Consider the following 57,671-nt stretch of genomic DNA (forward strand, 5'->3'; position numbering starts at 1 on the left):
ACAACCTCGTTGCTGTCGTTGACAAAGTTGAAGGGAGGATAGGCACCGCTCATGGCGATGCGGATAACGCCGTTTTCCTTGATGGTACCCAGCTCTTCTGCTGCAGCAAAGCTGGCTGTGGTCAGGCTGGCAGTCAAAGCAAAGCCGGCGGCCATTGCAGTTTTGATAAAAGTTCTACGTTGTGTCATGGGTCTCTCCAGTGTCGGTACTATATCTGCTCTTTCAGGGCCTGTCTGGCAGGTGCCTCGGGCCCTCGGCGTTTATGAGGAGAGGCTTGCACAGGCCGCCTCCATTGGACAAACAGATAATGAGAATGATTATTATTGATCTGACCTATGATCGAACTGTGCTGGGGCTGAGTCTCCTTTGCTTCCGCGTGCGACAATCCGCTTGAGCCTGCCAGCCTGCTTCTGCTACCCGGCACAGAGCAAGGCGAAGGAAGGCGGATCCCATGCAAAACACCCCCATTCAGGTGGTCGACCGAGACAGCGGCACCGTGTTTGACGAGGTCATACTTGGCGAAAAGTGGATCCGCTGGGCCTATCAGGACAGCAGCTCCAACCTGATGGAACGCCTATTGTTCCGTTCCAGCCTGATCAGCCGTCTGTTTGGGCTGTGGTACGACAGCCCGCTGTCACGCGGCAAGATCAGATCGGTGATTAATGAGCTGTCCATTGACATGGCAGAAGCCGTCAGACCAGCAGAAGATTACAAGTCTTTCAACGACTTCTTCGCCCGCCATCTAAAACCCGAGGCCCGCCCCTTTGACCCGGACCCCACCCAGATTGTCTCCCCGGCGGATGGTCGGGTGCTGGTCTTCCCCGAACTGGACAAGGATGTCTTTGTTCCGGTCAAGGGCCATCCGATGTCGATAAATGCCATGGTGCCCGGCCTCTCACATCAGTTTCTTGGCGGTGCCTTGGCCATCGTGCGGCTCTGCCCGGCGGATTATCACCGCTACCATTTTCCAGCCTCTGGCCAGATTGAAACCAGCGAAGACATCGCCGGGGCACTGCATTCGGTAAACCCAATCGCATTGGGGGCCGGTCCGGATGTTTTTGGTGAAAACAAGCGCTGTAACACCCTTATTAAAACAAACAACATCGGCAGCTACTGTTTCAGCGAAGTCGGAGCTTTTGGGGTCGGTGCCATCATCAACACCAAGACAGCAGGCACCGTTAGCAAGATGGACGAAAAGGGTTATTTCAAATTTGGCGGCTCCACCGTGGTGGTGGTGTTTGAACCGGGCAAAGTTGCCTTTAGCCCGGATCTGGTCGCCAATAGCGCGCGGGGCCGCGAGACCTTGGTCAAAGTGGGCCAGCCCCTAGCCTCAGCGGTGATTTGACGCAGCGCGTCGTCGCTACCGCTCTGGCGGAATGGAATAGGTCATGGTGGAACGCGCCACCAGTTTATCCGACCCTTCGGAAAACATATGAACATCCCCTACCGCCAGGCTGCGCCCCAGCTTCAGCAACTGTCCACGCGCAATGATATCGCGGCCGGATTCCGGTTTGCGCATAAAATCCAGCGAGCAATTTGTGGTTACTGCCAAGGCTTTGGCCCCCAGGCGTGACAAAACAAGCGCATAGACGGTGACATCCGCCAGGGCAAACATTGATGGCCCAGAGACCGTGCCACCAGGGCGCAGATGGCGCTCTGCCACTTTCAGCCGCATGGTGATGCCGTCCAGCGACAGCGCATCAATGGCAAAGTCATTTGCAACCTGCGGAAAAATCGCCGCCATATAGGTTTCCAGCTCGCCCGCTTCATATGCCAATCCCATGCTTTTCCTCTCCTTCTTTGCGTCCTAGTGTTCACCCAGAACCCAAGAGGAGAGCAAGATGGCAATTCTGGAACGTGACGACAAAGAGGCCGTAGCCCACCTGCGGATGAATGCGCCGGAACGGTTAAACGCCCTCTCCGACGAGATGCTGGCCGCGCTGCAGGCCCAGATTGACAGCCTGATGGACGACCAGAGCATCAAGGCGGTGATCCTCTCTGGAAATGGCAAAGCCTTTTGCGCCGGTCACGACATTCGTCAGATGACCGCCGGACGCGCCGCCGAAGATGGCGGGAAATCCTATTTCGAAGGGCTATTTTCACGCTGCACTTCGGTGATGCTGGGCCTGCAACACCTGCCCCAGCCAGTGATCGCCCAGACCCATGGAATCGCCACCGCCGCCGGCTGCCAGCTGGTGGCCTCCTGTGATCTTGCGATATCCAGCGAGGACTGTCGTTTTGGCGTCAATGGCGTCAATATCGGCCTTTTCTGCTCTACTCCGATGGTGGCCCTGTCACGCACTATCCCGCGCAAACACGCCTTTGAACTGCTCACCACCGGTGACTTTATGTCAGCGCCACGTGCGGCAGAACTTGGCCTGATCAACCGCGCGGTGCCCGCCGACCGGTTGCAGACGGAAACCCGTGCCTTGGCGGAAAAAATCGCCGCTAAGCTCGGCGCTGCCGTCAAAGTGGGCAAAGAGGCCTATTACCAGCAGCTTCAAATGCCCATTGAGGAGGCCTATGCCTATACCAGCGAGGTCATCGTAGAGAACCTTTTGCAGCGAGACACGGTCGAGGGCATGCAGGCCTTTATCGAAAAAAGAAGCCCCGATTGGGAAAAATCCTGAATTTTGTGAAAATTTTAGTCTTTGTTTACCATTCGGGATTTATTGTTTCTATATCGGGCCTTTTAATCGGGGCAAGATAATGGCAAAGATTGGGCACGGGTTACGAACCAGCTTCTAACCCCGACACAATTTGGGCCGCTGCAGCGGAAGGTCCCTCCAACCGGGAATCTCTCTCCCCGGGTGACATTCCCGCGCAGCGGCCCCAAATGCCCCCTCCTCCCCATCAATTTGCCAGAGGCGCCGTTGATTTTGGGAGTTTTCTGCGATCTGGTCGCAGATTTGGAAACATTCCTTTTGCCTCCGGCTCATTGTTTCGCGCCATCCTAGACCAGGGCAAAAACGTCAGCGCGCCAGGTTTCAGAAACGTAGACCTGAACCTGCTGCCTTCTTTGTCCTCATTTGCCCCTTTCCCGCCACATTTGCCGCGCTGCATTGTTGCGTAAACCGCGCCCCTGCCCTATTTGCCCCCCATGACACAAACATTGCATATCGTGGGCGGCGGCATGGCCGGGTCCGAGGCAGCCTGGCAGGCTGCGAATATGGGCGTAAAAGTGGTGATCCACGAGATGCGACCCAAAGTGGAAACCTTTGCCCATCAGACCGGCAATTTGGGCGAGATGGTCTGCTCCAACTCCTTCCGCTCTGACGATGACGAGCAAAACGCCGTTGGCCTCTTGCATTGGGAAATGCGCGCTGCCAATGGCGTCATCATGGCCACGGCCGAGGAACACCGTCTGCCCGCTGGCGGTGCCCTCGCCGTAGACCGCGAGCCCTTTGCCGAGACGGTCACGGCCAAGCTCAAGGCGCATCCAAATATCTCTGTTTCATACGAGGAGATCACCAGTCTGCCTGAGGATGGCCACTGGATCTTTGCCACTGGTCCATTGACGTCCAGTGCTCTGGGCCAGGCCATTCAGCTTGAGACCGGCGCCGAGGCGCTGGCCTTCTTTGATGCCATTGCGCCGATCATCTATGCCGAAAGCATCGATATGTCGAAGGCCTGGATGCAGTCGCGCTATGACAAGGGTGACACCGAGGAAGAGCGCACCGCCTACCTCAACTGCCCCATGACAGAAGCCCAATACGAGGGTTTCATCGACGCGCTATTGGCGGCAGACAAGACAGAATTCCACGAAGGCGAGACCGCCGGCTATTTTGACGGCTGCCTGCCGATCGAGGTTATGGCGGAACGTGGTCGCGAAACGCTGCGCTTTGGCCCGATGAAGCCCGTGGGCCTTACCAATCCGCATCAACCAGATGTCAAAGCCCATGCCGTGGTGCAGCTGCGCCGCGACAATGCACTTGGAACCCTGTTCAACATCGTCGGCTTCCAGACCAAGATGAAATACGGCGCCCAGACCGAGGTCCTGCGGATGATCCCAGGGTTGGAGGAGGCCAGCTTTGCCCGGCTTGGTGGTATTCACCGTAACACTTTCCTCAACTCCCCCACCCTGTTGGACGCTCAGATGCGGTTGAAATCCAAGCCGCATTTGCGTTTTGCAGGCCAGATCACCGGGGTGGAAGGCTATGTGGAAAGCGCCGCCATGGGGCTGCTTGCCGGTCGCATGGCCGCCGCCGAGATCCTCGGGCTGGAGCTGCCGACCGTACCACAGGATAGCGCCATGGGCGCCTTGATCCACCACATCACCGGCGGTGCCGAGGCCAAGACCTTTCAGCCGATGAACGTGAACTTTGGCCTATTCCAACCGGTCGAAGGCCTCAAAGGTGGCCGTCGCGGCCGCAAAGATCGCTACAAGGCCTATACCGATCGCGCCAAGGCAGCCTGGACCAAGTGGCTGGAAACCTTCGCCTGAACCGCTAAAGAGAGGGCAGATCCTGTGACTTTCATTACCCGTTTCGCCCCCTCGCCCACCGGCCCTTTGCACCTGGGCCACGCCTATTCCGCCCTGTTGGCCCATGATATGGCAATGGAGCAGGGAGGCACATTCTTGCTCCGTATTGATGATCTGGATCAGTCCAGGTCGCGCTGTTCCTGGGAAACCCAGATCTATGAGGATCTGCACTGGCTCGGACTCTCCTGGCCAACGCCAGTGCGCAAACAATCCGCCTGTCAGGCAGATTATGATGAAGCCCTGGACGTGCTCTGGCGCAAAGGCTTGCTTTATCAATGCTCTTGCTCGCGCCGTGACATCAAAGAGGCTCAATCCGCGCCACAGGAGGGTGGGCTACAATTTGGGCCGGACGGGTTGATCTACCCGGGCACCTGCCGCCCGCAGACTCGCCCCTCCGGACAACGCCCTAAAAACGTCACGCTCCGCTTGGATGTCGCCAAAGCACTTGCAGGCCACGACCTGCGCCCTCATTTCATCCAGCGCGCCGGAGAACGCCTAGACTTCTCATCCTTCATGGAAACCGGGCCGCACGCGAACACAGCGATAGAACAATATGAATTCACCTCAGAGTTCATTCTCAACCAAATCGGAGATTTTGTGGTCGCGCGCCAGAATATGGGCGCATCCTATCATTTGGCTGTGGTGGTCGACGATCAGGAACAGGGGGTGACACATGTCATCCGCGGCGCGGATCTTTTGGAAGCAACCATCATCCAGCTTCTCATTGGCTGGCTCCTTGACGATGAACTCTACCAATACTGGTCCCAGCCAGTCTACCACCACCACCGCCTGATCCGCGACGATCAGGGCAAACGCCTGGCCAAACGCGATGATGCCCGTGCCATTGCCAAATACCGTACCGAGGGCGCCAGCCCGGCAGACATTCGCCAGCTTGTCGGCCTGGGCTAAGTTCCAGCTCCCATCATCATCTTTCTAAAAATATTCCCGCCGGCGGCAGCGGCGCCCCGGGCGCCGCCCCCTTTTCTGAAAGCCGAAACTCACGCCATCGGCGCCATTAGTTCCTGCTCTTCCCCATCCCGAACAGCCGTGTAAAAACATGTGCGGCGGTTGGTGTGACAGGCGGCTCCAACCTGATGTACCAGCGCCAGGAGGCAATCGCGGTCACAGTCCAGGCGCAGATCAACAAGCGTCTGCACATGGCCCGAGGTCTCTCCCTTGATCCAGAAGGACTGGCGAGAGCGGGACCAATAGGTCACCTTACCTGTCTCCAGCGTCTTGGCAACACTTTCAGCATTCATCCAGGCCATCATCAGCACTTCACCGCTGGCTTCGTCCTGGGCGATACAGGGGATTAATCCGGCGGCATCATACTTCAGGCTATGGGGATCAAAGGACATGGTAAAAACCTTTTGCATCTTGAATTTGCCTGCCTATGTATAGGGGAGAAACCCCAAGGGAAAGCCCGAGACAGCCCATGTCCAGCGAAACTGACCTGATCAAACTCTACTCTGCCCGCATTCTGGCGCTGGCCGCAGATATCCCCCATCTCGACAGGCTGGACAGCCCGGATGCCACCGCCAAAAAACGCGCGCCGCTCTGCGGCTCCACGGTGACCGTTGACCTCACACTTGAGAATGGCCGGATCACCGGCTTTGGCCAGGACGTCAAGGCCTGCGCTCTGGGGCAGGCCTCTGCTTCGGTGGTGGGGCAAAACATCATTGGACGCAACCTAAAGGAAGTTGAGACTGCACGCGATCAACTCAAGGACATGCTGATTTCAGACCAACCCGCCCCAAAGGCACCCTTTTCCGGGCTGGAAGTGCTTATTCCGGCACGAGAATTCAAAAACCGCCACGCTTCGATCCTACTGTGTCTCGAAGCCTGCCTGGAAGCCTTCAAGGCGGCCTCGCAGAAGAACTGCGCTTAACCTCACCTTTATTTTAATCAAATATGCTGCCTCCCGTAAGTGTTATACGGGTTCAAAAGATGCAGCTAAATTCATCCCAATTGGAGCCGTCTCAGGACGGTGAGACGCCGCAGGACGACAATGACGCCATGGCTCAGGCGGTGAACCCGCAATTGAACCAGTTGACCCAGGTCTCCTCCAAGCTCGGCTACGAGATTGTCGACATCGCCGGCTTTCTGGATCTGATGGACCAAAAATCCCAGGGACAGCTCTCGTCTCTGCAGGACCTCACCCGCGAAGCGGAACGAGTCATCTCCTCCAATGATCAGGTGCTCGACACGATTCAAACGGTTTCGGTCACCACCGAAGAAACCCTCCAATCTGTTCAAACTTCCGTGAAATTTGTCCGCGACAATAGTGGGCGCAGTAAGGAGGTTGCCGAATGGGTCAACGATCTGGAAGAGCGCACCGACCAGATTGGTGAGACCGTAGACGCGGTCCGCAAGAACAACGAGATGATCACCAGCATTGCAGCCCAGGTGAACATCCTGGCGATCAATGCCAAGATCGAAGCCAGCCGTGCAGGCGATGCAGGCCGGGGCTTTGCCGTGGTGGCCGAGGCGATTAATGACCTGTCCAAACGCACCCAGACTGCGGCCAAGGAGATTGGCGACAACATCGAGAACCTCTCCAATTGGGTCACGCTGCTGCATGACGAAACCGTTGATGTGTCCCGGTCAGCGGAGAAAATCCTCGGCCAGGCCCGTGATACCGATACCTCGCTGCTCAGCATCGAAGAGAAGGCGACGGATGTGAACACTCAGACCTCGCGCATTCTGAAAGAAGCCGCGCAGGTGAAGGAAGCGGTCAGCAGTTTTGCCCCCAACATCAATCGCATCAGCAAATCCGTGCAAGAGACCACCACCGGCATTCACGACACCCACACCCGGGTTGAAAACCTCATTGTCTCTTCCGAACAGCTGGTTCAGGGCACCGTTGCCTTGGGCGGGCAATCCGATGACAAACGCTTCATCTCTTATGCCAAGCAGGTCAGCAAACAGGTCAGCGCAATTTTCGAAGAGGCTTTGCGCACTGGAAAAATTGCCTCCAGCGCCCTGTTTGACAAAACCTACCGGCCCATTCCCGGCACCAACCCGGAACAGTTCACCACTGGCTTTTTGCCATTGACCGACACCATGCTGCCGCCCATCCTGGAAGCGGCTTTGGAATTTGATCCGCGCGTGGCCTTTTGTGCTGCGGTTGATACCAATGGGTACCTGCCAACCCACAACAAGATGTTCTCGCATCCGCAGAGCTCTGATCCGGATTGGAACATGGGAAATTGCCGCAACAGGCGGATTTTTAACGACCGGGTTGGCCTTAAGGCTGGGCGCAACTCCGAAGCCTTCCTGATGCAGGTCTATCGTCGCGACATGGGCGGTGGCAATTTTGTCATGATGAAAGATCTCTCGGTGCCAATCTTTGTCGAGTCCCGCCATTGGGGCGGCATCCGCATGGGGCTTAAAACGACCGGTTCCTAATCCCCCTCCCCCCATGCCCTGCGGCCTGAAAAAAAAGCCGCCACACATCCGGGCAGATGGTGGCGGCAGGAAATGCGTCTTCATGCGGGGATCAGATGCGGCTTCCGGTTGATAGGCGCAACCGGCAGGATTTGGTACAGGCGGGACTCCTGTTCACATCAAGGATGTGGGCGCATCTGTCATAAAGACAGCAGGCAGTAATTCAGCAGTGTTTCAGGTCCTTACATGGGGATGGGCAGGTTGAGTTTCAAGAAACCCGGAATACAGGAAGCCAGGGTCACAAGAAGCCAGGCAGATGCAGCGCAACAACCAGCATGACAATCAGCGCTGCAGCGCCCAGGGCATCCTGCAGCAGGGTGGATTGAGTATTGCTCAGCGTCGTCTTCAATTGCGTCATCATTGTCTTGCTCTCCGCTACTCTCTGTCAGGGTTCAGGCTTTCGCCGCGCCGCTCTTTGTCGGCCTTGTTGCTTATTTGTTCTCACTTTACGTCAGCTCTGTAAAGAACTTTTTGAGAACATTTGCGAACTTTATTGGAACCTGAACGAGGGTACGCGGAGAAGAACAGGCTAACCGACTGAAATCAAACGAATAGCCTGATCCTGTTTCATTAGCCACAAAAGAACACGCGCGGCACGTCCCCGATCAGAGGCAAGGCCAGGGTCAGTTGTCAGCAGGGCGCGGGCATCGCTTTGCGCGATTGCCATCAGGGGCGCCTGCCGCTCCAGATCTGCAATATGGAATCGCGGCAGGCCTGATTGCGCCGTGCCAATCACATCTCCGGCACCGCGCATCTGCAGATCCGTTTCTGAGATCTTGAAACCATCTTCGCTCTCACGCAGCACCTCAAGACGCCGTCGCCCGCCCTCGGAAAGTGGCGGTTGATACATCAACAGACAAGTAGATTCAGCGCTGCCTCGCCCCACCCGCCCCCGCAGCTGGTGCAATTGCGCCAGTCCAAAGATCTCGGCGCGTTCAATCACCATGATCGTGGCATTGGGAACATTGACCCCCACTTCGATCACCGTCGTCGCCACCAAAACCTTGGTCTCTCCGCTTTGAAAGGCGGCCATGGCTGCATCTTTTTCTGCCGGGGGCATCTGGCCATGCACCAGCCCAACCACGCCTTCGCCCAGGGTAGCGCGCAGATGTTTGAAGCGTTCTTCTGCAGCGATCAGATCCATCACCTCGGATTCGCCCACCAGCGGGCAAACCCAATAGCATTGGCGCCCCTCGTCGATGGCACTACGAAGATGGTTGACCACCTCTTCCATGCGTTCGGTGCTTAGAACGGCGGTTTTTACCGGTTTGCGGCCAGGAGGCTTTTCGTCCAGCACCGAAACATCCATATCGCCGTATTGTGCCAGGGCCAGCGAGCGCGGGATCGGCGTGGCGGTCATCACCAGCACATCGGCCCCCTTGCCCTTTTCGGCCAGCTCCATGCGTTGGCGCACCCCAAACCGGTGTTGTTCATCAACGATGGCCAGATGCAGTTTGTGAAAGGCTACGTCCTGCTGAAACACCGCATGGGTACCAACAAGAATCTGAATATCGTCGGCCGCCAGCGCTGCCAGTTTGGCGCGTCTGTCAGCGCCTTTGTCGCGCCCGGTCAGCAGTTCCAGCACCACGCCTGCCTCTTCGGCCAGGGGGCGCAGACCTTCAAAATGCTGCTGCGCCAAAATGCCAGTTGGCGCCATCATCACGCCCTGGCCCCCGGCCTCAACCGCGACCAGCAAGGCCATAAAGGCAACCAGAGTTTTCCCCGACCCTACATCACCTTGCAGCAATCTGTTCATGCGCCGATCCGAGGCCATATCGGTGGAAATTTCCTCGATCGCGCGAGCCTGGGCATTGGTGGGGCGATAGGGCAAGGCCTTGAGCACCCGCGATTGCAACCGCCCTGTGGCAGTGCTGACAATCCCACGTGTTTTCCGCTCTGCCTGTCGCGCCAGGGCCAGGGTCAGCTGATGGGCAAACAGCTCGTCATAGGCCAGACGGCTGCGCACGGGCGCCTCTGATGACAGCTCTTCCAGCCCTTGCGGATGATGCGCAGCACTCAGCGCCTCTTTCCACGCAGGCCAGCCTTCGCGGCGGGCCTGTTCCGGGTCGATCCATTCTGCCAGATCTGGCAGGCGATCCAGGGCGCTTTGCACCGCTTTGGTCATCGCCTTCTGAGTGACGCCCTGAGTCAGCGGATAGACCGGCTCATACTCTGGGATCTCCTTTGCCTCAGCCAGCGGAAGCATGTGATCGGGGTGGACCATCTGGGCCATGCCATCAAACAGCTCCACCTTGCCAGAGACCAGACGCCGGGACCCTTCGGGGCACTGCGCCTCTAGATACCGGCTACGTCCATGAAAGAATACCAGTTGAAACTCAACCTCTTGATCGGCGACATTGATCCGGTAAGCGCCACCGCGATTACGGGCGGGAACATGGCTGCCCACCTCCACCTCCACGGTGGCAATGGCGGGCAGATCCAAGCCTTGGATACTGTCGCGACGGCGACGGTCCAGGATGGAATGCGGCAGCGAGAACACCAAATCACGTGGGGTTTCCAAGCCGATCTGCGCCATATTTTGAGCAGTCTTTGGCCCCACGCCTTTGAGCGTCTCCGCATCGGCAAACAGCGGGAACAGAATTTCCGGCCGCCCGGTCATGAGGTGGAAATCTCGGCCAGCCAGCCGTCTTCATCGAGGATGCGAATACCCAGATCCTGCGCCTTTTTCTCTTTTGAACCTGCCCCCGGCCCGGCCACCAGAATATCCGTCTTTTTGGACACCGAACCCGAAACCTTAGCGCCCAGCGATTCCGCCCGGGCTTTGGCCTCGTCACGGGTCATCTTCTCCAGCTTACCGGTGAAAACCACTGTCAGCCCCGCAACCGGGCTTGCCTGCGAAGGGGCAGCTGGGGCGGCAATGGTCAAGTGAAACACCAGATCGTCAATAACTGCGCGCTCCTGCGCATTGGCCAGCGCATCCGACAGCGACAGCCCCACAGTGGCGCCAATCCCATCGATGCCAATCAGGTCTTCCCAAGCGTCACGCGCCTCTGGAGGCAATTCAAAAAGCGCAAGCCGCGCCGCGCGTGATTCCTTGATTTTGGCGCGGCGTCCCTCGCTCAGGGCCTGCGCCCGTTCCTCATCCTCTGCCAGATCCGCAGCGCGATGCGCCAGGGCCACTGGCCGCGCCAAATCCAGCGCCTTGGCCAAGGCTTCCCAGGAGCCAAAGTGCAGTGCAAGATCCTTAGCCGCGACCTCGCCCACGTGGCGAATGCCAAGGGCAAAGATCATCCGTCCCAGGGGAATATTGCGCTTTTCCTCAATCGCGGCAAAGAGATTGGCCGCACTCTGATCACCCCAGCCATGGCGGTTCTTCAGCTTGCCAAAATTGCCCCTATCCCGTTCGGCCAAGCGGTAAATGTCCACCGGGGTGCGAATGGGCAGATCCTGATCCTCGTAGAAGGCCTCAATCTGCTTGGCGCCGAGACCCTCAATGTCAAAGGCCTTGCGGGAGACAAAATGTTTCAGTTTTTCAATGGCCTGCGCCGGGCAGATAATGCCGCCGGTACAGCGGCGCACCGCGTCTCCTTCCTCGCGCACGGCCTCAGACCCGCATTCCGGGCAAAGTACCGGGAAGGCAAAGGGCACAGCCTCTTCAGGGCGTTTTGACAGATCCACATCGGCGACCTTTGGGATTACGTCGCCTGCACGGTAGACCTGCACCCAATCGCCAATGCGGATATCCTTACCGCCACGGATCACCTCGCCTTTGGAATCCCGTCCTTTGATGTAGTCCTCATTGTGCAGGGTGGCGTTGGAGACCACAACGCCACCCACAGTGACCGGCGTCAGCCGTGCCACCGGGCTCAGCGCGCCGGTGCGCCCCACCTGAATGTCGATAGCTTCCAGCCGGGTCCAGGCCAGCTCAGCCGGGAATTTGTGGGCAATGGCCCAACGTGGTGTGGTTGAGCGGAAACCAAGCCGCTCCTGCAGGGTCAAATCATCCACCTTGTAGACGACACCGTCGATGTCATAGCCCAGCGTGGCGCGCTGTTCTTCGATCAAACGGTACTGTGCAATCATCTCTGTAACCGAGGCGCAGGTCTTGGTCAGCGGGTTTGTCTGAAATCCCAGCGCGTGCAGGCGCTCGATCGCTTCGGCTTGCGTTTTCCCCAAGGGTGCAGAAAGATCCCCCCAGCTATAAGCAAAGAAACGCAAAGGCCGGGCGCGGGTGATTTCGGCATCCAACTGCCTGAGCGAGCCGGCAGCCGCATTGCGCGGATTGGCAAAGATCTTGCCCCCGCGTTCAGCGTGACGGGCATTTAAGGCGGCAAAATCTGCGTGGCTCATATAGACTTCGCCCCGCACCTCTAGCACTTCGGGCGCACTGCTGAGGTGTTGCGGAATATCGGCGATGGTGCGGGCATTGGCCGTAACATTCTCGCCGGTCTCGCCATCCCCACGGGTGGCGGCCTGCACCAGGGCGCCATTCTCATAGCGCAGCGACAGCGACAGCCCGTCGATCTTTGGCTCCGCCGTAAAGGCGATCACCTGCGTCTTGTCCTGCCCCAGATATGTGGCAATGCTGCGGGTGAAATCGGTAACATCCGAATTCTCAAAAGCATTCCCAAGGGAGAGCATCCGCACCACGTGCTGGATCTTGCCAAAACCGGAACTGACCGGCGCGCCGACCCTCTCCAGCTGCGTCGCGGCGTCTTGCAGCTCGGGGAAGGCCTCTGCCAACTGACGATAGCGTCGCCGAGCCAAATCGTAGTCCGCATCGCTCAGAATCGGCGCGTCATCCTGATGGTAAGCCAGATCAGCTGCCGAAATCTGCTCTTGCAACTGTAAAAACGCCGCTCGCGCCTGCTCTGGCGTCAGCTTCGCCGGGTCAGATGTATCAATTTGGTCCACGCGCGGCCCCCCAGGTTATTCTCACTCTTGGTGATAAGATGCCACCGGCTTCAGGTCCAGAGAGGCAGAGGGAAGAAAACGCCGTTAACGGGCTCCAGGTTCAAAACAGCAAAAAACCCGCCGAAGCGGGTTCTTGTGAGCAGGTTCAAAACCGCCTGCATTAACCTTGATTTCACTATCCAAACATTCACCGAGAAGCAGCAAACCCAATCAGGGGTTGCCCAGGTTCTCTCCGGGCTGGGAGTGTCGTGATCAGACTCTGTCGTTTCAGGCGCCTACGGCCATCCGCTGACCGCCGGCCATCTGATCATCCTGCGGGTCCCGCAAAACATAGCCCCGGCCCCAGACTGTTTCGATGTAATTGTCGCCACCAGTTGCTGTGCTCAGCTTTTTGCGCAGCTTACAGATGAATACGTCAATGATCTTCAGTTCGGGCTCATCCATGCCGCCATAGAGGTGGTTCAGGAACATTTCTTTGGTCAGGGTCGTGCCCTTACGCAGGCTTAGCAGCTCCAGCATCTGGTATTCTTTGCCAGTGAGATGCACAGTCTTGCTGTCCACTTCCACGGTTTTGGCATCCAGATTAACCGCGATCTTGCCGGTCTTGATGATCGACTGCGAGTGACCTTTGGAGCGACGAATAATCGCGTGGATCCGTGCGACCAGCTCTTCACGGTGGAAAGGTTTGGTCAGGTAGTCATCGGCACCAAAGCCAAAGCCCTTGATTTTATTGTCGGTATCATCAGCGCCCGACAGGATCAGGATGGGCGTTTCGATACGTGCCATGCGCAGCTGACGCAGAACTTCGTGACCGTTCATATCCGGCAGGCCCAGATCAAGAAGGATCAGATCGTAGTCATAGAGCTTTGCAAGATCGATCCCTTCCTCACCAAGATCCGTCGAATAGACGTTCAGGTTTGCATGGGTTAGCATCAGCTCGATGCTTTTTGCTGTTGTTGGATCATCCTCGACCAGAAGAATGCGCATGTTGTAAGTCTCCGCCTGTAACTGTTTCCCTTAGGTTGCGTTAACCCTGATGGAAAAAGGTTAATGGCCCGTTACCATAATCGTTAAATATCAACTTTGACTCAAGTGTTCACTGAAAAAGAGCCTCAGAGTTTACGGTATTCTTTTAGTCGAGTGGTCTTCAAAGCCTCTTCTCCGTGGTCTGCCACGGCTGCAATCCAGCTGCGAAATTCCTCTTCGCTCAGGCCGTACCGTCGCAGGGCTTCGGTCTGTGGGAGCAGCCCATACAGCACGCCGCGCACCACCGCAGCCTTGCGCGACGCAACCCAGCGGCGGGTTGTTTCCGGCGGCAGGTCCGCGCGCGTCATCGTCGAGCCATCTGGCAATGTCACGGCACGAGGCCCCTCAACTTTCTTCAGGAACATGCTCTACCCTTGTTCGCTTTGGTGATTTTCATCGGTCAACAACAGCATTTGTCCAGTCTAATTAAAGAGCGATGAACCTGCCCCCTTGAGAGTCTGTAGGATTTTCATATATTCTGCGACGCTTGCCCCCTTGATCTAAGGATTTGCCTTATGGCGTTGGATATCGACACCCCGCTGAATTCTCTTGGCTTTGCCAAACCGCCCTCTGAAACCCGCGTGGTGGTGGCCATGTCCGGAGGCGTCGACAGTTCTGTTGTTGCCGCTTACTTGGCGGATCAAGGCTATGACGTGATCGGCGTGACCCTGCAGCTCTATGACCATGGGGCAGCCCTTGCCAAAAAAGGCGCCTGCTGTGCCGGCATCGATATCCATGATGCCCGCCGGGTTGCCGAAGAGCGTGGCTTCCCGCATTATGTGCTTGATTATGAGAACATCTTTAAGGATGCGGTGATTGATGAATTTGCCGACAGCTATCTGGCCGGCGCCACACCGGTGCCCTGTATACGCTGCAATGAGCGGGTGAAGTTCAAGGATCTGCTGGAAACCGCCCGCGAGCTGGAGGCCGATTGCATGGCAACCGGTCACTACATCCAGCGTAAAATGGGTGACATGGGGGCCGAATTGCACAGCGCCGAGGATGCGAATCGCGACCAAAGCTACTTTTTGTTCTCCACCACCCCGGAACAGTTGGACTATCTGCGATTCCCTCTGGGCCATCTGCCCTCCAAGGATGCCACCCGCGAGATGGCGGCCCAATACGGTCTGGCCGTGGCTGACAAACCCGACAGTCAGGACATTTGTTTTGTCCCGGATGGAAACTATACCTCGGTAATCGAGAAATTGCGTCCAGGTGCGGCAGAGCCGGGAGAGATCGTCCATGCCGACGGGCGAGTGCTTGGCAACCACACTGGGGTGATTCACTATACCATCGGCCAGCGTCGTGGCCTTGGCATTGGCGGGCTGACAGAGCCGCTTTATGTGGTGCGGCTGGATGTGGACAAAAAACAGGTGATTGTCGGTCCCAAAGAGCTGCTGGCCACCCGCACCATTCCCGTGCGTGAAATCAACTGGCTGGGGGATGAACCTTTTGAGAGTCGCAAGGAATGGAATGTTCTGGTCAAGGTGCGCTCGACCCGGCCACCGCGCGAAGCCATCATTCGCCCGCTCAGCGCGACCACTGCCGAGGTTGAACTGCTGACGCCCGAAGAAGGCGTGTCGCCAGGTCAGGCCTGTGTATTCTATGAGGCAGACAGCAGCCGGATCTTTGGCGGCGGCTGGATCTGGCGTGGCTACTAGGCGAGGGCCTAGATGAGAAAAAAGGCTAGAGGCGGTTCAACACCGCCCGGGCCGCCCTGAGTCCCGGCGCCTCGCCGCCCAGCCCCAGACGCTGCATGGTCACCGCCATCGCAGCTTTTTGCAGCTCCGGAGCCTTGGCCAGCGCGTCCAGCTCATGGGCAATCATCTCAGCTTCGCAATCCGGGCCAAGACATTCCGGCACCACACGGGTCTCGCTCACCAGATTGACCAATGTCACCGTGTCGATCAGTGCCATGCGTTTCATGATCTGCCAGGTCAGCCATTGGAACCGATAGGCTATCACCATTGGGGTGGCTGCAGCCGCCAGTTCCAGTGACACAGTGCCAGAGGCCGCCAGGGCCAGATCAGAAGCCGCAAAGGCCGCGCGTTTGATCGCGGCAAAATCCTCTGCCTCATATGCCTTGGGGTCCAAAAACAGGGTATCTTCTGGCCATTCTTCCGCCTGAGCCCGCACAAGATCGGTCACCGGGGCGGCACAGGGTACCACGACGCGATGCTCCGGGTGAAAATGCTGGAAAGCCTGTAGTGCCTCACCAAAGATCGGGCCCAGCCGGGTCACTTCAGAGCGGCGCGAGCCGGGAAGCGCCAGGAGCAAAGGCGCCTGCCCGAGGTCAAACTGCGCGCGAAAACTGTCAATCTCTGCCGCAGTGGCCAAGGGTTCTGACACCACGGGATGGCCGACAAAGTCACAGTCCATCCCAGCTGCTTCCATCAAAGGCGGTTCAAATGGCAAGAGCGCCAGCACTTGATCAATGCTTTTGGCCATCTTGACCGCCCGTTTTGGGCGCCAGGCCCAGACCGAAGGCGCCACATAGTGCACGGTGCGAATATTGCTGCCAGCTTTGACCATGCTGGCCACCCGCAACGAGAAATCCGGGCTGTCGATGGTGATCAGCACATCCGGCTGCTGCGCAATGACTGCCTCTGCGGTCTCGCGAATGCGTCGTTTCAGATGGCGATACTTTGGCAGCACCTCGGCCAGCCCCATGACCGACAATTCCTGCATTGGAAAGCGAGAGGCCAGCCCCTGCGCTTCCATCAGATCACCACCAATACCGTCAAAGGCCACATCCCGGCGCAGCTCCTTCAGTCCAGCCATCAAGGCGCCGCCCAGCCTGTCGCCAGAGGGCTCCCCTGCCAGGATAAAGACCTTCAGGCTCACGAGCCGCGCAGCCAGAGAAACAACCCGAGGCGATCACAGGCAGCAATCACCTTGTCCTGTTCCAGGACAATCACGCCACCAGCTTCAAGAACGATACCAGAGAGGCCTGCTGCCGCCGCCAACTCAACCGTCTGCGGGCCAATGGTCGGCAGGTCGGCCCGGCGGTCCTGCCCCGGTTTAGGAGCCTTGAAGAGGATACCACCCTGACCGTCCGGACGATTGGCCAGGCTTTGCAGCATCCAATTGGTACCAAAGATGTTTTCAACGGCAATGGCTTGCCGGGCACGAATGGCGCAGCACTGGCCAATATCGGCAGCACTCATCGCCGCTACAACTTCGACACCGCGCGTCGCGTCTGCCTTGTCCAGCGCGCCGGGCTGCACCTGGGTCACAACGCCTTCTTCCATCAGAAGATCTGGCGCAACCTCATGGGCCGCGCGCAGAGAAAACCCGGCTTGTTCGATCACCCCCATGACGGCCCGCAGGGCGCCATCGTCGCCAGAGCCAAGGGCGGCCTGAATAACCGGAACCAAAGGCAGGGTCGCCGCATCAATTTGCGAGGGATCAACGGCAGGGCGGCGCACTGCGCCCGCCAGACAGACTTCGGTGACGCCGGCCGATTTAAGCCGCGCCAGAAAACTGCCAAGATGTTCGATCCGAAAGGAAATCTCTGCATCTACGCAGTCAGGTTCGGCCCCCTCCATGGCGCAGATCAGCGGTCGCTTGACCTGACGTTCAGACACTTCTTTGGGCAAGAGCCCGGTTCCTGCAATCACTGCAAGCATGGGATCAGCCTCCGGGTGTCAGGAAGGAACGGTCGGTTTCGCCGGTGATAAAGGCAACGATTTCCTCGACATAAGCGCTCTCGGTCTCTTCGCCCAAACGCCGGGCCCGTTCCTGAAACGTGCCTTCGCCCTGGGCCAGCATCTGAAAGGCCGCCCGCAGGGCGGTAATGTCAGAGCGGGTCACCCCGCGCCGTTTCAGCCCCACAAGGTTGAGCCCGTCCAAGCCCCCCCTTGGGGCCTGCACCAGACCGTAAGGGATGACGTCATTGGTCACCATGGTCACCGCGCCAATGATGGCCCCACGACCAATGCGCACCCATTGATGCACCCCGGACAGCCCGCCAATGATCACGTCATCTTCGAGCACGCAGTGGCCGGCGATGGCCGCAGAATTCACCACAATGACCCGATCGCCCACAATGGCATCATGGGCCACATGGCAGCCCGCCATGAACAGCCCATCGTCGCCAATGCGGGTGACGCCGCCACCACCCTCGGTACCGGCATTAACCGTGACATGTTCCCGAATGCGGTTGCGCTGGCCAATAACTGTCCGGCTTTTTTCGCCCTGGAATTTGAGATCCTGTGGAATCTCACCAATCACCGCAAAAGAAAACACCACGGTTTCATCGCCAATCTCGCAGTCACCTGTGACAACCACGTGAGACTTCAGCTCTACCCGGTCGCCCAGCACCACATCGGGGCCAATATGGCAGAAAGGACCAATCTTGCAGCCCTCGCCTAGGCTAGCCCCCTCTTCGATCACCGCACTGGGATGGATCTGGCTCATCTCACTCAATCCTTTTGGACATCAACCATGGCGGTGAATTCGGCCTCAGCGGCGGTTTCACCTTCAACTGTGGCGATGCCTTTGAACTTGAAGATCTTACCACCGGGTTTGCCGCGCAGGATTTCCACTTTCATCTCCAGCACATCGCCCGGAATGACTTTGCGGCGGAATTTGCATTTGTCGATGTTCATGAAATAGATCAGCAGGTCGCGGTCGATCATATCCAAGGCTACGCCCAGCATGACCCCTGCAGTCTGCGCCATGGCTTCGACAATAGTCACCCCCGGCATGATCGGCGTGCCAGGGAAATGCCCCTGAAAATGCGGCTCGTTCATGGTGACATTTTTGATGCCCCGGGCAGACTGGATGCCGTCGATATCGACCACTTTGTCAACCAAAAGAAACGGGTAGCGATGTGGCAGGATGCGCTGGATCAGATGGATGTCGGCGCTTTGCAGATCAGCGGTCATGGCGGGTATCCTGTCATTGAAAGATTTAAGCTAGCCCTATCAACTGGGCTTCGCTGGGGCAAGCATTGGCGCGGCGATTACTCGTCCGGGCTCTCTGCCTGGGAAAGACCATCGCCAAGCACAGCGTCGATCCGGGCAATGGCCAGATCGGTGATATCCACCGCATCGGCGCTCAGAAACACAGTCGAATGATCCAGAATGGCGCCGGTGCCGGTTTCGCGCATGATCCGTTCCAGAACCGGCAGCGAGGCAACAAAGAATTCACGCCTGGCTTGTTCTCCCAACTGGCTGATGTCGCGGAGTTTGGCATCCTGGGTAGCGCGTGTTTGCTGAACCTTACGATCAAAGGCATCTGCAAGGGTGCGAAAGGCGGCGGCTTCCATCGTGCTGCGCCGTTCGGTCAGCTCTTGTTCCTCGGCCCGCAGATCGGCCTCGATATTGCGGTTTTCAGCAGTAAGAACGGCACCTTCCGCCTCGATCTCCTGCGCGATTCTTTGGCCAAAAAGGCTTTCGGAAAACAAGCGGTCCGGCTGAATAGTCAATAAGCCACTTTGCGGGGGGGCAGATTGCACCTCTTCACCTAACTCAAATCCACCCGCGACCGGATTTTGCTGCGCCTGAACACTCGGAACAGGTGAGGTGATAGCAATAAGCGCCAGCCCGAAGGCCAGCGCTTGCTGCATTTTTGGAGGCAAAAATTTCGCCAGAAAGCTGTCCACCTGATCAGAACCGCGCCTGCAGGGTCAAATCAAAGCTCTGTTCCTGGTCGAAATCCTCTTTTTTGAGGGCTTTGGTGAAGTTGAACCGCAAAGGTCCGAGACCGGTAGTCCACAGCAAAGAAAATCCAATCACATGACGGAAGGACCCATTCGCGCCAACGATGCTAGTGCTGCCTGCCGTGTTGACATCGTTCAACCCCCAAAGGTTGCCAACGTCATAGAATACGCCGCCGCGCAAGCCCAGTTCTTCTGGCAGACCAAGTGGGAACTCTGCATCAAACCTAGCCACAGCAAAAACATTGCCGCCAAGGAAATCATCATAATTGCCACCATCAGCACGGGCAGAACGGTCCCGCGGGCCAATACCACCGGGCTCGAAGCCGCGCATAATGGATGGCGACAGAACAAAGCGATCAATCGATCGGCTGCTGCCATCGCCCATCCAGTTGAAAGTCCCGGCTTCAAAAGTGGCCCGCAGTGTCACTTCTTCATTAAGTATCATCTTTTGGGCGACAAACTTGGTGGTCGCCTTCAGATACTCATTGTCGCCGCCGATACCGGCATAGTCAGCCCCAACTTCAAACAGAAATCCCGCATTGGGGTTCAGGCCCGTGAGACGACTGTCATAGGCATAGGTTAGTCCCAGAATACTGCTGCTGCGCTTGCCAAGAGCAATCTCGTTTTGCACAGTCGGCGCTGCTGCCGGATAGGTACCCCCAGTGTAACTCACATCACTGCGCTGGATCATTTCCGACTGTTCCCAGGAATACCGCAACTGCAGGGAGGAATTCTCGTCAGTTTTAAAGGTCAGTGTTGGAGTCAGGAAGGCCCGCTTGGTGTCGTATTCAGAAAAACTCGAATCCGATTCTGACAGCCCCAAATCAAGGCTGAATCGCAAATCCCGTCCCAACAGATGTGGCTCAACGAACCCAAGGATATACTCGTCAGCCTCGGTTGCGGTTGCGATAGCGAAGGACAAACGCTGACCGCGGCCCAAGAAGTTGTTTTCCGTCAAGCCGATGGAAATACCAAAACCATCATTGACAGAGTAAGACCCACCTAGGCTCAACGACCCTGTTGGTTGTTCTTCGACATCGACATCGACAACAACCAAGCTCGGCGAGCTGCCTTCCCGCACATCCACATCCGAGTTAGAGAAGAATCCAAGAGCGCGAATACGCTCGGCTGTGCTGCGAATTTCCCGGGGATTGAAAGGATCGCCCTCAACCGTGCGGAATTTTTGGCGAATGACCCTATCCAGGGTCGTAGTGTTACCTTCGATATCAATACGCTCAACAAAGACTCGCGGTCCACGTGTCAGCATGAATTCGATATCAAGCGTCAGGTCGCGATCATTGCGCGTGACCCGAGGTTCAACGCGCAAAAAGTCGATACCCTGGCGCAGGGCCAAGGTTTCCAGCCGTTCGATCTCTGCCTCAACTAGCGTTGGGGAATAGATCACCCCAGGCTTCACCTTCATGGCCGCGCGGAACACATCCGCATCTGCCTCAGAAACTTCGCTGGTGACCGAAATCTCGCCAAAGGAGAATTGCTGACCTTCAGAGACATCTACCACCAGGAAAACCGCATCCCGCTCACGCGTGACTTCGGCATTGGCGCTATTGACCTGGAAATCGACATAGCCGCGCGACAGGTAGAAATCGCGCAGGACCTGTTTGTCGAATTCGATACGCTCTTCGATCAGCGTGTCCTTGTTAATGAAAGCGCGTAACAAACCGGCCTGTTTGGTTTCCAGAACACGGCGCAGCCTGCGATCCGAATAAACTTGGTTGCCAATAAAGGAAACACGCTCAACTTCGGTGGTATCGCCTTCGGAGATTTCAAAAACCAGATCTACCCGGTTATCACTGCGGCGAATAATCCGTGGGGTCACCCGCGAGGCCAGCCGCCCTTGGGCACCATAGGCCGCGGCGATGTTCGCTGCATCCTGTTCAGCCTGCGCAGGATTGAATACTCGGCGCGGCGACGATTCGATGATCTCCGACAGATTCTCATCTTTGATCCGGCGGTTGCCTTCAAAGTTGATTTTATTGATGGTCGGAAATTCGGTGACCTTGATGATCAGCGTATTACCACTCGGGACCAGCTCAACGCGCTCAAAAACACCGCTGTCGATGATGCTTTGATAGGCATCATTGAGCGCCCCAGCACTGACCGATTTGCCCCGCTCGATGCCAGTATAGGCCACGATAGTTGAGCTTTGGATGCGCTGGTTGCCTTCAACCTTCACCGAATTGAACCGGTAGCTTTGTGCCTCGGCATATTGGGGTGACAGCCCCAATCCCAAAGTCACAGTCAAGGCGAGTACGGATACGCCCCGATACAAAATATTGGTGCGCTTAACACGCTCACCGCAGGATATGCCTGCGTTCTTGCCCCAAACCATCAGTATTTACCCGAAATTAATAGCAGCTTAACTCCGTGCGTACCGGGTTTGAGGGCGCTTGTCAAAACCAACAAAGAGGCACGCGGGCAGGAACCCGCGTGCCTCTAGAAAATAAAAACTTAAACGGGTGTTGGATTTACAAAGAGACCAACCATGAGCCGAGCGTCAGAGACAGGAAAATAAGCGTGGCTGACAGCGCCCTATCCCAGTTCAGACGCAGCAATAGTGCAAACCCGTTTTCCGGTTCAGCCGGTAGTAGCATATGGCCTTGCATGACTGTTCACTCCCAGGTGCTGAGAGCAAAGAGGAGGAACCATCACAAATGGTTATCCCCCTCCCCGCTCGATAATGCAGATTACCAAAACACTAACGCGAGAATGTGGCACGAGTTTGGCGAAGCAGAAGCTGGCGCCAAACTCACTTTATTAGAGGCTGTGACCCCGCGTGACCCAAATGGCCTTCGGGGGACCGTCGCCGTTCCGACTAGCAGAAAATATCGTTGCCCAAGGCAAAGACCATCAGCGACAGAATCATGGCGATACCGATGCTCATCAGGATCTGCACCGCGCGATCATTGGGCGGGCGCCCAACCACGGCCTCATAGGCGTAGAACACCAGATGGCCGCCATCCAGCGCCGGGATGGGAAACAGGTTGAGCAAGCCCACAGCCGTCGACAAAACCGCAATAAAGCTGATGAAGCTGAGCGCGCCCTGGCTGGCAGTATCGCCAGAGGCTTTGGCAATGCCAATGGGGCCTGAAAGATTACAGGTGCTGATAGCGCCGGTGATCATATGGCCAAGGCCGGAAATCGAAGAGCTTATAACCCCCCAGACCTGACCTGTCCCGGTCGTCAGTGCTTCACCCAGCCCCATAGATTCGGTTGCATAGTCGACCAATTTGCCCCCGGTGATGCCAATCAGCCAGCGGCTGGCAAAACTGCCGTCTCCCTGGGGTAGATCCACACGGCGTGGTGACAGGGACACATCAAAGGACTCGCTGCCTCGTGTTACTTCCAAGGACAGCGGTGCGCCTTCGGTTGCTGCAACATGATCGACCAATTGTTTGAAGGCAAAAACCGGCTCTCCGTTGAGGCGCGAAATGAAATCCCCGCTTTGCAGGCCTGCGTCCGCAGCGGCACTGCGCGGCATTACCGTATCGATATAGGCAGGCGAGAAGTAGGTATCGGTGAGGGTCACCTCAGCGCCATCGCGCCGTACAAGGTATTCCAGAGTTGGAGAGAACGGCAGGGCTGCGTTGAACGCGACCCAGCCAGAGTTATCGCCGAGACCAGGCAGGGGAACCCCAGCAACCTCAATCAACTCATCACCTGGGCGCAGCTGGCTCTCAACGCCAGGAACCGGCACAACGGCCCCAACTGTCAGGGGATCGCGCACCGCACCCATAGAAAGCGCCAGGGCGGTAAAGACAGCAATCGACATAATGAAGTTGAACACAGGCCCCGCCGCCACGGTTGCGGTCCGCGCCCACAGGGGCGCCCCATGCATGGTGCGGCGCAGCTGTACTGGATCCGCTGCTGCGGCCTCGACTACGGCGCTGTCCTTGCCCGAGGCGGCATCGGCGTCGCCCAGGAATTTCACATAGCCCCCAAAGGGAAGCGCAGCGATCTGCCATTTGGTGCCACGCTTGTCATAGCGGCTCCATAGCACCGGCCCGAAGCCAAGTGAGAACACCTCGGCATGGATGCCGGACCAGCGTCCGACAATATAGTGGCCATATTCATGCACGGCCACAATGATGGAAAGGGCCACGACAAAACTGGCGATGGTGTAAACAAAACCGCCAAGCTGCGGGAGAACTGAGAGTAGGTCCAAAACTTTACCCTATATTGTGAGCCGTGACCGCATCGGCAGCCCTGCGCGCCATGTGGTCAATCTGGGTGACGTTATCAAGGGTCATTGCGGAATCAATAAGGCCGCTTTGCGACTCTATCTGATCCAGAACCCGGGCTGTGATCTCGGCCATATCGGTAAACCGGATGCGCCCGGCAATAAAATGATCAAGCGCGCGCTCCTTGGCGGCGTTAAAGACCGCCCCCATCAAGCCGCCGCGCTGCATCACCTGTTGCGCCTGCTCCAGCGCCGGATAGCGGAGCAGATCAGGCTTGCGGAAATTCAACTGGCCGATGGCGGCCAGGTCCAGTCGTTCTACTGGTAGGTCGCGCCGTTCGGGCCAGTGTAGCGCATAGCCAATGGCATGGCGCATATCCGGTGCGCCCAGATGGGCCATCAAACCGCCATCCCGAAACCCCACGAGCGCGTGAACCAGGGATTCAGGATGCACCAAAACTTCGATCTGGCTTGGGTCAACACCAAAATACTCTCGGGTCTCAATCACTTCCAAAGCCTTGTTGAACATCGAAGCACTGTCGATGGTGATCCTTTGCCCCATGTCCCAATTGGGATGTGACGAGGCCTGCGCCAGACTCGCTCCTTTGAGATCCTCAACCGGCCAGTCGCGAAAGGCCCCGCCAGAGGCCGTGATGATGATCCGCTCCACCGCCGAGATCTCTTCGCCGACCAGTGCCTGAAACACCGCAGAATGTTCGCTATCGACCGGCAGCAGCCGCGCATTGTGGGTTTTCGCCGTCTGCAACAACAGCTTGCCAGCGCAGACCAGCGATTCCTTGTTGGCAAGGGCCAGGCAGGCCCCCTGCTCCAGCGCTTTGAGCCCCGGCGCGAGGCCCGCAACGCCAACAATGGATGACATCACCCAATCCGCAGGCCGGGTAGCAGCCTCGATCAGGGCCTTCTGCCCTGCCGCAGCTTCGACAGAACTGCCACCAAGGGCTTGCCGCAGGGCGGGCAATTCATCCTCAAAGGCCGTCACCGCAAGATCAGCCTGCAAGGCAATCGCATCCGTCGCCAATTGCGCGATATTGCGTCCACCGGTCAAGGCCACAACATCATAGGCATCGGGCGCACGGGCGATCAGATCGATCGTGCTTTGACCAATGGAGCCAGTGGCGCCAAGAATAGAGATTTTCCGCATGGTAGTCCCCTCTCAGGCTAGCCCAGAAAGGTGTAGAGAAACAGGAACATGGCGGCAGCACCCAACATGCCGTCAAAGCGGTCGAGCAAGCCACCGTGACCAGGAATCAAAGCGCTGGAATCCTTGACGCCTGTCTGGCGTTTCAGCGCGCTTTCGGCGATATCGCCGGCCTGGCTCGCCATGGAAACGGCAACGGAAGCCAGCACCAAGCCCAGCCCCATATTCATGTAAAGCGCAAAACCCGCTCCAATGAGGGCGGCAGCTACCCAACCAGCGGAGGTACCTGACCAGGTTTTCTTTGGGCTGATGCGGGGCCAGAACTTGGGACCGCCAAAGGTTTTGCCAGCAAAATAGCCCGCAACATCGGTGGCAATCACCACCACGATCAGCCACAGCAACCAGCTGGCACCCAGCCCATTGCGCATCCAGATAAAACTGTAGCCCGCAAGCACGATCCACAGGGCAAAGAGCGCAAACCGGTTCCTGGCTTGTTCAGCAACCAGCACCCAGCCCAGAACCACCGGCAGCACAAGCAGCGCCAAACCCAGCCCCATGGGCAGGAACCCCGCCACCAGAACCACCAAACAGGTCACTACGCCAAGCTGCACCGCAGTTCCATAGCGGCGCGGCGCCAGCATCTGGGCAAGTTCCCAAGCCATACCACCACAGCACAGGGCAATGACAAGGTTGAACGCAACACCGCCGAGCCAGATCGCTAGGATGCCCACCGCCGCCATAACTAGGGCGCTAATCAACCGAGGCATAAGATCGCCCCAACGTCCTGTTTGCCCCTGGGTCATGTCTTTACCGCTCCAAACCGGCGATCTCGGCTGCCAAACTTGCGACACAGGCGCCCCAGTTCTTCGGCGGTAAAATCAGGCCAAAGCGTATCGATGAATTCATATTCCGCATAGGCTGACTGCCAGAGCAAGAAGTTTGAAATCCGCGCCTCCCCGCTGGTGCGGATCACCAAATCCGGATCCGGAAGCACATGGGTATCCAAATAGCGCGGCAGAGTTTCTTCATCCACATCCTCAGGACGCAACCGGCCCTCCGCCACATCCTGCGCCAGACGTTTGGTGGCGCGGGCCACTTCGTCCCGCCCACCATAGTTCAACGCAATGGTTAGATGGGTGCCATCATTTTGTTCGGTCTCATGCTCCAGCTCATCCATCAGCTGCACAAGCTTGGCATCCAGCCGCAGTCGGTCGCCAATAAATCGGACCCGCACATTCTGAGCCGCCAGGGCCTTCATCTCTTTGGAGATGTAGCGCCGAAACAGGCTCATCAGGCCAGAGACTTCGACTTGAGTCCGCTTCCAGTTTTCCGTGGAAAAAGCAAATATTGTGAGATATTTGACCCCAAATTCAGGACAGGATTCAACCACTTCCCGCACCCTTTGGGCGCCGGCATGATGGCCAAACAGGCGGGGTCGCCCCCGCGCCTGTGCCCAGCGACCATTGCCATCCATAATGATGGCAACATGGCGGGGACCTGCCTGCGCCTGCCCCTCTGACGCGTCCTTTTCATAACATGTATCGGTATCACTGGGCATAAAGCGGGTCAGACCTGCATGATTTCTGCCTGCTTGTTCTCAAGCGCATCATCAACAGCCTTGATCATCGCATCGGTCAGATCCTGCACCTCGGATTCCCAGAATTTCTGGTCATCTTCGGACATGCCATCGGCCTTGGCCTTTTTGATCTGGTCCATGCCATCGCGGCGCACATTGCGGATCGAGACGCGGCCATGTTCCGCATATTGCCCGGCAACCTTGCCCAGCTCGCGGCGGCGCTCTTCGTTCAGCTCAGGGATCGGCAACATGATAATGGTGCCATTGAGCTGAGGGTTGATGCCAAGGCCGGAATTGCGGATGGCCTTTTCAACCGGTCCTACCAAGGCCTTATCCCATACATTGATGGTAACCATGCGCGGCTCTGGCACATTCACTGTGCCAACCTGGTTGATCGGCGTCATCGAGCCATAGGCCTCGACCATCACCGGTTCCAGCATCGAGCCAGAGGCCCGGCCGGTGCGCAAAGACGCAAATTCGGTTTTTAGATTCGCCATCGCGCCATCCATGCGGCGCTTCAGATCGTCGGTATCCAGTTCAAAATCGTCAGACATACTACTCTCTCCCCTGACTTGAGGCAGTCTTTGTTCTGCTCATAAGCCATTGGTCCACCAATGTATAGCGATCATGACATGGATTTCAGAGCAGCTTTGCCGACCTAGGTACCCCCGGCGCGCCGTTTATGCAAAGCGGTCACAGACAAAATTGCGCGCGACGGCCAGAACCATCACGCGCAGAATTTTGGGGTCCAGGGGGGACCTGGGCACCACCGAAATAGAGCAATTCTCCCGGCTTTTACGTCCTGTAAAGGGTGCTGAGGTTAGGTTAATCCACTCAAGTGACAGCGGTGTGACAGTTGGGAAAGCAATTGCGCGCTGTCAGCACGGACCAGGTCGCGCATTTCAGCCTTCGACCTTGGTATAGGTGCCTTTACCAGCCAGAATTCCGCGGAACCCACCGGGTTCATCCAGTGAGAATACGATGATCGGAAGGTTGTTATCGCGTGCCAGCGCAATGGCCGAGGCATCCATCACCCCAAGACGTTTGGCCAGAACATCGTCAAAGCTGACATTGTCATAGCGTTTGGCATCGGCGTGTTTTTCCGGGTCCTTGTCGTAGACACCATCAACCTTGGTGCCCTTGAAGATCACTTCACAGCCCATTTCATTGGCTCGCAGGGTCGCGGCGGTATCTGTAGTGAAATAGGGGTTACCCGTGCCAGCGGCAAAGATGCAGACCCGCTTTTTCTCCAGGTGGCGTACCGCACGGCGGCGGATGTAGGGCTCGCAGACCTGATCCATGGGAATCGCCGAGATCACCCGGCAGAACACGCCGAGATCTTCAAGCGCGCTCTGCATCGCCAGAGCGTTCATCACGGTCGCCAGCATGCCCATATAATCGGCAGTGGTGCGTTCCATTCCCTGGGCGGCCCCGGACAGGCCACGGAAGATATTGCCGCCACCAATCACCATGCAGATCTCAACACCCATGTCATGCACGGTTTTGACTTCGCGGGCGATGCGCTGAACGGTGGGCGGATTGAGGCCAAAGCCCTGATCCCCCATCAAAGCCTCACCTGAAATTTTTAGCATGACACGGTTATAGGTAGCGTCTGGAACAGTCTCCAGCGTTTCAAGATCAAGGGGCATGTTGCGCTCCGGCAGATGAGGGGGTTAGTTTGCGCGGCAAAATGGAGCAAAATGGAACGGGATTCAATGCAGGCTGACCGCTTTCGCAGCTGTTTCTCATTTGCTTTTGGCACAAACCCTCAAACCCGCGAACGGATCTCATATGCTGTTGCCCGACATTGACCCGGACAAACCCGTTTTGCTGGCCGGTCCTACGGCCTCGGGGAAATCCTCTTTGGCGATGGAAATCGCGGAAAAACAAGGGCGTGTGATCGTCAATGCCGATGCCAGTCAGATCTATGACTGTTGGCGTGTGGTGACCGCCCGCCCTTCGCTAGAGGATGAGCAACAGCTGCCGCACCGCCTTTATGGTCATGTCCGATTTGATGAGCAATATTCCGCAGGCCATTGGCTGCGCGAGGTCAAATCCCTACTGGCAGGCCCCGAGAGGCTGATAATTGTTGGCGGAACCGGGCTCTACTTCTCCACCCTTACCGAGGGGCTTGCGGAAATCCCCCCCACTCCGGCAGAGATTCGCTTGCAGGGGGACGCCCTGACGTTGGCCAGCCTCTTGGCGGAATTGGACAGTGAGACCGCCACGCGGATTGATCTGCAGAACCGGGCCCGCGTGCAGCGCGCCTGGGAGGTTTTGCAAGCAACAGGGCGTTCACTGGCCAATTGGCAGGATGACACCCCCGCGCCGGTTCTGCCACTGCATGCCTGCACCCCCCTGGTAATGCAAAGCCCCAAGGACTGGCTGGAGCCAAGGATCCGTCAAAGGTTTGATTTGATGCTGCAGCAGGGCGCCCTAGAGGAAGTCGAAGCCATGCAGAGCCGCTATGACCCGAACCTCCCCTCCTGCAAGGCAATTGGGGTGCCGGAACTCAAGGGTTATACCGACGGTGCGCTGTCGCTGGACGAGGCGCGCGAGCAGGCCTCTATCTCCACACGCCGCTATGCAAAACGACAACGCAGTTGGTTTCGCTCAAGAATGAAGCAATGGCACTGGCTCGACGGTGGTCACCTCTGACAGAGGTCCCTGTAGAAAAACTCATATAGAACACCCTAAAGTCAGATAGTTACATGAAGGATTCCATGGGATTTCCCAGCACACCCCGAATTAGGTAGATTTCAAAAACCCAATACACGCTACAGTGGAACTTGCCCGAATCAAAGATTCATGCGCCTTTGGTCTCAAAGTAAAACTAGAAAAAAGTTCTCACTATTCCATGCCCTTTGACCCGAACCCAACCGAAGAAATCCAAATTGTGCCGCTATCCAGGCTGGCGACAGATGGTGTGTGGCAAACGGAATTGGCCCATGATCGCGCAGAGCATCTGCTGATCTGGGTAACCCGTGGTCAGGGACGGATGATGATGGAGGGCAAACAACGCGGCTTTAGTACCCATAACGCCATGTTTTTCCCGGCGCGGTCGCTTTGGTCGGTGGAATTTGGCCGCCAATGTATCGGCCAGGCCCTGCGTATTCCGGTCTCTGCCCCGGTTGCCACACCGGACAAACCTCTGCACCTGAAGATCTCCGAAGCGCGCGAACAAGCGCAATTGAACGCCCTACTGGAAGCGATGATGCAAGAGCAAATGGGCCATCCAGCGCTTTGGCGTCGGGCCTTGCAGTCCTACAGTGAGTTGATCAGCATTCAACTGCGCCGCCTGCCGCCCTCGGGACCGCTGCCGCCAAAACGGCCAACAGCCGCGCGGCGGCTGTCGCTGGCCTATTGCGAGAGGGTCAGCCAGTATTATGACACCCGCGCCACCATGGCAGATCACGCCGCTGCATTGAATGTGACGCCAACCCATCTGACGCGGGTGTGCAAATCGGAAACCGGCAAAACCGCAGCCGCCCTGCTGACCGAACGCCAGCTCCATGCCGCGCGTAGTCTTTTGGTCTATTCAACGATGAGCATGCGCGACATCGCAGACAGTATCGGCTTTGGCAGCGCCGCCTATTTCACCAGGTTCATCACCCAGCACACCGGCCAAACCCCAAGCACATTGCGAAAATCCTCCCGCACAGCGGCCTGACCCCTCGCCCACAAAAAAGAAGCCTGCTGCAGCCAGATCCGGCCGTAGCAAGATGAGCGCCACTGCCTCACGACTCAGCAATTCCCATCGCCTTTGGAGTTAAATGGGATCCGGGCAGAACTGGGCACAAGTGCCCAGTCCGGGAACACCCCGTCGCTCGCCTATGGGCTTTGTGACAAAGCCGACACCAAAAATGTCGCTTTTCAACCCCGTATGGCCGATTCTGTGCATTGACCTCCTCCCGGAACTAGGGCCGAATGGAGGGGACCAAAAGGCACCAAGCCAAAACCGCATCGTTTCTGGCGCAAGAACCGGGAACATATTGGCAATGTCCAAATGGGGCAACACGCCCCAGCGGTACACCAAAGGGAGACCCAAATGACCAAAGATTCCACCACATCAGATCAGATCCACTGGGCCGCAAAAATGCACGCCAGCGAAGTGCTCGAAGGCAAGCTGGATCGCCGCGAGTTCCTGGCTCGCGCCACCGGGCTGGGCGTCAGCGCTGCTGCTGCCTATGGCCTGCTTGGCCTGACAGCCCCAGCTGCACAGGCGGCGACCGACATGAAATCCGGCGGCACCCTACGGGTGCAAATGGAAGTACGCCCGCTGAAGGATCCGCGCACCTATGACTGGTCGCAAATGGCCAACCAGACCCGCGGTACAAACGAATACCTTGTTGAATACAACAACGATGGCTCCATCCGCGGCATGTTGCTCGAGAGCTGGGAAGTCAATGCGGACGCCACCGTTTACACGCTGAATGTCCGCAAAGGCGCGACCTGGAACAATGGCGACGCCTTCACCGCCGAAGATGTTGCCCGCAACATTACCGGCTGGTGCGACAAGGGCCTCGAAGGCAACTCCATGGCGGGTCGCTTTGCTACGCTGATCGACGCCGAGACCAATGTCGCGGTCGAGGGCGCCATCGAAGTTGTGGATGACCACACGGTGCGCCTCTCCTTGCCTGGTCCGGATATCTCGCTGATTGCCGGCATGGCGGATTACCCCGCTGCGATCATGCACTCCAGCTTCCAAACCGGTGATTTCACAAAAAATGTAGGCACTGGCCCCTATCTGCTCTCCACCTTGGAAGTGGGCGTCAAAGCCGTGCTGGAGCGCAATGCCGATCACACATGGTGGGGCGATGCAGTCTATGGCACGCCCGCGCTGGACCGGATCGAGTATATCGATTTTGGCACTGATCCTTCCTCGTGGTTGGCGGCGCTGGAATCCGATGAAGTCGATATGCTCTATGAATCCGTTGGTGAGTTCATCGATGTGATGGACGGGCTGGGCTATACTAAGTCCGAGGTTGTCACCATGGCGACCGTCGTTGTGCGTCCCAATCAACTGGCTGAAGTTGACGGCAAAATGCCCTATGCGGACAAACGCGTGCGTCAGGCGATTCAGATGGCCGTCGACAATTCTGTCTGCCTCGAGCTTGGCTATGGCAACCGGGGACAGGCGGCCGAGAACCACCATGTTGGCCCCATCCATCCAGAATACGCCGAACTACCACCGCAGAAATACGACCCGGAAGCCGCGCGAGCCCTGATGGAAGAAGCAGGCATGATGGATTTTGAACATGAGATCATGTCGATTGACGATGACTGGCGCAAAAACACCACCGACGCAGTTGCAGCCCAGCTGCGCGATGCCGGGTTCAAGGTAAAGCGGACGGTTCTGCCCGGCAGCACCTTCTGGAATGATTGGGCAAAATACCCCTTCAGCTCCACCAACTGGAACCCACGCCCCTTAGGGGTTCAGGTGCATGCGCTGGCCTATCGTTCCGGTGAAGCCTGGAACGAATTTGGCTGGGCCAATGACGAGTTTGACGCCCTGCTGACTGAGGCCCTGGCCATTGCCGATGCGGACAAGCGTCGCGAAGTGATGAAAAAGATGGAGATGATCATTCAGGAAGAGGGTGTCACCATCCAGCCCTACTGGCGGTCGCTCTATCGTCATATGCGCGAAGGCGTTGCCAATGCGGATATGCACGTGACCTTTGAACATCACCATTACAAATGGGGTTGGTCGGCCTAAGGCTTACCAACAAATCCCTTACCCTGAGCCGCAGGCCTCACCTGCGGCTCAGGGCAGCCAAAAACAACAACGGCGCGCCGCGATGGCAGCGCTGGTTTTGACGCCAGACTGACAGGGAACCCTATGGGATTGTTCATTCTACGCCGAACGGGCGTGATGATCCTGACGGCGCTATGCCTGACGTTCATCGTTTTCACGCTAACCAATTTGTATCCAAACCTGGAAAAGCTCGCCAAGACTCAGGGCAATTTTCGGATGACCGATGAAGCCGTCTCCAGCTGGCTTGCCAAAAACGGATACAGCCAGCCCATGGCGGTCAAATACGGCCAATGGCTCGGAGTGCTGCCGGGGTGGACACTGGAGGGTGAAGACGGAACAACCGGCCGCTGCATCAACGGCACTGTCAGCCCATCGGAAGCCGCCGAGGCCTCAAGTTTTTGCGGCATTTTGCAAGGCGACTGGGGCCATTCCACGGTTTTGCAAAAGGATGTTGCCAGTGTTGTCTGGCAACGCCTTGGCTATACGCTGCGGTTGATGGGCTGGGTTTTGCTGTTGATGGTGCCCTCGGCGTTGATAATCGGCGTGCTCGCGGGCATGCGCGAAGGGTCCGTGACCGACCGGAGTCTTTCTACCGTTTCGATCCTGTCTACCGCCACGCCTGAATATGTCTCTGGCGTGGTTTTTATCGCCATTTTCACCTCTTCCACCGTTGGGTTGAAGTGGTTCAAAGGCTCTGCCACCGCCGCCACCGAGAACCCGACCTTTGAGAATTTCTTTCTGCCGGTTTTGACCATTGCGCTTTATGGCATGGGGTATATCGCCCGGATGACCCGCGCCTCGATGACCGAGGTGATGACAGCGCAGTATATTCGCACTGCCCGGCTCAAAGGCGTCAGCTTCCCCAAGATCGTGCTGAAACACGCGCTGCGCAATGCGCTGATCGCGCCCTTCACAGTGATCATGTTGCAGTTCCCCTGGTTGCTCAATGGCGTCGTCATTGTCGAAACCCTGTTTAATTACAAAGGCTTTGGCTGGATTCTGGTGCAGGCCGCCGGCAATAACGATATTGAGCTACTGCTGGCCATTTCGGTGGTCTCGGTCTTTGTCGTGCTCTTGACCCAGCTGATCTCGGATATCGGCTACGTCTTTCTCAACCCCCGCATTCGCATCTCATAACGGAAGGAGACAGACATGGATCCCCTCAGCTGGACCGGCCAGATTGCCTTCCTCACGCCTTTTCTCCTGCTCGCCCTAGGGCTTTTGGCCCTCTCCATATTGGTCTGGATGCTAATCAGCATTCTGGTGCCGGAAAACCGGGCCATTCAAAACAATGGCGACAGCCTGCGCCTCAGCTCCAGCCCGCGCGATTTTGCCGCCCAGGCGGTGAAAATATCCTTTATCGGCACAGCTGTTGTGGTCTTGGCCTATCTGTTGCTCGGCCTCGCGCTGGGTACCAATGCGGGTATTTTCGGGGCCCTGGCGCAGCGGTTCTTGCCGGTCTGGATTGTCCTTGTGTTGCTGTTTGCGCTGTCCATCGGTTTCAAGCGAGACCTCGGTCTGTATGGAAAACTCTTTGACAGCCCGATTGGCATGATCGGTTTTGCCTTGGTGATGTTCTGGGTTTTTACCGGGGTCTTTGGGGCTTTTGACATGATCATCACCCATGACCCCCTGGCGCAGCTTTCCGGTCTGAAGAACAAGGTCCCCGGAACCCCATTGCGCAACCCCGAAGACGGCGAGTTTCAGTGGTACCTATTGGGCGGCGACAACCTGGCCCGCGACGTCTTTAGCCGCATGGTCAAAGGCGCCTGGGAAGTGGTGCGCATTGCGCCGCTTGCCACGCTGTTTGCCTTCATGGCCGGTATCACTCTTGGGCTGCCTGCGGGCTATTTTGGCGGACGGCTGGATACCTTGTTGTCCTTCCTCGCCAACCTGATCCTGGCCTTCCCGGTGATCTTGCTGTTCTATCTGCTGGTTACCCCAGAAATCGTCGCCACCGGACTACCGCAATATATGGCGGCGGTGCTCTTTGCCTTCCCGCTGGTGTTCTTTGCAGTTTTGATCAATGCCCGGTTTCGCACCCAGCCGGAAAAAAACTATCTCTGGCTTGGGGCGGTCCTGGTGCCGATGTTGATCCTTTATCTGCTGGTGGTAAGCGACCCCGGATCCATGCTGGATATCCTGCCTGCGGCTCTGGACGTGATCGATATTCCAGGCGGCATTCTGGTGGTTTTTGTCTCGGTGGTCTTTGTGAACTCCCCCACGGTGTTTCGGATCGTGCGGGGGCTGGCGATGGATATCAAAACCCGAGACTACGTGGCCGCAGCTCAGACCCGCGGTGAACGGCCCTGGTATATCATGCTCTGGGAGGTGCTGCCCAATGCCCGCGGACCGCTGATCGTCGATTTCTGCCTGCGCATTGGTTATACTACCATCCTTTTGGGGACCCTGGGTTTCTTTGGCCTTGGCCTGCCCCCGGAAAGCCCGGATTGGGGCTCCACCATTAATGAAGGGCGCAAACTCTTGTCGATCTATCTGCACCCTGCCCTGCCCCCGGCCATTGCCTTGTTGAGCCTGGTATTGGGGTTGAACCTGCTGGCCGATGGGCTGCGCGAAGAGAGCTTGAAAGATTAATCCGAACTGGAGGGTGCGGGGGCCAGCCCCCGGACCCCCGGGATATTTGAGGCCAAATGAAAGGTCCCAGTACCTTTTGACGCCTCAACAGGGAGACAGGAAGATGAGCAAACTAGCGGATTATGACGGACCTATTCTGGAAATTGACAAGTTATCGATTTCCTTTTTCACCCGGCTCAGGGAAATCCCGGCAGTGATGGATTTTTCGGTCTCTGTACAGCCGGGCGAAGCCGTCGGACTGGTTGGCGAGTCTGGCTGTGGAAAGTCCACCGTGGCGCTTGGGGTGATGCAGGACCTGGGCAAAAACGGCCGTGTTGTTGGCGGATCGATCAAGTTCAAGGGGCGCGATCTGGCTGAGATGTCAGCAGAAGAACTCCGCGATGTGCGCGGCAACGAGATCGCCATGATCTACCAGGAGCCTATGGCCAGCCTGAACCCTGCGATGAAAATCGGGCGTCAGTTGATGGAAGTGCCGATGATCCACGAAGGGGTCAGCGAGAAAGAGGCTTATAAGCGCGCGCTGGAAGTGGTCACCGATGTGCGGCTCCCCGATCCGGAGCGAATGTTAAATTCTTATCCGCACCAACTCTCTGGCGGCCAGCAGCAGCGGATTGTCATCGCCATGGCACTGATGTCCAAACCCGCCCTGCTGATCCTGGATGAGCCGACAACGGCGCTGGATGTGACGGTAGAGGCGGCCGTGGTCGAACTGGTCAAGGATCTGGGCAAGAAATACGGCACCTCGATGCTCTTCATCAGCCATAACCTGGGGCTCATCCTTGAGACCTGTGATCGGCTTTGTGTGATGTATTCCGGCGAGGCGGTTGAACGGGGATCGATTGCCGAGGTGTTTGATGAGATGCAGCACCCCTATACGCAGGCCTTGTTCCGCTCGATCCCTTTGCCCAGTGCCGACAAAAATGCCCAGCCGCTGGTGGCGATCCCTGGCAACTTCCCGCTGCCGCACGAACGTCCCAAGGGCTGTAACTTTGGACCGCGCTGCGATTATTTTGAGGCCGGGCGCTGCGACATCAGTGAGATCGAAATGGTGGATGTGGCAGGAAATGACCGCCATGCCACCCGCTGTTTGCGACCCAAGGAGATCGATTGGAACGCGCCGGTCACGCTGGGTGCGCAGAAGGAAAAGACCGAGCCGGGCGAAGTTGTGCTCAAGATGGAGAACCTCAAGAAATACTATGAGGTGGCCGCCAATGCCCTCTTTGGGGGCGGCGCAACCAAGGTTGTCAAAGCCAATGAAACCTTGAGTTTTGAGGCGCGCGAGTCTGAAACCCTGGCCATTGTGGGCGAGTCTGGCTGTGGCAAATCCACCTTTGCCAAGGTTCTGATGGGATTGGAAACCGCCACCGAAGGGGAGATCCTGTTGGATGGGGCAAACATCGAGCAGATCCCTATTGAGGAACGCAACACCAAAACCGTCTCCGATGTGCAGATGGTGTTTCAGAATCCCTTTGATACGCTCAATCCCTCGATGACCGTAGGACGCCAGATCATTCGGGCGCTGGAGATCTTTGACGTGGGCAACAGTGATCGTGAACGCCGGGAGCGCATGCTGGAGCTGCTGGATCTGGTCAAACTGCCCCGCGCCTTTGCGGATCGGATGCCACGGCAGCTCTCGGGTGGACAAAAACAACGGGTTGGCATTGCCCGCGCCTTTTCGGGCGGGGCCCGGATCGTGGTGGCGGATGAGCCGGTCTCGGCATTGGATGTATCGGTTCAAGCGGCGGTGACTGATCTGCTGATGGAAATCCAGCGCAAGGAAAAGACCACGCTTTTGTTCATCAGCCATGATCTATCGATTGTGCGTTACCTTAGCGATCGGGTGATGGTGATGTACCTGGGCCATGTGGTGGAACTGGGCGATACCGATCAGGTCTTTGCGCCGCCCTATCACCCCTATACCGAAGCCCTGCTGAGCGCGGTGCCGATTGCCGACACCTCGGTGGAGAAGGAACATATCGTGCTGGAAGGGGATATCCCCTCAGCCATGGATCCGCCTCCTGGCTGCCCGTTCCAGACCCGTTGTCGCTGGAAAGGCGAAGTCCCCGGCGGGCTGTGTGAGACCGAGGTGCCGCCGACGCGGAAATTGGAGGCGGCGCATCAGATCAAATGCCATCTCAGCGATGAGGTTCTGCAGCGCATGTCGCCCGTGATAAAGATCGCCGCTGAATAGCGGCGGCTCAGCCTGGTTGGAACACCCAAGTAGGCTCGAGGCTAAACGGCAGTTGGATCAATCATCCAGCATGTGCTCGTGGCGTTGATCGGTCAGGGTTCTGAGGAAGGCGACCAACGCATCCATCCGGCGGTCATCCAGGGCTGGGCCATGGGTTAGCTCCTTGACCGATAGCGTGCCCGGCACCGGTGGCGCGCCCCAGATCTCTTGCGTTTCGGGGTTAATCCTGGCGGCCTCGGCCTTGCTGTTGAATTGGTTGTAAAACAACACAACTGTGCGCAGGTTCTGGAACACGCCATTGTGCATATAGGGACTGGTCACTGCTACATTGCGCAGGGTCGGCGTGCGGAATTTGCCGCGCTGCGCCGGATCGTTGACCTTGGGGTTTGCCAAAAGCCCGTCATCGACAAAATCCGCCGCCATGCCAGCCTCTTGCACCACTGCCGGATTGCGGGGAACGCCGATGTTATGGAAGCTGTAGTCGCTAAAAGTCTCTTGCGCGCCCATCGGGCTGCTGCGCAGCTGATGGCATTGATTACAATTGGTAAACTGCTCTGAGAAGAACAGGGTGCGGCCCAGCTCCTCTTCTTTGGTGAACTCTTCCTTGCCGGCCAGGTAACGGTCATATTTGCTGTCAAAGGGCGCAAAAACAGCGCTGCGTTCAAAGGCGGCAATGGCCTGGGTCATGGCGGTGAACCCGTGCTCCGCCTCCTCCAGAACGCCTGCAGCAAACAGAGCATCAAAGCGCTGTACATAACTGGGATCCTCCTGCAGCCGCTGAACCAGCATGGCTTTGTTTGGTAGCCCCATTTCAATGGGGTTCAGCGGTGGACCTCCGGCCTGTTCCGCCAAATCCGCAGCACGCCCATCCCAGAACAGCCCACCAACCCAGTCGCCATCCTCCGCCTGATGGAAGGCTGGGATAAAGGACGCATAGGACGCAGTTGGCGCGTTCCGGTTGCCCAAAGAGCTGCCATCATCGCCCAGCGAGAAGGCCCCCTCCGCCGAACGGCGCGGATCACTAAATCCGGCTTCGGGATCATGGCAGCTTGCACAGGATTGGCTGCGGTTGAGCGACAGGTTTTCATCGTGAAAAAGCGCCTCTCCCAGGGCCTCCATCGGAGACAGGGCCTGTTGCGCAAAGCCATCCGAACAAGAAAGGGCCAGCGCCGCAAGGGCTGCAGAGGTGAAACAAAGGGGCTTGGTCTTGTGCATAAAGGGCTCCGGGGAAAACGGCTATGCCTGTAATTCCCCGAAACCCATAGGGTGATCTTTGACTTAGCGCAATTTCCGATTAAAAAAATCAGGAATATCACCCCCCACTCCCACAGTGGTTTAGCTGGTGTAGCGCCACAAGGGATCTGTGGTCAGCTCAGCAACAGGACCACGATCATCAGGAGGTTCATCGAGGCAAACTGCATGAGCCAGGGATGTTTGCGGCTACGCAGCGCTGCAAAGACTGCCATGCCAATGGACACCAACAAGCCAAGACTTGCCAAGCCGCCGCCAATCAGACCTGCAAGCCCCGTATCCGGCCCCCAGGGGGATCCAGGCAGGATCATACCCTTGAGGCCAAATCCGATGAGAATGCCCAGAATTGCCCCCAGCAGGGTTGCTCCGACGCTGCGGGCCTGTGCCATGCCACGTCCCCCCAGGACGCTATCAATCACTTCATGTGTCGGCACCGCTCCTGGTGTCCATTGAATGCGCTCGAGCCGGTCATCAAAGCTTCTGCTGGTCACGTGAATTCCTCCTGAAATCGAGGGCAATTTCATAAAATATTAAGGCCGATTAATGGCAGGTTAAGGAAGTTAACAGGGCATTAGGGAAGATTACTCATATCTTAACGGGGGACTCCTAGGCACGGGCCTTTTGCGGGTCCACAAAGGCTAAAGCAACAGGCAACGACGGCCACTCCCAGCCAGTCCCTCCACAGATAGACAAGCGAGGTGGACAGTCGGAAAGTCAGCTGCCCCAGATCTTGGTCACGTAGTTCTGGGTCTCTTTGTACGGGGGGATGCCACCATATTTTCGCACTGCCTGCGGACCGGCATTATAGGCCGCCAGCGCCAAGCGCCAGGAGCCAAATTTGCGGAACTGTTTGGACAGGTAGCGCGCGCCCCCTTCGAGGTTTTGTTTGGGAATTGAAGGATCAACCCCAAGCCGACGGGCGGTGGCAGGCATCAGCTGTGCAAGGCCAAGCGCGCCTTTGTGGGATTCCGCATTTGGATCCCAGTTGCTCTCTTGCTGGACCAGGCGCAGGAACAGATCTTCGGGCACACCATGTTTTCGTGCGGCCTGACGCGCCATCATCAGATACTCACCCCGGTAGCTGCCTGTGTAGCGCGGCGAGACCGAGGTGACACTGGGGATCGCATTGGGCTGAAGGCGGGCGGAGTCTTCATATTGCTGCGCCGCACGGGTATCCAGAACCCGTGTATGGGCGGCAAACAGATCGCGCCGGTTCTTTGTGCTGAACATATCGGCGGTTGCAACGGTGGCCAGCCCCAGGCTACCCCCATAAATCACGCTAATGATGCCAAATGTCAGTGACCGCATTGCTGGCCCCCACCCCTTACACTCGCAGAAAACTTTTCGCGACTATAGCCAAACTGACATCAAATGGAAGCAATCTGCTTCACTGCCCTGCCCTGCTAAGGTTGATCGGCGTGGCTTCGCCGAAAGTCCGCAGTTCCCGGACCGCCAGAGGGGTGCTTTCCACGCCGGGCGCAGGTCTATACTGTGCCCCGAAACCCCGGCGATGGGATTCGTTTGATCCCCGTCGCGCCCCGCACATAGACAACCAAGAAAAGAATAAGGACGGATCCCCATGGCCGGCTCAGTCAACAAAGTCATCCTCATCGGCAACCTGGGACGCGACCCGGAAGTGCGGTCGTTTCAAAACGGCGGCAAAGTCTGCAATCTGCGCATTGCGACCTCGGAAAACTGGAAAGACCGCAACACGGGTGAGCGCCGCGAGCGCACCGAATGGCATTCAGTTGCAATCTTCAGCGAAGGCCTGGTTCGCGTTGCTGAGCAATATCTCCGCAAGGGTTCCAAGGTCTATATCGAAGGCCAACTGCAGACCCGCAAATGGCAGGACCAAAGCGGCAATGACCGCTATTCTACCGAAGTTGTTTTGCAGGGCTTTGGCTCCACCCTGACCATGCTGGACGGCCGCGGTGAAGGCAGCGGCGGCGGTGGATTTGGCGGTGGCCAGGACAGCGGCGGCAGCTACGGTGGTGGTGGTGGCTACGACAGCGGCCCACAGCAAGGCGGCGGTGGCGGTTTTGGCGGCGGCTCCAGCGGCCCGTCGCACAACATCGACGACGACGAAATCCCGTTCTGAGGGTAGTAACTTCTAAATCGTAGATTTTTGAACGATAGCTATCTGTAAGGCAATGAGAACCTCATCAAAGATGTATAATTTTGAGGTTGATAAACCCACGTAATTCCGGAACCAATCAATTATGTAGATTTTTGATTGGTTTCGGATCAGGTACTCATACAGCGCATTTCCACTCTCATCAGTGGCGAACGGTTCAGCTACCTCGAAGGTGAAGACAATTTGCCAGACTATTGGTCAACGCTCTTTGTCACTGTTAAGCTGCGCTCCAAGCTCTCACAGAATACTATTTTGAGCGTACTTGGCGCTCTATGAACACTTCACTCTCAAGAGTTCTGAGGCTGAAAAAAGTTTGAATGTCCGGAAATCGGATGATGTGATTTCTATGCGAATCCACCACCCACACAGTATCTCGGCTTTGGAAACCGTTAGCTCACATCAACAAAAAAGCAGGATGAGTGTAGCAACTCGCTTCCTGTTTTTTGTCGGAAAAACTGGACCTGTCGCGCATTTGTGCCGCCCCAGGTGCTCGTTTAGGCCACTTTCCGTTCAAAAGTGACGGGGCTTTTCCAGCCTAATGCTGAGTGGCCGCAGCGCGGATTGTAAAAGCCGTTTATGTATTCGAAGATTGCCATCTCAGCTTTGCGTCCTGTCTCCCAAGGATATCGCCGGATCAGCTCTGCCTTGATCGTCTTGAAGAAGGTCTCAACAGCCGCATTATCGTAGCAATTACCTTTGCCAGACATCGATACCTTGAACCCGTGCTGGCGCAGGATTTTCTGATAGTCATGAGAGCAGTATTGCGACCCGCGATCCGTGTGGTGGATGCAGCCTCTGGGCCGTGTTCTGAACGCAATGGCTAATTTCAACGCCCTTATCGCCAGGTCCCGTTTCATCCGATTGCTGACCGCCCAGCCAATGACACGGCGTGAATGCAAGTCCCGGATCACAGCAAGATACAGCCATCCCTCACGGGTCCACACATAGGCGATGTCACCGGCCCATTTCTGGTTGGGTTCGGAAAGCACGCAGACCACATGCGCTGACGCCGACAACATTGCAAAGTCGGTTGGCCGGAAAGTCAGACCTGTGTTCTTCGGTAAACCCAAATCTCATTGCTTTAGGCCTGCGAAGAACTGGGTGGCCTTTTTTAAGATTTCCCTCTCCTCCTTGAAGAGCCGGATCTCACGTCGAAGTCGATCATTCTCTTCGGCGAGGCTCAGATCCTCTTTCGACACCACATCTGTGTCCTGATGGGCTGTGATCCATTTGTTCAAAGGCGACATTCCGACACCCAAATCATCAGCACCCTGCTTACGCGTAGGCCCGCTGGTCAGCGCGATACGCACCGTATCATGGCGGAATTTGTCCGTCCGTTTCTGTCCCACAGCCCGTCTCCTTTGCTGCAATAAATGCTATCAAAGGAGCGGCATCAAACCGCGACAGGTCAAGTTCTATGGATCTTCAGGTGGGTCGCTTCAATCATTAGTGTGCCTGTTGCATCGCCTTGAGCGGCCAGTACGGTCAGGATGCGTGCAAAGACGCCCATCTGGGACCATCGCGCCCATCGGTTGTAAAGCGTCTTATATGGCCCATAATCTGATGGAGCGTCTCGCCAGCGCAAGCCATTGCGAATGACATGGATGATGCCACTGAGAACCTTTCGGTCGCCAGCACGAGCAACACCATGTGGCTTTGGGAACATATGCTTGATGCGGTTGAGACGCTCTGGATTGAGCCAGAACAGATGCGACATGGATAATCCTCCTGGCGCACACGAAACACGTTAAATGGGTGAATGGAATCGACTATCGCAAGGGCCGCTATACTTCGCGATCCAGTCATCCGACAAAAAGAGTCAGATGACGGCGCTGAGCCCAAAATTGACATTGCCTAGCATTCTTGAATAGCTGTTCGGACGCCATATTCTTTGCCCAAAATGCCTTTAGGAGTTCTCACTAATGATTGATCCGGTCGGTTAATGTCGGTTGGCATTGCATTTTTTGTTGTGGCTGCTTCTCCGGGCCCCGCAACTTTGGCAGCGGCGACTGTTTCCATGAGTTCTGGTAGAAGCAACGGGCTTCGTTTCGGTATGGGGTTGTCGGTCGGATTGGCTTTCTGGGGACTGGTTGCGGCCACAGGCGTGGGAGCCGTTTTACAGGCGTCGACATATGCCCTAACGGCTCTCAAGGTCTTTGGCGGCGGATATCTCTTATGGCTTGCCTTCAAAACTGCCCGATCTGCCTGTGAAAAGACGCCACCCATGACGCCACAGGAGGCAAACGGGAGATGGTTCAAACGCGGGCTCATCCTAAATCTATCAAACCCTAAAGCTGTTGTCGCTTAGATGTCGACGCTTTCCTTGGGATTGGGGGATGGTGATGGGGTTTGGCAGGTGGCGCTGGCCACATCAATTTGCGTGGCACTGGGTTTCTTTATCTACTTTGTTTACGCAGTCACTTTTTCCTTGCCTAGAGCAATGAGTGGCTACGCGCGGGTCCGCAAATGGGTCGATGGCGCGGTCGCTGGTCTCTTCGCCATTGCGGGGGTGGGCCTTTTGCGATCAGCATTCAGCAAGTAAAAAGCGAAAAGCCCGCTTCGTCCGCAACCCGGTCATAGCAGTGTTTTCTGCCGGTGTCTGTTCTGGATCAAAGCAGCCGTTGACGCTGCGACCTGTTTATAGGTCCAGAGCCTAGGCAAGGCGCAAACCCTGCGATCAAAATTTGAAAAGGGCTGGCATTCGCCAGCCCTTTTTTGATGCGCTCAAATCGCATATTTTTCAGGTCTCCCCAGATGCCCTGGCAGCGGGCCTCCCCAACCACTTCATCTCTGCACCCTGCCCCGATTGACCTAGGTCTAGGTCTTAGGTGGTGGAAACGATCCATTCTGGGCGGATGCCGCATTTGACGATATAGTGCGCGACATTGTGGCCGCGAAACAGCCCGTGATCGGTGATCAGGACCGTGCCAATGCCCACAGCTGCCCCACCCAGCACATCCGTGTGCAGGGTATCACCCACCATGGCAATACGCCCTTCGTCGATTCCCTGCAGCCGGGCCAGCGCTGCCTCAAAGGCGTTGCAAAAGGGTTTTCCGTAAAACTGCGCCTCTCCGCCAGTACGCTCAGTGATCTGATGAGCAATCAAGCCTGGCTCAATCGACAGGCCGGTTTCGCGCGGTGCCACCAGGTCAGGATTGGCCACGATCAGTGGCCTTGGGTTCTCTTCGAGAGCGGAAGTTAGAGCCTCCGTGTCTGCATCACTCCAACGCGCCGACGACAACAGCAGAAAACCAGCAGCACTGCGCAGCAGTTCCATGTCATCAGCCAGCTGTTTGATCCGCGCTGTTTTGGGCGCATCGCTGAAATCATCGCCTTCAGCAGCGGCAGCGGCCCAGATCCCGCCATCCTGCAATTGCGGCAGATTTGCAAAGGCCACATCGCGGCTGGAAACCACCTCTTCGGCCTGAAAGTCAAAGCCAAGCCGGTGATACTTTGCCAGAATTTCAGCGCGGGTGTAGCTGGCGGCATTGGTCAGAACCACCAGCCGCTTGCCCGCAGCGCGAAGCATGGCCATACGCTCAACCGCGCCCTCAATAGCAGTCTCGCCGCGATTCAAGACGCCAAAGGCATCCAGAATATAGGCGTCATAGTCACCCATTGTATCGCCCAGATCTTGCCCGGTCTGACTGCGGCTGGCAAAGACTGCGGGAGGCAGGACAGATCGCACAGATTCATATCTGTTAAAGGCCCAATTGGTATCGATCATCTTTCCACTTTCATGCAAATGCCGACCCGTTGGGGCGGCGATCTGGTCTTTGTTTCACTTTCTCAAGACACCATTTCCCGGCGTGGCACAAGGCAGGGAGATCTTGAGGTCCTGGGTATTGGTTACAGGATCTTTTTGCGCAGGTAAGAAGACACAACCTCGCCAAAGACCACCAAAGCCAGGATGGTCAAAAGCACCATGGAGACCTCAGGCCAGTTGAAGGTATCAATTGCGCCTTGCAGGATCATGCCAATACCGCCAGCACCAACCAACCCCAGCACGGTGGATTCCCGAAGGTTGATGTCCCAGCGCAGGATTGCCACGGCAAAGAAGGCCGGCATCACTTGTGGAACAATGGCATAGAGCACAATCTTGAAGCGGGAGGCCCCGCAGGCCTCCAGCGCCTCCACCGGCTTCTGGTCAATTTCCTCGATTGCCTCACCCAGCAACTTACCCAGAAACCCGATGGAACGGAACATGATCGCCACAATGCCCGCCACGATCCCAGGTCCAAAAATGGCCACGAACAGAAGCGCCCAGATGATGGTATTGACTGAGCGCGACGAGACCAGAATGAACCTCCCAATCCAGAGCGCGATACGGTTTGGCGTGGTGTTCTGCGCCGAGATATAGGCCACCGGCAGGGAGACAACCACGGCAATCATTGTGGCCAGGGTGGCGATATTCACCGTCTGCCAGATCGCCTCCAGAATTGAAGGTAGATTGCGCGGGTCCGGTGGCATCATCCGGGCAAACAGATCCCCCATCTGATTGGGCGCGTCCCAGACCCACTCCCAGATCACATTGATGCTGCTCAGCGCCCAGGCCACCACCAAGAGGGTGAGCGCGAGACCACCATAGCGCATCAGGCGCTGGCGCAGGGTGAAACGGGACCAATGGTCCAGGGTTTGTTGCAGAGGTTGAGTGCTCATCACGCGATCCGCTTTCTGATAAATCCGCTCACCGCCTCAGAGATGAGGATCACCCCAACGATGACCATAGTGATGGCGAGGGCAAAATCGTAGTCATAGCGGCCAAAGGCATTGGCCAGCGTCGCGCCAATGCCACCTGCCCCGACAATGCCCACCACAGCAGAGGCCCGCAGGTTGCTGTCCAACTGGTAGATCCCCAGTCCCACAAGACGGGGCATGATCTGCGGCAGCACCGCATAGGCCAATGTCACGATATAGCCCGCCCCAGCAGCGCGCATGGCTTCGACTTGGCCAAAATCGATTTCTTCGATCCGTTCCGCCAGCAGTTTGGCGACGAACCCAATGGAATAGACCACCAGGGTAAGCGCCCCGGCAAAGGGGCCAAAGCCTACTGCCTTCACAAAGATGATGGCGACAATCACCGGGTGGAAACTGCGCGCCACAATGATGATGCCACGGCCCAAAAGATAGATCGGTTTGATGGCAATATTGCCTGCCGCCATAAAGGCCAAAGGCACCGACAATAGAATCCCCCCAACGGTGGCCAGGATGGCGATTTTCAGGCTTTCGAGGAAACCATCAATCATCAAGCCGGACCGCTCAAAACTGGGAGGAAAGGCGCCGCTGAAAATCCGCTGCGCGCGGCTCATCCCGTCCGACACCCGTTCCCAGTCAATCGGCAAGGTCGCCAGGGTGAAGATGAAATAGAGCGCAACTGCGCCGTAAAGACCTAACCGTATCAACGGGTTGGCGATGAAGGGCGGTTTACGCCAGCTGCCTTTTGCCTGACTCATGCCACTGCCCCGACCTCGGCGCGGTCCATCGCCGGAACCCCGGCATAGATCTCGTCCATCTCTGCAGTGCCAAGCTGATCCGGCAGGTCGTCGAAAATGATCCGCCCATAGCGCATGCCAACGATGCGATCGCTGTATTCCTTGGCCTCGGTCACATTGTGGATATTGATGATCACCGGCAATTTCAGTTCCGAGGCCAGATCACGCAGCAGCGACATGATCTGCTCTGAGGTTTTTGGATCCAGCGAGGCTGTGGGTTCATCCGCCAGCAGGATCTCTGGCCGTTGCATCAGGGCACGCACCACGCCGACCCGCTGACGCTCGCCGCCGGAGAGTTCATCCGCGCGTTTGTTGGCATAATGGGCAATGCCCACCCGCTCCATCAGCTCATAGGCACGGGCGATGTCTTCGCGCGGATAGCGCCGCGTCAAGGCAGCCCAGGTGGAGATATAGCCAAGTCGCCCGGACTGCACATTCTCCATTACGGTTAGCCGGTCGATGAGGTTGAAGCTCTGAAACACCATGCCGATGCGCCGCCGCGCAATCCGAAGATCACGACTGTTCAGTGCGGTAAACTCAGTACCGTTCAGATCAACAGAGCCAGAGGTGGGTTCGACCAGACGATTGATGCAGCGCAGCAGCGTGCTTTTGCCCGCCCCGGACGAGCCGATAACAGAAGTGAGTTGGTCGCCCTCCACGGTCAGATCCAGTTCTTTTAGAACCGGATCTCCAGTGCCGTAGCGCTTGGTCAGTTTGGTGATTTTTAGCATGGTGGTCTTTCGGAATTTGCGCGAGGGCAAAGCAACAGCAAGTTGCCGATACAGGTATAAGCACAGCAACAGGCGCAGGCCGGTACCGGGACGCAGAAGTACACGGCCGACGCTGTAGCCGACCGTGCTTTTGGCGGGGCTAGGTTACTTCCCGGCGAGGCCCTGAGGTGTGTATTCCACCCCGTTGGACTTCTGGATCTGGCGGATGACCGCCCACTGATCCTGATAGGTGATCGGGATGAACTTGCTTACACCTGCGAATTCTTCACCTAGTTTTGTGCCTTCAAATTCAAAGGTAAAGAAGGCTTCCTTAATCTTGGCAGCGAGCTCAGGATCAAGGTTGTGGGCGACGTTGAACGAGGTCGTGGGGAAAGGATCACTCTCCCAGATCTTACGAACATCAGCCGTGTCATACAGCCCACGCTCGGCCATGCGATCCACCACTTCGGAGGCCACTGGCGCCGCGTCGTAATCGCCTGCAACCACGCCCAGCATCGACTGGTCATGGGAGCCGGAATAAACCACTTCGTAGTCCTTGTCGGGCTCAACACCCAGTCCGGGGAACAGTGCCCGTGGCGCCTGATTGCCAGAGTTGGAGGTTGGCGAGGTATGGGCCACACGGCGACCGGCCAAATCCCCAACGGATTTGATATCACTGTCGGCCTGGGTAAAGACCTGCAGCTTGTAGCCAAACTGGCCATCCTCGGCGCCCATGATGGCAAAGGGCACGGCTCCAGCCAAGTTGACCGCAAAGGGGGTTGGCCCGGTTGAGAAACCCGCCACATGCAGGCGGCCCGAACGCATGGCTTCAACTTCGGCTGAATTAGACTGCACGGCAAAGAACTGAACATCCTTGCCGGTCACACCTTCCAGGTGTTCGATGAAGGGAGCCCAGATATCGGCATAGACCGCCGGGTCCTCAACCGGAGTATAGGCAAAGACCAGAGTGTCCGGATTGCTCAACTTGGCCGGATCAGTGGGGGTATCCGCCACCAGATCGCCATTGGCGTCACAATAAAGCACGTCCAGCGCGCCCCTCTCGGCACAGTCTTCGGCGGCAGAGGCTGCAAATGTGCTCGCAGTCAGAATGCCCAGTGCCCCAGCGGCACGGGTGATGAATTTTGTCATGTTGTCCTCCCTAAAAACGCCGACCTCCGGATCCCTAACCCACAGGTTCGACGCTGACCTCATCACGATAGGAGGTCGCTTTGCCGTGACGCGAGCCGCGTCGTGTTAACGAAACCGCCAAAACTGCGGTTTAATGTTAACAGTATTACAATCCCCGTCACATCCTCTTAAAATCTGGCAGGATTTGCTTCACTGAAGCAAAGGGGCTGATCAACACCGGCCCCCAATAGTACGCAGGATGTGGCAGGAGGAGGGTTGCATGCAGGCAGGGAGGTCCGAGCCGCTCATCGCCATTGTGGACGATGACGCAGATGTACGTGACACGCTTTCTGCCTTGATGCGCGAAAGCGGTTTTGACGCGATCTGCTGTGCAGATATAGCTGCTTTCCTGGCGCTTGGAGATCCGCCTCAGGTGGATCTGGCGCTGATCGATCTGCGCCTGCGCGGTGAAAGCGGGCTGACGCTGGCCATCCACATACGGGAACGCTACGAAATCCCCATTGTCATGCTCACCGGTGTAGGGGATGAAATCGACAAGATCATCGGTCTGGAGACCGGGGCCGATGACTACATGATCAAGCCTTTCAACCCCCGTGAACTAGTAGCCCGGATACGCGCGGTGCTGCGCCGCTATGGCCATGGCACCGCCAAACCCAGCGCCTCCCCCGGCAAAGAAATCCACTTTGGCCCCATGCGCATTGATGTACCGTCGCGCCGATTGCTGGATGCGGTCGGCGAAGAGATCCCGCTGACCAATGCCGAATACCGGTTGTTGGAATACTTTGCCCGCAATCCTAACCGGGTCATCCCGCGCCCAGAACTGCTGGAAGAGCTGGGCTCGGATATGCAGCGCTATGTGGACCGGACCATTGATGTGCTGATTTTGCGCCTGCGTCGCAAGATCGAAGCCACCCCGTCCAAACCAGTGCACCTGCAGACCCGCAGGGCGCAGGGCTATATCTTCCACCTGGCACCAAACTGAAGCCCATGATCCCTGCCCTCCGCCACCTCAGCGTTCGATTTCGCCTCACTGCCGCCCTCGCCGTGCTCTTTTGCCTGATGTTGCTGGTCAGCCTCATCGGATTGCGGGTATTGAACCGGACGGAGTTCTGGATGAACACCCTGCATCAAGACACCCTGGCAGAGGTCTCTGACGCGCTGAACCTGTCCCGCCTCTCAGCCGATCTCGCCACCTCGGCCCCGTTTCTATATGCGCTGTTTCCCCCCTTTCAGCTGGAACAGGAATCTCAGGACGTGCTGGAGACCCTCCGAAAGATAGAATCCCAGGCCCAAGGAGAGCCCGCCCTGGATCTGCCACTGGCCAGGCTGCGGCTGGCGATTGACGATCTGACCACGGCCCTCGTACCACAGACCGCCCGCAAGGCCGATCTCGTGGCAATTGATCGTGGTCTTGAGCGGTTGAACCAACGGGCCCGGCGGCAGGCAGGCGATACCTCTCGCCCGCTGGCGGAGCGCGAGATCTGGACTGGGCTGCAACAGCTGACCGCCAGCGCCATAGGTGCCGTGCGGGCCAATGCGCTGATTGAACTGGGGGAATTCTCGCGTCGATATGCCCAGGCCAGAGCGGCCCTTCAGCCGAAACTCTTGCCTCCGCTACGCGCCACCTTTGACGAGATCGACAGGGTACTAAGCCGCAGCGAAGGCCTGTTTGTGCTCAAACACAAGGAAATTGCCGCCCAGCTGGATGCGGAAAACGCCCTGTATCGCATCCGGCAAGAGGCCAGCCGGATCACCCGTTTTGCCGAAGACAAAGTGGCCCAAGCCGAGGCTCGGCTGTCGCAGGCGAGGGCCGAGACATCAAACAATCTCAGCATCGCCAAAAACTGGTTTCTGGCCCTCACCCTGATGAGCCTCTTGGTGGCGATCAGCTCTTCGCAGTATGTCTCGCGCTATGTGGCCGGCAATCTGCAACGCATCGCTGAAGCCATGCGCCGATTGGCGGCCGGCAACCATCGCGCTGATCTGCCCAAGGGGCCAAAATCCACGGATGAAATTGGCCAGCTGTTCGCCGCCTTTGCGGTGTTTCGTGAAAACGCCCGCAAACTGGACCGGCGCACCAGCCAGATCCGACACCAGAACGCGCTCTTTTCACGGGTGTTTCGCAATATCACCGATGGAGTGGCGATCACTTCTGCCCAGGGTGAGATCGAGGCCGAAAACGACAATCTACGCCAGCTGCTCCGGCTTCCCCCCGCTCCAAAGGGACACCAGGTCCCAATCCCGATGCTGATGGCGCAGTCCACTTTCTCCCCCCGGGCCAGCGCCGACGAGCCGGGCGGTTTTGAAGAGTTTACCGACCCCTCCGGCAATGTGCTGGAGCTGCGCCATTCGCCCTTGCCGGATGGCGGCGCTGTCTGGCTGCTGTCGGAAACCACGGAACGCAAAAAGGTCGAAGAGCGATTGGAAGAAATCCGCAGGGTGGAGACCCTGGGCAAGGTTTCCGGTGAAATCGCCCATGATTTTGGCAATATCCTCTCCAGTATATCTGGCAATCTTCACCTGCTCGAAAGCGCTGAACCTGCGCAGTCACAACATTTTCGCGCCCGCATCCGCTCTGCGGTTGACTTGGGTGTTTCCCTGACAGAACGGCTCTTGGCCTTTGCGCGCAAACAGCATCTGGAACCGCAGGTTACTGATATCGGCCAATTGATCGACGGAATGGTCGACCTGCTGGAAATCGCCCTGCCCGGGGAGGTCACCCTCCAGTATCAAGCACCAGAGCAGCCGGTTCTGGCGCGGGTGGATCCCGGACAGCTGGAAAGCGCGGTGCTCAACCTCTGTGTCAATGCCGGGCAGTCGATTGAGGGCGCTGGTACTGTGACCCTGACGGTACGAGATGATCATGGCGCGCGACTTACCATTCAAGACAGCGGCGCGGGCATGAGTCCGGAAGTTTTGCGCCGCGCCACCGAGCCCTTCTTCACCAATCGCGCTGATGGCAGTGGCACCGGACTTGGGCTCTCCATGGTAGATGGGTTTGTTCATCAGTCCGGTGGCCAGTTGTTGCTCAACTCGCGGGTGGTACCGCCAAACCAAGGGACAGCCGTGACTTTGCAGTTTCCTGCCCTCAGAACAGAGCATGACGGTGCCGCGCTCGTCTCTAGCCCCGGATCCGCACTGGTGGTGGATGACGATCCAGCCTCCCTCGCCTCTGCCTCGAAAGCTCTCGAACAGCTGGGATATGCGGTGACACAGGCAACAAGCTTCCATCAGGGGCTGGACCAGCTTGAAAACCTGTCCAGGCCGGATCTCATCCTAAGCGATCTCAATCTGGACAGCGGTGCCTCTGGCTGGGAGTTGTTGATACACGGCCATGACCTGCACCCAGCCTGTCAGCTGGCGCTGATGTCCACGCGGGAAAACCCAATCGTGCCCAGCGAGTTAAGCGCGATATCTAACCTCAGCATCCTCACCAAACCCTTAGGTGAGGATGAGGTGAAACAGCTCCTCCTCACCGCAAATCAAAATGGTAAGCCTTAGCAGGGGTCAGGCCTGGGCGCAGTCTTTCAGCGCATCCTTCAGCACCGACAAAACCACTTCTTTGGGAACATCTGCGGTGACAAACGCCTCCCCGATACCGCGCGCCAGAATGAACTTCAGCTGCCCATCCACCACTTTTTTATCCTGCCCCATCAGCCCCAAAAGCGCGTCAGCATTCGGGAGCGCGCCCTCAATATCACAGAGGTCGGTCTTCATGCCCATCTCTTTGAGATGCGCCCGCACCCGGCTTGGGTCTTCCTGACTGCATAGCCCTAGCCGGGACGACAGCTCAAAAGCCAGCGCGCAGCCAATGGCGACACCCTCGCCGTGCAGCAGCCGGTCAGAATAGCCCGTGGCCGCTTCCAAGGCGTGGCAAAAGGTATGACCCAGGTTGAGCAGTGCCCGGTCGCCTTGTTCGGTCTCATCGCGTTCGACGATATCCGCCTTCATCTGCACTGAATGCGCTACGGCCTCAACCCGTGCAGCCATATCGCCTTCTGCCAATTTTGGCCCCATCTCTTCGAGCCAGGCAAAGAACGCCGCGTCCCCCAACAGCCCATATTTGACCACTTCGCCATAACCTGCGAGAAAATCCCGCGCTGTGAGGGTGCCAAGAATTTCAGAATCCGCCAACACCAGGGTGGGCTGGTGAAAGGCGCCGATCAGGTTCTTGCCCTGAGGCGCATTGATGCCGGTCTTACCCCCAACCGAGCTATCCACCTGCGCCAACAGGGAGGTGGGGATTTGAATGAACCGCACGCCCCGTCGCAGGACCGAGGCAGCAAACCCGGCCAGATCGCCAATCACACCGCCGCCAAAAGCGACAACCACATCGTTGCGCTCGACCTTTTGCTCCAGGAGCCATTCCACCGCGCGGCTGAACTGCGGCCAAGCCTTGGTGGATTCCCCGGCGGGCAGGGCCAGCGAGACCATTTCGATCCCAGCTTTGGCCAACCCACTGCGCAGGCTCTCCAGATGTAACGCTGCAACGTTTTCGTCCGTCAGCACCGCAACGCGTGGCCGGTTTAGGAAGGGTGCGATCCGCGCGCCCACCTCCTGCAACAGCCCTGGCCCAATCACCACATCATATTCGCGCCCCTCCAGGGGGACATGCACGATACGTTCCATCTTCAGCTCTCCAACACATCGGGGCGAGACTTCAAGGCATCCAGCACCCGGTCAACCATTTCCTCAATCGAGGCCTGCCCATCCGAGATCACCGCCAGATCCGCCTTGGCATAGAGCGGCACCCGCGCCGCGTAGAGCTCTGACAGGGTGGCGCGGGGGTCTGCTGTTTTCAGCAAGGGGCGCGTGTCGCGATGGCGCACCCGGTTCCACAGCACCTCAAGATCTGCCTGTAGCCAGATCGAGGCGCCGTTGCGGGTAATGGTCTCGCGATTCTCTGCCGCCAGAAAGGCACCGCCGCCGGTCGATAGCACGCCACACTCTTCGGTCAGCAGCCGGGAAATCACCTGACGTTCTTTAAGGCGAAAGAAGGCCTCACCGTCACGGGCAAAAATCTCAGGGATCGTCATATTGGCAGCAGATTCGATCTCGTGATCGCTGTCCAGAAAAGGCACATCCAATCGCGCAGCCAGGGCACGGCCCACGGCGGTCTTGCCTGCCCCCATCATGCCCACCATTACAATGGTTTTTTTCAGCCGTCCTGGCCCCGGAGGTGTGGCATCCACCTCGGTCATTTGCTCTTTTTCGCTCATTCTTCAGTGAATGACGTGATATTGCAAAAAAGGCCATATATAAGTTGTTCAAAATACAAAGAAGCAGGCAATAGGTGTGCAATGGGGCGACTGATCAAATACCTTCTCATTTTTGCGGTTCTAGCAGCGCTGGGGCTGGTGGCCTATGCCTACCTAGGCCCCTGGTTTGGAGCGGATTTTAGCGTTCCGTTGCAGGAACAACGCATACCGGTTGTGCTAGATGCAGATTAAACAGCGCCAAAATCCAGCATTAAGGGTCTTTACTTTTGCGTTTTATATCAGCACCTTAAGCGCGACAATCGCTCTGGCCCAGGCACCTCTCACGGTGATCGATTGGCTTGGGCAGCCTGACGATACCGCGCCTTTGCCCAGCACGGTCCTGCTGGAGCCGCCCGTCACCGGCAGTGCCAGCCAGCCGCAAGTTACCGTGACACCACTGCAGGCGCTTTTGCCCCCCATTGGGCTGGTTGCCCCTTCAGCGACAGGCCTGCCGGTCGATCTGTGGCGCGGCAGTGACCCCGGCACGATTGCCGATCTTATTCTCTCGGTCTCGGTGCAGGGCAATCCGGCAATGCAGTCGCTTTTGTTCACGCTATTGCTGTCAGAAAGCCGCCCGCTCAAAGCCGAAGGCGATGCGGTTTTGCTGGCGCGGCTGGATCGCCTGATTACCCTGGGCGCGACGGACCCGGCGCAGGCCCTGGTAGAGCAGGCTAGCCCCACCGCTACGCCGGCGCGGTTTCGACGCTGGTTTTTCACCGCTCTGCTGAGCGGCGACGAAGATCGTGTTTGCGCTGCCCTGGTGGCCGCGCCCTATCTGGCGCCTGACTACCGCGCCCGCATTTTCTGCGCCGCGCGACGTGGCGATTGGCCCACGGCCGCCCTGATGTTGGAATCCGCCCATGCGTTGGAGCTTTTGCCTCAGGATCAGTTGAACCTGTTGGATCGTTTTCTGAACCCGGACATCTTTGAGCTCGCTCCGCCCCTGCCCTTGCCGGACAGGCCTGACCCGCTGACCTTCCGTCTTTATGAGGCCATTGGCGAACGTCTGCCCACAGCCCCCCTGCCGCGGGCTTTTTCTGCTGCCGACCTGCGCGATATTGCTGGGTGGAAAGCCCAGCTTGAGGCTTCCGAACGCCTGACCCGCGCCGGGGCGCTTAACCCCAATCAGCTGTTGGGGCTCTACACGGATCGCAGCCCTGCTGCCTCTGGCGGTGTTTGGGACCGGGTGTCAGCGCTGCAGAATTTTGAGGCCGCGCTTAACAGCGGCAATAGCGATGCGGTTGCCAATGCACTGCCCGCCGTCTGGCAAGCGATGCAGCAGGCCGGCCTAGAAGTGGGCTTTGCCGATCTGTTCTCCACCCAGCTAGCGCGGTTCAGTTTCACCGGTGAAGCCGCTGAACTGGCCTGGCGTATTCGCCTCCTGGCCCCAACCTATGAGATCGCCTCTCATAGCCTGCCCAGTGACACCCCAGAAAATACATTCCTTGCAGCTCTGGCCCAGGGCACACCGGGCAATCCGGGCAGCAATATCTCTTTGAATTCCGATGACGCAGCCACGACTGTCCAATCCGAAAGAGAGACCAGCGCAACCCCTTCGGCCCGCAGCCAGCAGCGCGGTCCCTCCCCTTTGGCCGGATCAATCCTCAAGGGGTTTGAGGAAGAGGCAGAGGTGCCACCAAAAATCCGGGCTCTGCTGGACAATGGTCAGTTGGGCGAGGCTATTTTGCGCACCATGGACCTGTTTGCCCGCGGGGCGCAGGGCAACCTTGGCGACCTGAGCAAGGCGCTTGCGGCTCTGCGGGCGGTTGGGCTGGAAGACACCGCGCGCCGCGCCACCCTGCAGTTGATGCTACTGGGGCGGGGCTGAATGTCGGCTCCGCGGGATGATCTCCAGTGGATCTCCACCTTTCTGGAGGCCCAGGCAGCGGAGGCCGGGGCCGCGCGCAACACGCTGTTAGCCTATGGGAGGGACCTGAAGGATGCCGCCGCCTGGCTGTCGCATCGCCAAGGGGATTTTGCGAAGGCCAGTCGCGGCGATGTCGAGGCCTATCTGATCAATTGCGACGCCGAGGGACTATCACAAGCAACGCGGGCGCGGCGTCTTTCAGCACTGCGTCAACTCTATCAATTTGCCTTTGAAGAAGGCTGGCGCAACGACAACCCGGCGATCCAGATCAAAGGACCGGGCCGGGCCAAGAAACTACCCAAGACCTTAGAGGTGATCGAGGTCGATCGCCTTTTGGAAGCCGCCCGCCAGACAGGACGCAAACCAGAAGACCGCCTGCGCAACACCTGCCTGATGGAGCTACTCTATGCCACCGGCATGCGGGTGAGCGAGCTGGTCTCACTGCCGGTGACGGCGGCGCGGGGCGATCCCAATATGCTCCTGGTGCTTGGCAAGGGCGGCAAAGAGCGCATGGTGCCGCTCTCTCCGCCAGCGCGGGAGGCGCTGCGGGTCTGGCTACAGATCTGGGACGAAGCCGAGGCCGCGCGTCAGGCCAAGGGCAAGCCCAGTACAAAATTCCTGTTTCCGTCTCGCGGCAAAGACGGCCATCTGACCCGGCACTGGTTCTATTTGCTGATCAAAGAGCTGGCGGTGACCGGCGGGGTGGATCCGCAAAAAGTGACGCCGCATACCCTGCGCCATGCCTTTGCCACCCATCTGCTGGCCAATGGCGCTGATCTGCGTGCCATTCAGGCCCTGCTGGGCCATGCTGATATTGCCACCACCGAAATCTACACCCATGTTCTGGACGCCCGGCTGAGCGAGCTGGTGCTGGAGCACCACCCCCTCGCGCGTTCGACGATCAAGGACCGCCAAGACGAGCAGTAGCCAGCCCCCTGCCCGGCGTTTTGCAGACTGGCCCCGCAACGAGGCTTGTCTGGCAGGCCACTGCAGCCCATAACAAACAGCAACACAAACTGAATTTGGACCCACCATGGACACCGCCCAAACCGTTTTGGACAGCGCATTCTGGATCTCAGCCGGGGCAATCCTGCTTCTTTTGGTGCTCTCTGCCTTCTTCTCCGGCTCAGAGACCGCCCTGACGGCGGCCTCGCGCGGTAAGCTGCGCACCCAGGCCGACAAGGGATCGCGCGGGGCACAGCGGGCGCTGGATGTCACCGAAGACAGCGAACGGCTGATCGGCTCGGTCCTTTTGGGCAACAACCTGGTCAATATTCTGGCTACCTCTTTGGCAACGGCGCTGCTGACCCGCGCATTTGGCGAGAGCGGTGTTGCCTTTGCCACCCTGGTGATGACCCTTCTGGTGCTGATCTTTGCTGAGGTCCTGCCCAAGACCTATGCGATCTCCAATGCCGAAAAAGCCGCTTCGGCTGTGGCGCCAGTGATTGGGCTTTTGGTGACTGTTCTGGCCCCCATCGTGGCGGCGGTCCGGTTTCTGGTGCGCGGCATTTTACGGCTCTTTGGGGTTAAGATCGACCCGGACAGCCATATCATGGCAATGCGAGAAGAAATCGCCGGGGCGCTACATCTGGGCCATTCCGAAGGCGTGGTGGAAAAGGAAGACCGCGACCGGATTCTGGGCGCGCTGGACCTGTCGGATCGTTTTGTCGAAGAGATCATGCTGCACCGTTCACATATCCAGATGATTGATGCGGATGCAGAACCGGCGGATATTCTGGAACAATGCCTGACCTCGCCCCATACTCGCCTGCCGGTTTTCAAAACTGAGCCAGAAAACATCATCGGCATTGTCCATGCCAAGGACCTGCTGCGCGAGATGTACGCCCAGATCGGTGGCCCCGAAGGCGACGCCAGCGCGCTGGCCAAGTTTGAGATCACCACAGTGGCCAAGCCTCCCTATTTTGTGCCGGAGACCACCACCCTGGACGATCAAATGCGGCAATTCCTGCGGATGCGCAGCCATTTTGCCCTGGTGGTGGATGAATACGGCGCCCTGCAGGGGCTGATCACGCTCGAAGACATCCTGGAAGAAATCGTGGGTGAAATCACCGATGAATTTGATCCGGCGGAGCAATCGCTGGTGAAGATGGAGGCCGATGGCAATTACATCGTCGAAGGCGCCACCACCATTCGCGACTTGAACCGTGCCACCGACTGGAACCTGCCCGATGAAGAGGCCAATACTATCGCCGGGCTGGTCATCCACGAGGCGCAGATGATCCCCACCATAGGCCAGGTGTTTTCGTTCCACGGCTTTCGCTTTGAGGTCACCGCCCGCGAGGGCAACCGGATCACCGCTTTCAAAGTTCGTCCCCTGACATGAGCCGCGCTGCGCAATGGTTTGACCAGATTGTTCTGGACCTGCTGCGGCAATTGCGCTGGAGCTTTCTGCCGCCGCTGCTGATCTATTTTGCCTATGGGGTGCAGGGTCTTACTTCGGTGGCCAGCACCTTTTTTGTCAAAGAATACCTCGACCTGGAGGCCGCCTTTCTGGCCGGTTTGGCCTTTTGGGTTGGACTGCCCTGGGCCTTGAAGATGCCACTGGGACATCTGGTCGATCTGATCTGGCGGTGGAAATACCTGCTGATCCTGCTTGGCGCCGTGCTGATGGCCGCGAGCTATGGCATCATCGCCGGACTACTGATTTCCCCCGAGGCGATGCTTCGGATCATGCCCGCCAATGCCTGGTATGTGACCTCGGCCCTTTTGGCGCCCTGTGGCTTTGTGCTGCAGGATATTGTCGCCGATGCCATGTCGGTGGAGGCGATCCCGCATCAAAGGCCGGATGGCAGCAGTTTCTCCGCTGACGAGTCTCGCGT

General features: G+C 57.7%; 51 protein-coding genes and 4 pseudogenes (1 of these 55 running past the window's edge). 23 read left to right on the forward strand and 32 right to left on the reverse strand.

The genetic code is table 11. The annotated features are described in order from the left end of the window. A pseudogene (locus tag ABJP42_RS02455) lies at positions 1-188 on the reverse strand (amino acid ABC transporter substrate-binding protein); the annotation flags it as partial. 263 nt (positions 189-451) lie between these two features. Between ABJP42_RS02455 and asd the strand changes: the two are divergent. Then, positions 452-1,345 carry an archaetidylserine decarboxylase gene (gene asd / locus ABJP42_RS02460; protein WP_348338310.1) on the forward strand — a complete coding sequence of 298 codons (894 nt, stop codon included), beginning with the start codon at positions 452-454 and terminating at the stop codon, positions 1,343-1,345. 15 nt (positions 1,346-1,360) lie between these two features. Here asd and ABJP42_RS02465 read toward each other — a convergent pair whose 3' ends face one another. Further along, positions 1,361-1,783: a PaaI family thioesterase gene (locus tag ABJP42_RS02465; protein WP_348338311.1), complete on the reverse strand. Its 423-nt coding sequence runs from the start codon at positions 1,781-1,783 to the stop codon at positions 1,361-1,363. 52 nt (positions 1,784-1,835) lie between these two features. On the opposite strand from ABJP42_RS02465, the pseudogene ABJP42_RS02470 reads away from it, so the two are divergent. The 3 genes and pseudogenes from ABJP42_RS02470 to gluQRS all read left to right on the forward strand — a co-directional run. Beyond that, positions 1,836-2,630: pseudogene (locus ABJP42_RS02470) on the forward strand (enoyl-CoA hydratase); the annotation flags it as partial. 470 nt (positions 2,631-3,100) lie between these two features. Continuing rightward, on the forward strand, positions 3,101-4,444 hold the full coding sequence (gene trmFO, locus ABJP42_RS02475) for a methylenetetrahydrofolate--tRNA-(uracil(54)-C(5))-methyltransferase (FADH(2)-oxidizing) TrmFO (RefSeq protein WP_348338312.1): 1,344 nt from the start codon (positions 3,101-3,103) through the stop codon (positions 4,442-4,444). 24 nt (positions 4,445-4,468) lie between these two features. Continuing rightward, a complete protein-coding gene (gluQRS, locus tag ABJP42_RS02480; protein ID WP_348338313.1) occupies positions 4,469-5,392 on the forward strand; it encodes a tRNA glutamyl-Q(34) synthetase GluQRS in 924 nt (307 codons plus the stop codon). An 89-nt stretch (positions 5,393-5,481) separates the two neighbouring features. On the opposite strand, the gene hisI is transcribed toward gluQRS, so the two are convergent. Beyond that, the gene (gene hisI, locus ABJP42_RS02485) at positions 5,482-5,859 is read right to left on the reverse strand and encodes a phosphoribosyl-AMP cyclohydrolase (RefSeq protein ID WP_348338314.1); all 378 of its coding nucleotides are present in this window, start codon (positions 5,857-5,859) and stop codon (positions 5,482-5,484) included. 59 nt (positions 5,860-5,918) lie between these two features. On the opposite strand from hisI, the gene ABJP42_RS02490 reads away from it, so the two are divergent. Next, the gene (locus ABJP42_RS02490; protein WP_348338315.1) at positions 5,919-6,371 is read left to right on the forward strand and encodes an iron-sulfur cluster assembly scaffold protein; all 453 of its coding nucleotides are present in this window, start codon (positions 5,919-5,921) and stop codon (positions 6,369-6,371) included. A 59-nt stretch (positions 6,372-6,430) separates the two neighbouring features. Further along, on the forward strand, positions 6,431-7,891 hold the full coding sequence (locus ABJP42_RS02495) for a methyl-accepting chemotaxis protein (protein ID WP_348338316.1): 1,461 nt from the start codon (positions 6,431-6,433) through the stop codon (positions 7,889-7,891). Positions 7,892-8,168: 277 nt separating this feature from the next. Here ABJP42_RS02495 and ABJP42_RS02500 read toward each other — a convergent pair whose 3' ends face one another. From ABJP42_RS02500 to sciP, 5 genes are all read right to left on the reverse strand, one after another. After that, on the reverse strand, positions 8,169-8,291 hold the full coding sequence (locus ABJP42_RS02500; RefSeq protein WP_348338317.1) for a hypothetical protein: 123 nt from the start codon (positions 8,289-8,291) through the stop codon (positions 8,169-8,171). Between the two features lie 168 nt (positions 8,292-8,459). Continuing rightward, positions 8,460-10,550: an ATP-dependent DNA helicase RecG gene (gene recG, locus ABJP42_RS02505; protein WP_348338318.1), complete on the reverse strand. Its 2,091-nt coding sequence runs from the start codon at positions 10,548-10,550 to the stop codon at positions 8,460-8,462. Beyond that, entirely contained in the window at positions 10,547-12,772 is a 2,226-nt protein-coding gene (ligA, locus tag ABJP42_RS02510; protein ID WP_490363177.1) for an NAD-dependent DNA ligase LigA, read from the reverse strand. Before ligA ends, recG begins: the two co-directional genes overlap by 4 nt. A 300-nt stretch (positions 12,773-13,072) precedes the next feature. Further along, complete coding sequence (ctrA, locus tag ABJP42_RS02515; RefSeq protein WP_348338319.1) at positions 13,073-13,792, reverse strand: response regulator transcription factor CtrA; 720 nt, start codon at positions 13,790-13,792, stop codon at positions 13,073-13,075. Positions 13,793-13,917: 125 nt separating this feature from the next. Further along, positions 13,918-14,196 (reverse strand): CtrA inhibitor SciP, encoded by a 279-nt coding sequence (gene sciP / locus ABJP42_RS02520; RefSeq protein ID WP_348338320.1) that lies wholly within the window; start codon positions 14,194-14,196, stop codon positions 13,918-13,920. Between the two features lie 150 nt (positions 14,197-14,346). On the opposite strand from sciP, the gene mnmA reads away from it, so the two are divergent. Then, positions 14,347-15,492 carry a tRNA 2-thiouridine(34) synthase MnmA gene (gene mnmA / locus ABJP42_RS02525; protein ID WP_348338321.1) on the forward strand — a complete coding sequence of 382 codons (1,146 nt, stop codon included), beginning with the start codon at positions 14,347-14,349 and terminating at the stop codon, positions 15,490-15,492. Between the two features lie 25 nt (positions 15,493-15,517). Here the strand turns inward: mnmA and lpxB are convergent, their stop codons facing one another. The 12 genes from lpxB to pyrH form a co-directional block, all read right to left on the reverse strand. Beyond that, complete coding sequence (lpxB, locus tag ABJP42_RS02530; protein ID WP_348338322.1) at positions 15,518-16,675, reverse strand: lipid-A-disaccharide synthase; 1,158 nt, start codon at positions 16,673-16,675, stop codon at positions 15,518-15,520. Further along, complete coding sequence (locus tag ABJP42_RS02535; protein WP_348338323.1) at positions 16,672-17,460, reverse strand: LpxI family protein; 789 nt, start codon at positions 17,458-17,460, stop codon at positions 16,672-16,674. The genes lpxB and ABJP42_RS02535 overlap by 4 nt, the downstream gene beginning before the upstream one ends. A 4-nt stretch (positions 17,461-17,464) precedes the next feature. Further along, on the reverse strand, positions 17,465-18,250 hold the full coding sequence (gene lpxA, locus ABJP42_RS02540) for an acyl-ACP--UDP-N-acetylglucosamine O-acyltransferase (protein WP_348338324.1): 786 nt from the start codon (positions 18,248-18,250) through the stop codon (positions 17,465-17,467). Positions 18,251-18,255: 5 nt separating this feature from the next. Then, entirely contained in the window at positions 18,256-18,720 is a 465-nt protein-coding gene (gene fabZ, locus ABJP42_RS02545) for a 3-hydroxyacyl-ACP dehydratase FabZ (RefSeq protein WP_348338325.1), read from the reverse strand. A 77-nt stretch (positions 18,721-18,797) separates the two neighbouring features. Then, on the reverse strand, positions 18,798-19,403 hold the full coding sequence (locus ABJP42_RS02550) for an OmpH/Skp family outer membrane protein (protein WP_348338326.1): 606 nt from the start codon (positions 19,401-19,403) through the stop codon (positions 18,798-18,800). 40 nt (positions 19,404-19,443) lie between these two features. Further along, positions 19,444-21,846 carry an outer membrane protein assembly factor BamA gene (gene bamA, locus ABJP42_RS02555; RefSeq protein WP_348338327.1) on the reverse strand — a complete coding sequence of 801 codons (2,403 nt, stop codon included), beginning with the start codon at positions 21,844-21,846 and terminating at the stop codon, positions 19,444-19,446. Between the two features lie 483 nt (positions 21,847-22,329). Continuing rightward, positions 22,330-23,679, reverse strand: a complete 1,350-nt coding sequence (rseP, locus tag ABJP42_RS02560; RefSeq protein WP_348338328.1) for an RIP metalloprotease RseP — start codon at positions 23,677-23,679, stop codon at positions 22,330-22,332. Positions 23,680-23,683: 4 nt separating this feature from the next. After that, on the reverse strand, positions 23,684-24,856 hold the full coding sequence (gene dxr / locus ABJP42_RS02565; protein WP_348338329.1) for a 1-deoxy-D-xylulose-5-phosphate reductoisomerase: 1,173 nt from the start codon (positions 24,854-24,856) through the stop codon (positions 23,684-23,686). Between the two features lie 17 nt (positions 24,857-24,873). Next, positions 24,874-25,620: a phosphatidate cytidylyltransferase gene (locus ABJP42_RS02570; protein ID WP_348338330.1), complete on the reverse strand. Its 747-nt coding sequence runs from the start codon at positions 25,618-25,620 to the stop codon at positions 24,874-24,876. A 32-nt stretch (positions 25,621-25,652) separates the two neighbouring features. After that, entirely contained in the window at positions 25,653-26,411 is a 759-nt protein-coding gene (gene uppS / locus ABJP42_RS02575; protein WP_348338331.1) for an undecaprenyl pyrophosphate synthase, read from the reverse strand. A gap of 8 nt (positions 26,412-26,419) precedes the next feature. Then, positions 26,420-26,983: a ribosome recycling factor gene (frr, locus tag ABJP42_RS02580; RefSeq protein WP_348338332.1), complete on the reverse strand. Its 564-nt coding sequence runs from the start codon at positions 26,981-26,983 to the stop codon at positions 26,420-26,422. A gap of 348 nt (positions 26,984-27,331) precedes the next feature. Next, positions 27,332-28,078, reverse strand: a complete 747-nt coding sequence (gene pyrH / locus ABJP42_RS02585; protein WP_348338333.1) for a UMP kinase — start codon at positions 28,076-28,078, stop codon at positions 27,332-27,334. 142 nt (positions 28,079-28,220) lie between these two features. Here pyrH and miaA point away from each other — a divergent pair, with 142 nt between their 5' ends. From miaA to ABJP42_RS02615, 6 genes are all read left to right on the forward strand, one after another. Beyond that, positions 28,221-29,087, forward strand: coding sequence for a tRNA (adenosine(37)-N6)-dimethylallyltransferase MiaA (gene miaA, locus ABJP42_RS02590; RefSeq protein ID WP_348338334.1), 867 nt, complete (start codon positions 28,221-28,223; stop codon positions 29,085-29,087). Between the two features lie 199 nt (positions 29,088-29,286). Next, a complete protein-coding gene (locus tag ABJP42_RS02595) occupies positions 29,287-30,099 on the forward strand; it encodes a helix-turn-helix transcriptional regulator (RefSeq protein WP_348338335.1) in 813 nt (270 codons plus the stop codon). Between the two features lie 378 nt (positions 30,100-30,477). Beyond that, positions 30,478-32,145 carry an ABC transporter substrate-binding protein gene (locus ABJP42_RS02600; protein WP_348338336.1) on the forward strand — a complete coding sequence of 556 codons (1,668 nt, stop codon included), beginning with the start codon at positions 30,478-30,480 and terminating at the stop codon, positions 32,143-32,145. A 123-nt stretch (positions 32,146-32,268) separates the two neighbouring features. Continuing rightward, positions 32,269-33,321 (forward strand): ABC transporter permease, encoded by a 1,053-nt coding sequence (locus ABJP42_RS02605; RefSeq protein WP_348338337.1) that lies wholly within the window; start codon positions 32,269-32,271, stop codon positions 33,319-33,321. A 15-nt stretch (positions 33,322-33,336) separates the two neighbouring features. Further along, positions 33,337-34,779, forward strand: a complete 1,443-nt coding sequence (locus tag ABJP42_RS02610; RefSeq protein WP_348338338.1) for an ABC transporter permease — start codon at positions 33,337-33,339, stop codon at positions 34,777-34,779. A 103-nt stretch (positions 34,780-34,882) separates the two neighbouring features. Next, positions 34,883-36,970, forward strand: a complete 2,088-nt coding sequence (locus tag ABJP42_RS02615; protein WP_348338339.1) for a dipeptide ABC transporter ATP-binding protein — start codon at positions 34,883-34,885, stop codon at positions 36,968-36,970. Positions 36,971-37,027: 57 nt separating this feature from the next. On the opposite strand, the gene ABJP42_RS02620 is transcribed toward ABJP42_RS02615, so the two are convergent. From ABJP42_RS02620 to ABJP42_RS02630, 3 genes are all read right to left on the reverse strand, one after another. Beyond that, on the reverse strand, positions 37,028-38,185 hold the full coding sequence (locus ABJP42_RS02620) for a cytochrome-c peroxidase (protein ID WP_348338340.1): 1,158 nt from the start codon (positions 38,183-38,185) through the stop codon (positions 37,028-37,030). Between the two features lie 152 nt (positions 38,186-38,337). After that, positions 38,338-38,712, reverse strand: coding sequence for a hypothetical protein (locus tag ABJP42_RS02625; protein ID WP_348338341.1), 375 nt, complete (start codon positions 38,710-38,712; stop codon positions 38,338-38,340). A gap of 223 nt (positions 38,713-38,935) precedes the next feature. After that, a complete protein-coding gene (locus tag ABJP42_RS02630; protein WP_348338342.1) occupies positions 38,936-39,529 on the reverse strand; it encodes a lytic transglycosylase domain-containing protein in 594 nt (197 codons plus the stop codon). A gap of 271 nt (positions 39,530-39,800) precedes the next feature. Between ABJP42_RS02630 and ssb the strand changes: the two genes are divergently transcribed. Beyond that, a complete protein-coding gene (gene ssb, locus ABJP42_RS02635; RefSeq protein WP_348338343.1) occupies positions 39,801-40,319 on the forward strand; it encodes a single-stranded DNA-binding protein in 519 nt (172 codons plus the stop codon). Between the two features lie 530 nt (positions 40,320-40,849). Here ssb and ABJP42_RS02640 read toward each other — a convergent pair. Continuing rightward, a pseudogene (locus tag ABJP42_RS02640) lies at positions 40,850-41,704 on the reverse strand (IS3 family transposase). A 62-nt stretch (positions 41,705-41,766) separates the two neighbouring features. Further along, positions 41,767-42,072: pseudogene (locus ABJP42_RS02645) on the reverse strand (transposase); the annotation flags it as partial. A gap of 225 nt (positions 42,073-42,297) precedes the next feature. On the opposite strand from ABJP42_RS02645, the gene ABJP42_RS20725 reads away from it, so the two are divergent. Together ABJP42_RS20725 and ABJP42_RS02650 are read left to right on the forward strand one after the other, a co-directional pair. Beyond that, a complete protein-coding gene (locus ABJP42_RS20725) occupies positions 42,298-42,663 on the forward strand; it encodes a LysE family translocator (RefSeq protein ID WP_490363176.1) in 366 nt (121 codons plus the stop codon). Then, entirely contained in the window at positions 42,664-42,897 is a 234-nt protein-coding gene (locus ABJP42_RS02650; RefSeq protein WP_348338344.1) for a LysE family translocator, read from the forward strand. 282 nt (positions 42,898-43,179) lie between these two features. On the opposite strand, the gene ABJP42_RS02655 is transcribed toward ABJP42_RS02650, so the two are convergent. From ABJP42_RS02655 to phnD, 5 genes are all read right to left on the reverse strand, one after another. Then, positions 43,180-44,082 carry a TIGR01459 family HAD-type hydrolase gene (locus ABJP42_RS02655; RefSeq protein ID WP_348338345.1) on the reverse strand — a complete coding sequence of 301 codons (903 nt, stop codon included), beginning with the start codon at positions 44,080-44,082 and terminating at the stop codon, positions 43,180-43,182. A gap of 122 nt (positions 44,083-44,204) precedes the next feature. Further along, the gene (gene phnE, locus ABJP42_RS02660) at positions 44,205-45,014 is read right to left on the reverse strand and encodes a phosphonate ABC transporter, permease protein PhnE (RefSeq protein ID WP_348338346.1); all 810 of its coding nucleotides are present in this window, start codon (positions 45,012-45,014) and stop codon (positions 44,205-44,207) included. Then, positions 45,014-45,808 (reverse strand): phosphonate ABC transporter, permease protein PhnE, encoded by a 795-nt coding sequence (gene phnE, locus ABJP42_RS02665; RefSeq protein WP_348338347.1) that lies wholly within the window; start codon positions 45,806-45,808, stop codon positions 45,014-45,016. Before phnE (ABJP42_RS02665) ends, phnE (ABJP42_RS02660) begins: the two co-directional genes overlap by 1 nt. Beyond that, positions 45,805-46,578, reverse strand: coding sequence for a phosphonate ABC transporter ATP-binding protein (phnC, locus tag ABJP42_RS02670; RefSeq protein ID WP_348338348.1), 774 nt, complete (start codon positions 46,576-46,578; stop codon positions 45,805-45,807). Before phnC ends, phnE (ABJP42_RS02665) begins: the two co-directional genes overlap by 4 nt. Positions 46,579-46,722: 144 nt before the next feature. Then, on the reverse strand, positions 46,723-47,706 hold the full coding sequence (gene phnD, locus ABJP42_RS02675) for a phosphate/phosphite/phosphonate ABC transporter substrate-binding protein (RefSeq protein WP_348338349.1): 984 nt from the start codon (positions 47,704-47,706) through the stop codon (positions 46,723-46,725). 259 nt (positions 47,707-47,965) lie between these two features. Between phnD and ABJP42_RS02680 the strand changes: the two genes are divergently transcribed. Together ABJP42_RS02680 and ABJP42_RS02685 are read left to right on the forward strand one after the other, a co-directional pair. Beyond that, positions 47,966-48,688, forward strand: a complete 723-nt coding sequence (locus ABJP42_RS02680) for a response regulator transcription factor (RefSeq protein ID WP_348338350.1) — start codon at positions 47,966-47,968, stop codon at positions 48,686-48,688. 5 nt (positions 48,689-48,693) lie between these two features. Next, entirely contained in the window at positions 48,694-51,207 is a 2,514-nt protein-coding gene (locus ABJP42_RS02685) for an ATP-binding protein (protein WP_348338351.1), read from the forward strand. Positions 51,208-51,213: 6 nt separating this feature from the next. Here the strand turns inward: ABJP42_RS02685 and aroB are convergent, their stop codons facing one another. Continuing rightward, a complete protein-coding gene (aroB, locus tag ABJP42_RS02690; protein ID WP_348338352.1) occupies positions 51,214-52,335 on the reverse strand; it encodes a 3-dehydroquinate synthase in 1,122 nt (373 codons plus the stop codon). A gap of 2 nt (positions 52,336-52,337) precedes the next feature. Further along, positions 52,338-52,925: a shikimate kinase gene (locus tag ABJP42_RS02695; protein ID WP_348338353.1), complete on the reverse strand. Its 588-nt coding sequence runs from the start codon at positions 52,923-52,925 to the stop codon at positions 52,338-52,340. Positions 52,926-53,006: 81 nt separating this feature from the next. Between ABJP42_RS02695 and ABJP42_RS02700 the strand changes: the two genes are divergently transcribed. The 5 genes from ABJP42_RS02700 to ABJP42_RS02720 form a co-directional block, all read left to right on the forward strand. Then, positions 53,007-53,156: a hypothetical protein gene (locus ABJP42_RS02700; RefSeq protein ID WP_348338354.1), complete on the forward strand. Its 150-nt coding sequence runs from the start codon at positions 53,007-53,009 to the stop codon at positions 53,154-53,156. Between the two features lie 94 nt (positions 53,157-53,250). Then, positions 53,251-54,792, forward strand: a complete 1,542-nt coding sequence (locus tag ABJP42_RS02705; RefSeq protein WP_348338355.1) for a hypothetical protein — start codon at positions 53,251-53,253, stop codon at positions 54,790-54,792. Next, positions 54,793-55,758 (forward strand): tyrosine recombinase, encoded by a 966-nt coding sequence (locus ABJP42_RS02710; protein ID WP_348338356.1) that lies wholly within the window; start codon positions 54,793-54,795, stop codon positions 55,756-55,758. It begins immediately after the preceding gene. 106 nt (positions 55,759-55,864) lie between these two features. Next, a complete protein-coding gene (locus tag ABJP42_RS02715) occupies positions 55,865-57,175 on the forward strand; it encodes an HlyC/CorC family transporter (RefSeq protein ID WP_348338357.1) in 1,311 nt (436 codons plus the stop codon). Further along, positions 57,172-57,671: the 5' portion of an MFS transporter gene (locus ABJP42_RS02720; RefSeq protein WP_348338358.1), read on the forward strand. The gene runs 1,123 nt beyond the window's last position; only the first 500 of its 1,623 coding nucleotides appear in the window; it begins with the start codon at positions 57,172-57,174; its stop codon lies off the right edge, out of view. The genes ABJP42_RS02715 and ABJP42_RS02720 overlap by 4 nt, the downstream gene beginning before the upstream one ends.

Source organism: Pseudophaeobacter sp., assembly GCF_039971195.1.
GTDB lineage: Bacteria > Pseudomonadota > Alphaproteobacteria > Rhodobacterales > Rhodobacteraceae > Pseudophaeobacter.

Bases quoted from the DNA above. Each gene is read 5' to 3' on its own strand.
- ABJP42_RS20725 (WP_490363176.1), top strand. From the start codon at position 42,298: ATGTCGGTTGGCATTGCATTTTTTGTTGTGGCTGCTTCTCCGGGCCCC.
- recG (WP_348338318.1), bottom strand. From the start codon at position 10,550: ATGACCGGGCGGCCGGAAATTCTGTTCCCGCTGTTTGCCGATGCGGAG.
- phnE (WP_348338346.1), bottom strand. From the start codon at position 45,014: ATGAGCACTCAACCTCTGCAACAAACCCTGGACCATTGGTCCCGTTTC.
- ABJP42_RS02655 (WP_348338345.1), bottom strand. From the start codon at position 44,082: ATGATCGATACCAATTGGGCCTTTAACAGATATGAATCTGTGCGATCT.
- ABJP42_RS02700 (WP_348338354.1), top strand. From the start codon at position 53,007: ATGGGGCGACTGATCAAATACCTTCTCATTTTTGCGGTTCTAGCAGCG.
- ABJP42_RS02610 (WP_348338338.1), top strand. From the start codon at position 33,337: ATGGATCCCCTCAGCTGGACCGGCCAGATTGCCTTCCTCACGCCTTTT.
- uppS (WP_348338331.1), bottom strand. From the start codon at position 26,411: ATGCCCAGTGATACCGATACATGTTATGAAAAGGACGCGTCAGAGGGG.
- hisI (WP_348338314.1), bottom strand. From the start codon at position 5,859: ATGCAAAAGGTTTTTACCATGTCCTTTGATCCCCATAGCCTGAAGTAT.
- ssb (WP_348338343.1), top strand. From the start codon at position 39,801: ATGGCCGGCTCAGTCAACAAAGTCATCCTCATCGGCAACCTGGGACGC.
- lpxA (WP_348338324.1), bottom strand. From the start codon at position 18,250: ATGAGCCAGATCCATCCCAGTGCGGTGATCGAAGAGGGGGCTAGCCTA.
- ABJP42_RS02695 (WP_348338353.1), bottom strand. From the start codon at position 52,925: ATGAGCGAAAAAGAGCAAATGACCGAGGTGGATGCCACACCTCCGGGG.
- ABJP42_RS02615 (WP_348338339.1), top strand. From the start codon at position 34,883: ATGAGCAAACTAGCGGATTATGACGGACCTATTCTGGAAATTGACAAG.
- mnmA (WP_348338321.1), top strand. From the start codon at position 14,347: ATGGCGTTGGATATCGACACCCCGCTGAATTCTCTTGGCTTTGCCAAA.
- aroB (WP_348338352.1), bottom strand. From the start codon at position 52,335: ATGGAACGTATCGTGCATGTCCCCCTGGAGGGGCGCGAATATGATGTG.
- ABJP42_RS02570 (WP_348338330.1), bottom strand. From the start codon at position 25,620: ATGCCTCGGTTGATTAGCGCCCTAGTTATGGCGGCGGTGGGCATCCTA.
- phnD (WP_348338349.1), bottom strand. From the start codon at position 47,706: ATGACAAAATTCATCACCCGTGCCGCTGGGGCACTGGGCATTCTGACT.
- frr (WP_348338332.1), bottom strand. From the start codon at position 26,983: ATGTCTGACGATTTTGAACTGGATACCGACGATCTGAAGCGCCGCATG.
- ABJP42_RS02715 (WP_348338357.1), top strand. From the start codon at position 55,865: ATGGACACCGCCCAAACCGTTTTGGACAGCGCATTCTGGATCTCAGCC.
- ABJP42_RS02680 (WP_348338350.1), top strand. From the start codon at position 47,966: ATGCAGGCAGGGAGGTCCGAGCCGCTCATCGCCATTGTGGACGATGAC.
- ABJP42_RS02490 (WP_348338315.1), top strand. From the start codon at position 5,919: ATGTCCAGCGAAACTGACCTGATCAAACTCTACTCTGCCCGCATTCTG.
- ABJP42_RS02535 (WP_348338323.1), bottom strand. From the start codon at position 17,460: ATGCTTGCAGTGATTGCAGGAACCGGGCTCTTGCCCAAAGAAGTGTCT.
- ABJP42_RS02500 (WP_348338317.1), bottom strand. From the start codon at position 8,291: ATGATGACGCAATTGAAGACGACGCTGAGCAATACTCAATCCACCCTG.
- ABJP42_RS02630 (WP_348338342.1), bottom strand. From the start codon at position 39,529: ATGCGGTCACTGACATTTGGCATCATTAGCGTGATTTATGGGGGTAGC.
- ABJP42_RS02550 (WP_348338326.1), bottom strand. From the start codon at position 19,403: ATGCAGCAAGCGCTGGCCTTCGGGCTGGCGCTTATTGCTATCACCTCA.
- ABJP42_RS02710 (WP_348338356.1), top strand. From the start codon at position 54,793: ATGTCGGCTCCGCGGGATGATCTCCAGTGGATCTCCACCTTTCTGGAG.
- asd (WP_348338310.1), top strand. From the start codon at position 452: ATGCAAAACACCCCCATTCAGGTGGTCGACCGAGACAGCGGCACCGTG.
- ABJP42_RS02465 (WP_348338311.1), bottom strand. From the start codon at position 1,783: ATGGGATTGGCATATGAAGCGGGCGAGCTGGAAACCTATATGGCGGCG.
- ABJP42_RS02605 (WP_348338337.1), top strand. From the start codon at position 32,269: ATGGGATTGTTCATTCTACGCCGAACGGGCGTGATGATCCTGACGGCG.
- phnE (WP_348338347.1), bottom strand. From the start codon at position 45,808: ATGAGTCAGGCAAAAGGCAGCTGGCGTAAACCGCCCTTCATCGCCAAC.
- ABJP42_RS02685 (WP_348338351.1), top strand. From the start codon at position 48,694: ATGATCCCTGCCCTCCGCCACCTCAGCGTTCGATTTCGCCTCACTGCC.
- sciP (WP_348338320.1), bottom strand. From the start codon at position 14,196: ATGTTCCTGAAGAAAGTTGAGGGGCCTCGTGCCGTGACATTGCCAGAT.
- phnC (WP_348338348.1), bottom strand. From the start codon at position 46,578: ATGCTAAAAATCACCAAACTGACCAAGCGCTACGGCACTGGAGATCCG.
- ctrA (WP_348338319.1), bottom strand. From the start codon at position 13,792: ATGCGCATTCTTCTGGTCGAGGATGATCCAACAACAGCAAAAAGCATC.
- pyrH (WP_348338333.1), bottom strand. From the start codon at position 28,078: ATGCCCCTTGATCTTGAAACGCTGGAGACTGTTCCAGACGCTACCTAT.
- fabZ (WP_348338325.1), bottom strand. From the start codon at position 18,720: ATGACCGCTGATCTGCAAAGCGCCGACATCCATCTGATCCAGCGCATC.
- bamA (WP_348338327.1), bottom strand. From the start codon at position 21,846: ATGGTTTGGGGCAAGAACGCAGGCATATCCTGCGGTGAGCGTGTTAAG.
- trmFO (WP_348338312.1), top strand. From the start codon at position 3,101: ATGACACAAACATTGCATATCGTGGGCGGCGGCATGGCCGGGTCCGAG.
- ABJP42_RS02650 (WP_348338344.1), top strand. From the start codon at position 42,664: ATGTCGACGCTTTCCTTGGGATTGGGGGATGGTGATGGGGTTTGGCAG.
- ABJP42_RS02600 (WP_348338336.1), top strand. From the start codon at position 30,478: ATGACCAAAGATTCCACCACATCAGATCAGATCCACTGGGCCGCAAAA.
- ABJP42_RS02495 (WP_348338316.1), top strand. From the start codon at position 6,431: ATGCAGCTAAATTCATCCCAATTGGAGCCGTCTCAGGACGGTGAGACG.
- ABJP42_RS02595 (WP_348338335.1), top strand. From the start codon at position 29,287: ATGCCCTTTGACCCGAACCCAACCGAAGAAATCCAAATTGTGCCGCTA.
- miaA (WP_348338334.1), top strand. From the start codon at position 28,221: ATGCTGTTGCCCGACATTGACCCGGACAAACCCGTTTTGCTGGCCGGT.
- dxr (WP_348338329.1), bottom strand. From the start codon at position 24,856: ATGCGGAAAATCTCTATTCTTGGCGCCACTGGCTCCATTGGTCAAAGC.
- ABJP42_RS02620 (WP_348338340.1), bottom strand. From the start codon at position 38,185: ATGCACAAGACCAAGCCCCTTTGTTTCACCTCTGCAGCCCTTGCGGCG.